Origin of the sequence: Aquariibacter albus, assembly GCF_014145335.1 — a bacterium.
Lineage (GTDB): Bacteria > Pseudomonadota > Gammaproteobacteria > Burkholderiales > Burkholderiaceae_C > Aquariibacter > Aquariibacter albus.
The window spans coordinates 1,392,571-1,447,758 of sequence record NZ_JACIVI010000001.1 but is presented as its reverse complement, the minus strand read 5'-3'; the positions used below and the strand labels follow the sequence as shown (position 1 = coordinate 1,447,758).

The 55,188-nt window shown below is 72.6% G+C and carries 52 protein-coding genes (2 of these 52 cut by a window edge); 27 read left to right on the top strand and 25 right to left on the bottom strand.

Annotated elements, in window-relative coordinates; genetic code table 11:
* Window positions 1-314, bottom strand: partial view of a serine hydroxymethyltransferase gene (gene glyA / locus H4F90_RS06655; RefSeq protein WP_182662598.1) — the 5' end (the start) only. 937 nt of this gene lie to the left of the window's left edge; 314 of the gene's 1,251 nt are visible here — the first part of the coding sequence; its start codon is at window positions 312-314; its stop codon lies off the left edge, out of view.
* 227 nt (window positions 315-541) lie between these two features.
* Window positions 542-1,456 (bottom strand): lytic transglycosylase domain-containing protein, encoded by a 915-nt coding sequence (locus tag H4F90_RS06650; protein WP_235971975.1) that lies wholly within the window; start codon window positions 1,454-1,456, stop codon window positions 542-544.
* Between the two features lie 331 nt (window positions 1,457-1,787).
* On the opposite strand from H4F90_RS06650, the gene H4F90_RS06645 reads away from it, so the two are divergent.
* Window positions 1,788-3,365, top strand: coding sequence for a UbiD family decarboxylase domain-containing protein (locus H4F90_RS06645; protein ID WP_182662594.1), 1,578 nt, complete (start codon window positions 1,788-1,790; stop codon window positions 3,363-3,365).
* 257 nt (window positions 3,366-3,622) lie between these two features.
* On the opposite strand, the gene adk is transcribed toward H4F90_RS06645, so the two are convergent.
* The 4 genes from adk to lpxK form a co-directional block, all read right to left on the bottom strand.
* Window positions 3,623-4,276 carry an adenylate kinase gene (gene adk, locus H4F90_RS06640; protein WP_182662592.1) on the bottom strand — a complete coding sequence of 218 codons (654 nt, stop codon included), beginning with the start codon at window positions 4,274-4,276 and terminating at the stop codon, window positions 3,623-3,625.
* A gap of 109 nt (window positions 4,277-4,385) precedes the next feature.
* On the bottom strand, window positions 4,386-5,159 hold the full coding sequence (kdsB, locus tag H4F90_RS06635; RefSeq protein WP_182662590.1) for a 3-deoxy-manno-octulosonate cytidylyltransferase: 774 nt from the start codon (window positions 5,157-5,159) through the stop codon (window positions 4,386-4,388).
* Window positions 5,156-5,356, bottom strand: a complete 201-nt coding sequence (locus H4F90_RS06630) for a Trm112 family protein (RefSeq protein WP_182662588.1) — start codon at window positions 5,354-5,356, stop codon at window positions 5,156-5,158. The genes kdsB and H4F90_RS06630 overlap by 4 nt, the downstream gene beginning before the upstream one ends.
* 19 nt (window positions 5,357-5,375) lie before the next feature.
* Window positions 5,376-6,479, bottom strand: coding sequence for a tetraacyldisaccharide 4'-kinase (gene lpxK / locus H4F90_RS06625; RefSeq protein WP_182662586.1), 1,104 nt, complete (start codon window positions 6,477-6,479; stop codon window positions 5,376-5,378).
* A 291-nt stretch (window positions 6,480-6,770) separates the two neighbouring features.
* Between lpxK and xseA the strand changes: the two genes are divergently transcribed.
* From xseA to pbpG, 6 genes are all read left to right on the top strand, one after another.
* Complete coding sequence (xseA, locus tag H4F90_RS06620) at window positions 6,771-8,090, top strand: exodeoxyribonuclease VII large subunit (protein WP_235971973.1); 1,320 nt, start codon at window positions 6,771-6,773, stop codon at window positions 8,088-8,090.
* Between the two features lie 126 nt (window positions 8,091-8,216).
* Window positions 8,217-8,798, top strand: a complete 582-nt coding sequence (locus H4F90_RS15510; protein WP_235971971.1) for a superoxide dismutase — start codon at window positions 8,217-8,219, stop codon at window positions 8,796-8,798.
* Window positions 8,799-8,935: 137 nt separating this feature from the next.
* A complete protein-coding gene (locus tag H4F90_RS06615; RefSeq protein WP_182662584.1) occupies window positions 8,936-9,580 on the top strand; it encodes a phosphatidylserine decarboxylase in 645 nt (214 codons plus the stop codon).
* Window positions 9,581-9,639: 59 nt separating this feature from the next.
* A complete protein-coding gene (pssA, locus tag H4F90_RS06610) occupies window positions 9,640-10,428 on the top strand; it encodes a CDP-diacylglycerol--serine O-phosphatidyltransferase (protein WP_182663102.1) in 789 nt (262 codons plus the stop codon).
* 230 nt (window positions 10,429-10,658) lie between these two features.
* Window positions 10,659-12,200, top strand: a complete 1,542-nt coding sequence (locus H4F90_RS06605; protein ID WP_182662582.1) for a 2-isopropylmalate synthase — start codon at window positions 10,659-10,661, stop codon at window positions 12,198-12,200.
* Window positions 12,201-12,369: 169 nt separating this feature from the next.
* Complete coding sequence (gene pbpG, locus H4F90_RS06600; protein WP_407926161.1) at window positions 12,370-13,698, top strand: D-alanyl-D-alanine endopeptidase; 1,329 nt, start codon at window positions 12,370-12,372, stop codon at window positions 13,696-13,698.
* Between the two features lie 18 nt (window positions 13,699-13,716).
* On the opposite strand, the gene H4F90_RS06595 is transcribed toward pbpG, so the two are convergent.
* Entirely contained in the window at window positions 13,717-14,487 is a 771-nt protein-coding gene (locus H4F90_RS06595) for an IclR family transcriptional regulator (RefSeq protein ID WP_182662580.1), read from the bottom strand.
* A 92-nt stretch (window positions 14,488-14,579) separates the two neighbouring features.
* Between H4F90_RS06595 and H4F90_RS06590 the strand changes: the two genes are divergently transcribed.
* The 3 genes from H4F90_RS06590 to H4F90_RS06580 are packed head-to-tail and all read left to right on the top strand — an operon-like array spanning window position 14,580 to window position 18,042.
* The gene (locus H4F90_RS06590; protein WP_182662579.1) at window positions 14,580-15,350 is read left to right on the top strand and encodes a (Fe-S)-binding protein; all 771 of its coding nucleotides are present in this window, start codon (window positions 14,580-14,582) and stop codon (window positions 15,348-15,350) included.
* A gap of 3 nt (window positions 15,351-15,353) precedes the next feature.
* Window positions 15,354-16,781, top strand: a complete 1,428-nt coding sequence (locus H4F90_RS06585; RefSeq protein ID WP_182662577.1) for a lactate utilization protein B — start codon at window positions 15,354-15,356, stop codon at window positions 16,779-16,781.
* Window positions 16,774-18,042 carry a TIGR03790 family protein gene (locus H4F90_RS06580; protein ID WP_328700833.1) on the top strand — a complete coding sequence of 423 codons (1,269 nt, stop codon included), beginning with the start codon at window positions 16,774-16,776 and terminating at the stop codon, window positions 18,040-18,042. Before H4F90_RS06585 ends, H4F90_RS06580 begins: the two co-directional genes overlap by 8 nt.
* 41 nt (window positions 18,043-18,083) lie before the next feature.
* On the opposite strand, the gene rsgA is transcribed toward H4F90_RS06580, so the two are convergent.
* Both rsgA and H4F90_RS06570 read right to left on the bottom strand, forming a co-directional pair.
* Window positions 18,084-19,106, bottom strand: coding sequence for a ribosome small subunit-dependent GTPase A (gene rsgA / locus H4F90_RS06575; protein ID WP_182662574.1), 1,023 nt, complete (start codon window positions 19,104-19,106; stop codon window positions 18,084-18,086).
* The gene (locus H4F90_RS06570; RefSeq protein WP_182662572.1) at window positions 19,103-20,398 is read right to left on the bottom strand and encodes a M48 family metallopeptidase; all 1,296 of its coding nucleotides are present in this window, start codon (window positions 20,396-20,398) and stop codon (window positions 19,103-19,105) included. The genes rsgA and H4F90_RS06570 overlap by 4 nt, the downstream gene beginning before the upstream one ends.
* Window positions 20,399-20,499: 101 nt before the next feature.
* Between H4F90_RS06570 and orn the strand changes: the two genes are divergently transcribed.
* The 6 genes from orn to H4F90_RS06540 all read left to right on the top strand — a co-directional run bounded on the left by orn (window position 20,500) and on the right by H4F90_RS06540 (window position 25,719).
* Complete coding sequence (gene orn / locus H4F90_RS06565) at window positions 20,500-21,081, top strand: oligoribonuclease (protein WP_182662570.1); 582 nt, start codon at window positions 20,500-20,502, stop codon at window positions 21,079-21,081.
* 91 nt (window positions 21,082-21,172) lie between these two features.
* Window positions 21,173-22,231, top strand: a complete 1,059-nt coding sequence (locus H4F90_RS06560) for a methyltransferase domain-containing protein (RefSeq protein WP_182662568.1) — start codon at window positions 21,173-21,175, stop codon at window positions 22,229-22,231.
* A gap of 10 nt (window positions 22,232-22,241) precedes the next feature.
* The gene (locus H4F90_RS06555; RefSeq protein ID WP_182662566.1) at window positions 22,242-23,066 is read left to right on the top strand and encodes a phosphate ABC transporter substrate-binding protein; all 825 of its coding nucleotides are present in this window, start codon (window positions 22,242-22,244) and stop codon (window positions 23,064-23,066) included.
* On the top strand, window positions 23,053-23,976 hold the full coding sequence (locus tag H4F90_RS06550) for a PstC family ABC transporter permease (protein ID WP_220486051.1): 924 nt from the start codon (window positions 23,053-23,055) through the stop codon (window positions 23,974-23,976). Before H4F90_RS06555 ends, H4F90_RS06550 begins: the two co-directional genes overlap by 14 nt.
* Window positions 23,977-23,997: 21 nt before the next feature.
* Window positions 23,998-24,870, top strand: a complete 873-nt coding sequence (pstA, locus tag H4F90_RS06545; protein ID WP_182662562.1) for a phosphate ABC transporter permease PstA — start codon at window positions 23,998-24,000, stop codon at window positions 24,868-24,870.
* Window positions 24,871-24,879: 9 nt separating this feature from the next.
* Entirely contained in the window at window positions 24,880-25,719 is an 840-nt protein-coding gene (locus H4F90_RS06540; RefSeq protein ID WP_220486050.1) for a phosphate ABC transporter ATP-binding protein, read from the top strand.
* A gap of 75 nt (window positions 25,720-25,794) precedes the next feature.
* Here the strand turns inward: H4F90_RS06540 and gluQRS are convergent, their stop codons facing one another.
* Together gluQRS and H4F90_RS06530 are read right to left on the bottom strand one after the other, a co-directional pair.
* Window positions 25,795-26,793 (bottom strand): tRNA glutamyl-Q(34) synthetase GluQRS, encoded by a 999-nt coding sequence (gene gluQRS / locus H4F90_RS06535; RefSeq protein WP_182662560.1) that lies wholly within the window; start codon window positions 26,791-26,793, stop codon window positions 25,795-25,797.
* Between the two features lie 10 nt (window positions 26,794-26,803).
* Window positions 26,804-27,784 (bottom strand): LysR family transcriptional regulator, encoded by a 981-nt coding sequence (locus tag H4F90_RS06530; protein WP_182662559.1) that lies wholly within the window; start codon window positions 27,782-27,784, stop codon window positions 26,804-26,806.
* 172 nt (window positions 27,785-27,956) lie between these two features.
* Between H4F90_RS06530 and H4F90_RS06525 the strand changes: the two genes are divergently transcribed.
* The 4 genes from H4F90_RS06525 (at window position 27,957) to H4F90_RS06510 (ending at window position 30,790) form a co-directional block, all read left to right on the top strand.
* Window positions 27,957-28,658, top strand: coding sequence for a pirin family protein (locus tag H4F90_RS06525; RefSeq protein WP_182662556.1), 702 nt, complete (start codon window positions 27,957-27,959; stop codon window positions 28,656-28,658).
* Window positions 28,659-28,753: 95 nt separating this feature from the next.
* Window positions 28,754-29,305 carry a flavodoxin family protein gene (locus tag H4F90_RS06520; protein ID WP_182662554.1) on the top strand — a complete coding sequence of 184 codons (552 nt, stop codon included), beginning with the start codon at window positions 28,754-28,756 and terminating at the stop codon, window positions 29,303-29,305.
* Window positions 29,306-29,436: 131 nt separating this feature from the next.
* Complete coding sequence (locus H4F90_RS06515) at window positions 29,437-30,021, top strand: NADPH-dependent FMN reductase (protein ID WP_182662552.1); 585 nt, start codon at window positions 29,437-29,439, stop codon at window positions 30,019-30,021.
* Window positions 30,022-30,043: 22 nt separating this feature from the next.
* Window positions 30,044-30,790: a DUF599 domain-containing protein gene (locus tag H4F90_RS06510; protein WP_182662550.1), complete on the top strand. Its 747-nt coding sequence runs from the start codon at window positions 30,044-30,046 to the stop codon at window positions 30,788-30,790.
* Between the two features lie 19 nt (window positions 30,791-30,809).
* Here H4F90_RS06510 and H4F90_RS06505 read toward each other — a convergent pair whose 3' ends face one another.
* From H4F90_RS06505 to H4F90_RS06470, 8 genes are all read right to left on the bottom strand, one after another.
* A complete protein-coding gene (locus H4F90_RS06505; RefSeq protein ID WP_268911850.1) occupies window positions 30,810-31,472 on the bottom strand; it encodes an HAD family hydrolase in 663 nt (220 codons plus the stop codon).
* 29 nt (window positions 31,473-31,501) lie between these two features.
* The gene (locus H4F90_RS06500) at window positions 31,502-33,523 is read right to left on the bottom strand and encodes a chorismate-binding protein (protein ID WP_182662548.1); all 2,022 of its coding nucleotides are present in this window, start codon (window positions 33,521-33,523) and stop codon (window positions 31,502-31,504) included.
* 10 nt (window positions 33,524-33,533) lie between these two features.
* Window positions 33,534-34,067 carry a formaldehyde-activating enzyme gene (gene fae / locus H4F90_RS06495; protein ID WP_182662546.1) on the bottom strand — a complete coding sequence of 178 codons (534 nt, stop codon included), beginning with the start codon at window positions 34,065-34,067 and terminating at the stop codon, window positions 33,534-33,536.
* 131 nt (window positions 34,068-34,198) lie between these two features.
* Window positions 34,199-35,059 (bottom strand): formylmethanofuran dehydrogenase subunit C, encoded by an 861-nt coding sequence (locus H4F90_RS06490; protein ID WP_182662544.1) that lies wholly within the window; start codon window positions 35,057-35,059, stop codon window positions 34,199-34,201.
* On the bottom strand, window positions 35,056-36,036 hold the full coding sequence (gene fhcD, locus H4F90_RS06485; protein WP_182662542.1) for a formylmethanofuran--tetrahydromethanopterin N-formyltransferase: 981 nt from the start codon (window positions 36,034-36,036) through the stop codon (window positions 35,056-35,058). Before fhcD ends, H4F90_RS06490 begins: the two co-directional genes overlap by 4 nt.
* A complete protein-coding gene (locus tag H4F90_RS06480; protein ID WP_182662541.1) occupies window positions 36,033-37,736 on the bottom strand; it encodes a formylmethanofuran dehydrogenase subunit A in 1,704 nt (567 codons plus the stop codon). Before H4F90_RS06480 ends, fhcD begins: the two co-directional genes overlap by 4 nt.
* Window positions 37,733-39,106 carry a molybdopterin-binding domain-containing protein gene (locus H4F90_RS06475; protein ID WP_182662539.1) on the bottom strand — a complete coding sequence of 458 codons (1,374 nt, stop codon included), beginning with the start codon at window positions 39,104-39,106 and terminating at the stop codon, window positions 37,733-37,735. Before H4F90_RS06475 ends, H4F90_RS06480 begins: the two co-directional genes overlap by 4 nt.
* 336 nt (window positions 39,107-39,442) lie before the next feature.
* A complete protein-coding gene (locus H4F90_RS06470) occupies window positions 39,443-40,204 on the bottom strand; it encodes a HisA/HisF-related TIM barrel protein (protein WP_235971970.1) in 762 nt (253 codons plus the stop codon).
* Between the two features lie 42 nt (window positions 40,205-40,246).
* Between H4F90_RS06470 and H4F90_RS06465 the strand changes: the two genes are divergently transcribed.
* Genes H4F90_RS06465 through H4F90_RS06455 form a run of 3 tightly spaced genes read left to right on the top strand, consistent with a single transcriptional unit; the run spans window position 40,247 to window position 42,997 of the window.
* Window positions 40,247-41,275, top strand: coding sequence for an ATP-grasp domain-containing protein (locus tag H4F90_RS06465; protein WP_182662538.1), 1,029 nt, complete (start codon window positions 40,247-40,249; stop codon window positions 41,273-41,275).
* Entirely contained in the window at window positions 41,269-42,378 is a 1,110-nt protein-coding gene (locus H4F90_RS06460) for a hydantoinase/oxoprolinase family protein (protein ID WP_182662536.1), read from the top strand. The genes H4F90_RS06465 and H4F90_RS06460 overlap by 7 nt, the downstream gene beginning before the upstream one ends.
* A 1-nt stretch (window position 42,379) precedes the next feature.
* On the top strand, window positions 42,380-42,997 hold the full coding sequence (locus tag H4F90_RS06455; RefSeq protein WP_182662534.1) for an amino acid kinase family protein: 618 nt from the start codon (window positions 42,380-42,382) through the stop codon (window positions 42,995-42,997).
* A 66-nt stretch (window positions 42,998-43,063) separates the two neighbouring features.
* On the opposite strand, the gene H4F90_RS06450 is transcribed toward H4F90_RS06455, so the two are convergent.
* The 3 genes from H4F90_RS06450 to H4F90_RS06440 form a co-directional block, all read right to left on the bottom strand.
* A complete protein-coding gene (locus tag H4F90_RS06450) occupies window positions 43,064-43,579 on the bottom strand; it encodes a c-type cytochrome (protein WP_182662532.1) in 516 nt (171 codons plus the stop codon).
* A 4-nt stretch (window positions 43,580-43,583) separates the two neighbouring features.
* Window positions 43,584-44,186 carry a pentapeptide repeat-containing protein gene (locus tag H4F90_RS06445; RefSeq protein WP_182662530.1) on the bottom strand — a complete coding sequence of 201 codons (603 nt, stop codon included), beginning with the start codon at window positions 44,184-44,186 and terminating at the stop codon, window positions 43,584-43,586.
* Between the two features lie 76 nt (window positions 44,187-44,262).
* A complete protein-coding gene (locus H4F90_RS06440) occupies window positions 44,263-46,137 on the bottom strand; it encodes a methanol/ethanol family PQQ-dependent dehydrogenase (RefSeq protein WP_328700832.1) in 1,875 nt (624 codons plus the stop codon).
* A gap of 588 nt (window positions 46,138-46,725) precedes the next feature.
* On the opposite strand from H4F90_RS06440, the gene H4F90_RS06435 reads away from it, so the two are divergent.
* The gene (locus tag H4F90_RS06435) at window positions 46,726-48,201 is read left to right on the top strand and encodes a sensor histidine kinase (protein WP_182662528.1); all 1,476 of its coding nucleotides are present in this window, start codon (window positions 46,726-46,728) and stop codon (window positions 48,199-48,201) included.
* Window positions 48,179-48,808, top strand: a complete 630-nt coding sequence (locus H4F90_RS06430; protein WP_182662526.1) for a response regulator transcription factor — start codon at window positions 48,179-48,181, stop codon at window positions 48,806-48,808. Before H4F90_RS06435 ends, H4F90_RS06430 begins: the two co-directional genes overlap by 23 nt.
* Before the next feature lie 67 nt (window positions 48,809-48,875).
* On the opposite strand, the gene H4F90_RS06425 is transcribed toward H4F90_RS06430, so the two are convergent.
* On the bottom strand, window positions 48,876-51,212 hold the full coding sequence (locus H4F90_RS06425; protein WP_182662524.1) for a TonB-dependent receptor: 2,337 nt from the start codon (window positions 51,210-51,212) through the stop codon (window positions 48,876-48,878).
* 290 nt (window positions 51,213-51,502) lie between these two features.
* On the opposite strand from H4F90_RS06425, the gene H4F90_RS06420 reads away from it, so the two are divergent.
* Complete coding sequence (locus tag H4F90_RS06420; protein WP_182662522.1) at window positions 51,503-53,104, top strand: sensor histidine kinase; 1,602 nt, start codon at window positions 51,503-51,505, stop codon at window positions 53,102-53,104.
* Window positions 53,101-53,742 carry a response regulator transcription factor gene (locus H4F90_RS06415; protein ID WP_182662520.1) on the top strand — a complete coding sequence of 214 codons (642 nt, stop codon included), beginning with the start codon at window positions 53,101-53,103 and terminating at the stop codon, window positions 53,740-53,742. Before H4F90_RS06420 ends, H4F90_RS06415 begins: the two co-directional genes overlap by 4 nt.
* Before the next feature lie 50 nt (window positions 53,743-53,792).
* On the opposite strand, the gene H4F90_RS06410 is transcribed toward H4F90_RS06415, so the two are convergent.
* Together H4F90_RS06410 and H4F90_RS06405 are read right to left on the bottom strand one after the other, a co-directional pair.
* A complete protein-coding gene (locus H4F90_RS06410; protein WP_182662517.1) occupies window positions 53,793-54,785 on the bottom strand; it encodes a tripartite tricarboxylate transporter substrate binding protein in 993 nt (330 codons plus the stop codon).
* A 2-nt stretch (window positions 54,786-54,787) separates the two neighbouring features.
* On the bottom strand, window positions 54,788-55,188 hold the 3' portion of the coding sequence (locus tag H4F90_RS06405; RefSeq protein WP_235971968.1) for a hypothetical protein. 340 nt of this gene lie beyond the right edge of the window; only the last 401 of its 741 coding nucleotides appear in the window; the start codon falls outside the window, past its right edge; it ends in the stop codon at window positions 54,788-54,790.

Genomic DNA, 55,188 nt, shown 5'->3' with positions numbered 1-55,188 from the left:
GCCTGGTTGGCCTGCGAGCCGGAATTGGGCTGGACGTTGGCGAAGCCGGCGCCGTACATCTGCTTGAGCCGGTCGATGGCGAGTTGCTCGACCACGTCGACGTTCTCGCAGCCACCGTAGTAGCGCTTGCCCGGGTAGCCCTCGGCGTACTTGTTGGTCAGCTGAGTGCCCTGCGCCTGCATGACGGCCGGCGAGGTGTAGTTCTCCGACGCGATCAGCTCGATGTGCGCTTCCTGGCGGTGGTTTTCCGCCTGGATGGCTGCCCAGAGGTCCGGGTCGATGTTGGCGAGGGTCGAAGTGCTGCGATCGAACATGGAGAGTCCCATCAAGGGTGTCAAAGGGAGCGGGTTCCGACGAGTTCCTCCGCGCCGCAGAGCGGGCGTGGAGCGCTGGCGCGGTGTCGGCCGGCACCCTGGCAAGACCGTGTGCCGAGGGCTCGGCAGGGTGAAATCAGTGTAGCGGCAGGCTCTGCGAGCCTGGCCTCAGGGATTGTGACGGCCCGGATAAGCACCGCTGAATCGCCGGGCTTGCCGGCGAGCCCTCAGCGCGAGGATGCAAGCTGCTGCAACACCGCCATCGGCGGACTCTGAAGCGGCATCAGCAGCGTGATCGAGCGGCTGCCCTCGCTGCCCTCGCTGCCGTCCGCCGGGCTGTTCTGCGGCTGCGAACCGGTCGGACGGCTGCCGCCTGCCGAGGCCGCGCCACCCGCCGGCGCAGGGGTCCGCCGCGGCGGCAGGGCATGCGGGCTGAGCAGGGTGACTTGGCGACCGCCGGCCACGCGTTGCAGCATCGACTGCTCGGAGAGCACCTTGCTCGCGTAGCCCCCGTCGGTCTCCAGGTTGGCCGCGCCCACGTAATGCTTGAGCCCGCCCTCGACCGAGCCGCTGCGGTCGATCGCCTCTTTGAGCACCTGCACGCCGACCCGCAGGTTGGCCAGGGGATCCAGGGCGGCCAGGGTGCCGCCGAAGTTCTCGTACTTCTCGTCGTGCACGCGGGTCATGACCTGCATCAGGCCCTGGGCGCCCACCGGGCTCTGCGCGAAGGGGTTGAAGCGCGACTCGATCGCGATCACCGCGAGGATCAAGGTCGGATCCAGGTTCGCGCGGCGGCCCACTTCCCAGGCTTCCTGCACCAGGCGGCTGACCGGCTCGGGGGCCACCCGGTAGCGGCGCGACAGCCACTGCGCGATGGCGGCCTGCTGCCGGGTCAGCGAACCGGGGTCGGCGGCGGTCACCCGCTCGGCCGCGCCGAGCTCTGCCAGCGCCACGGTGACGTTCGGATCGGCCTCCGAGCGAAGGTCCTGCCGGACTTGCAGCCAGCCCAGCGCCCGCAGCTCCAGCGAGGCGCGAAGCTCCGGCCGGCCCGCCAGGAAAAGACTCGCCGCCACCACGCCCAGGCCCAGCAGCGCAAAGGAGTTGTGGCAGACCTCGAGCAGGCCCTGGCCTGCATCTTTCAAAAAGAGCGCGATCGGGCGGATGAGGGCCTGACCGGACCGCCGGAGGGCGAGGCCAGGGGCCGCGCCCGCCTTCGGTGTGGCTTGGAACGCTGTCATGTCTCTCCTTTCCTGGGGTGGTCGCGGGACGGAACGATCCGTCTGCACCCCCCATTCGATAATCCCCCGGCGGGTGGAACGGGTCGGCCTCAAACAGGCGGACCCCCGGGTTGGGACCATCGGCAGCGTCGCGCCACGACCGTGGCGCGGGTTATCCCTAGGGACGGCCCGCAGTCTAGGGACGCTTCAAATAACCTGTCAACCATAAAGAAGCCGCGGTTCATTCCGCATAAGCATGAAATACCGGGATTTGCGGGACTTCATTCAAGGATTGGAAGCTGGCGGCGAGCTGCGCCGCATCCGCGAGCCAGTCTCTCCCCGGCTGGAGATGACGGCGATTGCCGACGCCACGCTGCGTGCCGCAGGCCCCGCGCTGCTTTTCGAGACCCCTTGTGAAACGCCGGGTTCCCGGCCCGGCGCCACGCCGGTCCTGGCCAACCTTTTCGGCACCCCCCGTCGGGTCGCGCTGGGCATGGGGGCCGACGAGGTCGGGGAACTGCGCACGATCGGCCAGCTGCTGGCCAGCCTCAAGGAGCCCGAGCCGCCGCGGGGCCTGAAGGACGCCGGCAAGTTGCTGCAGCTGGGCAAGGCCCTGTGGTCGATGAAGCCCGAGCGCCTGCGCCGCGCGCCCTGTCAGGACGAGGTGCTCGAAGGCGCCGAGATCGACCTCGGCGAACTGCCCATCCAGACCTGCTGGCCCGGCGACGCCGGCCCGCTGATCACCTGGGGCCTGGTCGTCACCCGCGGGCCGCAATCGGTTCCGAACGCGCGTGCGCGCCAGAACCTCGGCATCTACCGCCAGCAGAAGATCGGCCCGCGCCAGACCATCATGCGCTGGCTGGCGCATCGCGGCGGTGCCCTCGATTTCCGCGACTTCGCACTGGCGAATCCGTGCCAGCCTTTCCCGGTGGTCACGGCGCTCGGGGCCGACCCGGCGACCATCCTCGGCGCCGTCACGCCGGTGCCCGACACCCTGGGCGAGTACCAGTTTGCCGGCCTGCTTCGCGGCAGCCGTACCGAGGTGGTCGACACCGCGGTCGGCGAGGCCGGTCGCTGGCTGCAGGTGCCCGCCAGCGCCGAGATCGTGCTGGAGGGACACATCCCGCCGGCCGCCGCCGGCTTCGTCGGGCACAGCGCCGATGGGGTGCCGCTGAAGGAGAAGGGCGGCTACCTGCATGCGCTCGAAGGCCCCTTCGGCGACCACACCGGCTATTACAACGAGCAGGACTGGTTCCCCGTCGTCGAGCTGCAGCGCCTGACGCGCCGCCACCAGGCGATCTACCACTCCACCTACACCGGCAAGCCGCCCGACGAGCCCGCCATCCTCGGTGTCGCGCTCAACGAGGTCTTCGTGCCCATCCTGCAGAAGCAGTTTCCGGAGATCGTCGATTTCTACCTGCCGCCCGAGGGCTGCAGCTACCGCCTGGCCGCGATCAGCATCAAGAAGGCCTACCCCGGCCATGCCAAGCGGCTGATGTTCGGACTGTGGAGCTTCCTGCGGCAGTTCATGTACACGAAGTTCATCGTCGTCACCGACGAGGACGTCAACGTGCGCGACTGGAAGGAGCTGATCTGGGCCATCACCACGCGGATGGACCCGGTGCGCGACACCACCCTGGTGCCGCAGACACCCATCGACTACCTGGATTTCGCCAGCCCGGTCAGTGGCCTGGGCGGCAAGATGGGCCTGGATGCAACGAACAAATGGCCGGGCGAAACCGAGCGGGAGTGGGGTCGTGCGCTCAGCATGTCCCCCGAGGTCACGCGGCGTGTCGAGGGCATCGTGGCCGGCCTGGGCCTGGATCGCCCTTGAGGCATAGCCCGGACCGGCAGGCGCGGGCCGGGCCGATAGTCAAACCCCGCTGGTCAGGACCGGGGGGCGGTCGCAAGATGGGTTCGCCCATCCAGGGCATGCACCGAGGTCCATCCCTGGGCCTCCGCGGCCTGATACCCGGCCCCTCCGTCCGGTTCGGCAGACCGCCAGCGACTCCGGTCGCAACCCCCGTCCGCCTCACGGCGGGCGGGGTTTCTTCTTTCTGGGGGCCGGCGCTGCGCCCGCCCCGCGGTGGATCAGCCCAGCGCGGCGAGTGCGCGGGCGGTGATCTCTTCCACCGTACCCAGGCCGAGGATGCGCGCATAGCGCGGCGCGGCCGCATCGCCGGTGGCCGACCAGGCCGAGTAGTAGTCGACCAGCGGGCGGGTCTGACTCTGGTAGACCTCCAGCCGCTTCTTGACGGTGGCTTCCTTGTCGTCGTCGCGCTGGATCAGGTCTTCACCGGTCGCGTCGTCCTTGCCCTCCACCTTGGGCGGATTGAACTTGACGTGGTAGGTGCGGCCCGAGGCCACGTGCACGCGGCGGCCGCTCATGCGCTCGATGATGGCTTCGTCGGGCACGTCGATCTCGAGCACCAGGTCCAGCTTGACGCCGGCGGCCTTCATCGCGTCGGCCTGCGGGATGGTTCGCGGGAAGCCGTCGAACAGGAAGCCCTTCGCGCAGTCCGGCTGGGCGATGCGTTCCTTCACGAGGCCGATGATGATGTCGTCGCTGACGAGGCCACCCGCGTCCATCACCTTCTTGGCTTCCAGGCCCAGCGGGGTGCCGGCCTTGACGGCCGCACGCAGCATGTCGCCGGTCGAAATCTGCGGGATGCCGTAACGCTGGCAGATGAAGGCGGCTTGCGTGCCCTTGCCCGCGCCGGGCGCTCCCAACAGGATCAGTCTCATCCGTTCCTCGTGCTCTTTGCGGTGCCTCTGCACCGCGGCCAAAAAAATGTCCGCGCCCTGTCAGGCGCAAACCTCGGGCGAGGATAGCACCCGCATTCCTGTGTCCTGCTTACGACAGCAGCCCGGCGCCCTCGACGAACAGGCGGCGCACGCGGGCCAGATCCTCGGGCGTGTCGACGCCCGGCCCCGGCCGGCCCGCGCCCACATGCACGGCGATGCGCTCCCCGTGCCAGAGCACGCGCAGCTGTTCCAGCGACTCGGTCGCCTCCAGGGCGCAGGCCTGAAGCAGCGGGTAGCGCCGCAGGAAGCCGACGCGGTAGGCGTACAGGCCGATGTGGCGCAAGGGGGCCGGCTCGGGCAGCCGGTGCACCCCGTTGGCGTGGCCATCGCGCCACCAGGGCAGCGGCGCGCGTGAGAACGTCAGCGCGCGGCCCAGGCGGTCGCAGACGACCTTGACCACGTTCGGGTTCAGATACTCCTCGACGCTGTCGATGGCATGGGCCGCGGTGGCCATGACGCATTCGTCCCGTTCGGCCAGCAGCCGCGCGCAGGCATCGATCAGGGCGGGGTCGATCAGCGGCTCGTCGCCCTGCACGTTGACGACGACGGCCGCATCGTCCAGGCCGAGCAGGGCGCAGGCCTCCGCCAGGCGGTCGCTGCCGGTCGGATGGTCGGTGCGGGTCATCACGGCTTCGATGCCGTGGGCTCCGCAGGCCGCGAGGATGCGTGCATCGTCCGCGGCCACCACCACGCGGGCGGCATCGGCCCGTGCAGCCCGTTCGGCCACGCGCACCACCATCGGCTTGCCCGCCAGGTCGGCAAGCGGCTTGCCGGGCAGGCGGCTGGAGGCCATCCGCGCCGGAATCAGCACGACCGGCTTCATGCCGGCAGGCCTTCGACGGCGGTCGGCGAGCTGTCGTCCAGGGGGCGGGCCTCGTTCTCCAGCATGACCGGGATGCCGTCCCGGATCGGGAAGGCCAGCCGGTCGGCGGCGCAGATCAGCTCCCGGGCCTCGCGGTCGTGGCTCAGGGGGCTCTTGCAGATCGGGCAGACCAGCAGGTCGATCAGGCGGGTGTCCATCGGGCGCGTCGGCAGGGGGTCAGGGGGCGGCGGTCGGTCCGCCGCGACCGGGGGGCGGGCCCAGCGCCTCGTGCAGCGCCGCAACCAACTCCGGGGTCGCGGGCAAGTCTAGCGGCGTGACCCAGACGCAGCTGCCCGGACGCTCGCGGGCCAGGCGCTCGGGGCGGATCTTCACCGCGTCCTTCTCGGTCAGCAGCAGGCGCGGCAGGCCGGGCGGCCAGGGCAGGGGGTCGAGGCGGTCGTGATCGGCGCAGGGCAGACCGTCCACCTTCAGGCCCTCGGCCCGCAGGGCCTCGAAGTAGCGCTCCGGATGCGCGATGCCGGCCAGCGCGGCCAGGGGCTGCGGCCCCTCGCGCAGTGCAGCCCAGGCCGCGGCCGGCGCCGCGGGCTGGCGCGCCCACCAGTCCGCCAGGGTCTGGGGCGGGCTCAGCCGGCGCTGCAGGATCAGGCCGGACAGGGCGGTGCTGGCCCGCCCGTCGCTGTAGATCACCCGGCAGGCCCGCCGGGCGAAGGATCGGGTCTGCAGCGGCTCGCGCAGCGGTCCGGCCGGCAGCAGCCAGCCGTTGCCGGCGCCGCGACGGTCGAAGACCAGCAGCTCGACGTCGCGCGCCAGCCGCAGGTGCTGCAGTCCGTCATCGGCGACGATCACGTCGACCTCGGGATGCGCCGCGCGCAGCGCGTCGGCCGCCGCCGCGCGGTCCCGGCCGACCCAGACGGGCACGCCGCTGCGCAGCCGCATCAGCAGGGCCTCGTCGCCGACCGTCTCGGCCTCGGCCTCCGGTGTGACGCCAAGGATGCGGCCCATCTCGCGCCGGCCGTGCCCGCGCGAGACGATGCCCGGCCGCCAGCCCAGGTCCTGCAGCGCGGCGACCACGGCCAGCGTGGTCGGGGTCTTGCCGGCGCCGCCGACAATCCGGTTGCCGACCACCACCACCGGACAGCCCGGATGCCGTGCGCGCCGCAGCCCGAGGCGGTAGAGCCCGCGATGCAGCGCGCCGAGCAGGCCGAACAGCCCGGCCAGCGGCAGCAGGCTGCAGGCCAGGCCACCGCGACCGCGCCAGGCCGCCTGCAGGCGCAGTTCGAGCCGGACGCGCCAGGGGCGGGGAGGGGGGGGGAGCGGCATGGCGGGCGATTATCGGACCGCCTCTTGCAGGGCTCCGGTCATCCACCGTCCCTGTGGATAACTTTGTGGGCAAGCTGCTCTGACGGCCCGCAAAGGCGCATGAATCCTGCGTTCGCAACAGATTGCCTCATCGTGAGGCAGAAAAATGTCCTTGAAAATCAACCCCTTGAGACGATATGGCGGGCGCATGACAGGGGCTGCGGAGGCCCGTGCAACCGGCGCCGCGCTTGTGGAGTTCCTTCGATCCGCTGTGCGCTGCAGCAAGTGCGCAGCGTGCGCTGGGGGCTGCCGATGAGGCCGGGCGAGACCTCGGCGGCCGGCCGGCCGGCCTGGTCGGTCGCCGGCCTGGTGCAGGCCGTGGCCGAGACCCTGGCCGCCCGCTTTGCCAGCGTCACGGTGCGCGGCGAGATCAGCGGCTTCACCCGCGCGGCCAGCGGCCACTGCTACTTCACGCTGAAGGACCCGGCCGGCGGCGCCAGCCTGCGCTGCGCGATGTTCCGGCGCGCCGCGGCCCTGCTGGCCAGCCTGCCCGGCGAGGGCGAGGCGGTCGAGCTGCGCGGCCGCGTCGCGGTCTACGAGCCGCGCGGCGAGCTGCAGTTCGTCGCCGAATCGCTGCAGCGCGCCGGGGTCGGTGCCCTCTACGAGCGCTTCCTGCGGCTCAAGGCCCAACTCGCGGCCGAGGGCCTGTTCGAGGCCGGACGCAAGCGGCCGCTGCCCCGGCTGCCCCGTTGCATCGGCGTGGTCAGCTCGCTGGCCGGCGCGGCCCTGCACGACGTCTGCACCGCCCTGGCCCGGCGCGCGCCGCAGGTCCGGGTGCTGGTGCTGCCCAGCCCGGTGCAGGGCGTCGACGCGCCGGCTGCACTGTGCGCCGCGCTGGCAGCGGCCGCGCGCCGGCCGGAGATCGAGCTGTTGATCCTGGCCCGCGGCGGCGGCTCGATGGAAGACCTGTGGGCCTTCAACGACCCGGCCCTGGTCCGCGCGATTGCCGCCCACCCGGTGCCGGTGCTCACCGGCATCGGCCACGAGACCGACCTCAGCCTGGCCGACCTGGCCGCCGACCTGCGCGCGCCGACACCTACCGCTGCCGCCGAGCTGGCTGCACCCAGCCGCGACAGCCTCCTGTTGCAGCTGGCGCAGCTTCAGGGCCGGGTCGGCGAGGGCATGAACCGCCGGCTCGAGCGCGAGGGCGAGCGGCTCGACCGCCTCGGCCTGCGCCTGGCCCGGCCGGCCCAGCGCCTGGCCCGTGAGCGCGAGCGCCTGGCCGGCCTGGACCAGCGTCGCCGCCTTGCGCTGGAGCGTCAGCTTCAGGCCCGCGGCCAGACCCTGGACCGCCTGGCCCTGCGCGGCCGGCATGCGGCGCAGACCCGGCGCGAGGCCCTGGCGCAGCAGCTGATGCAGCTGGGCGTCCGACTCGATGCCCTGGACCCGGCCCGCGTGCTGGCCCGCGGCTGGTCGCGGCTGGAGGCGCCGGGCGGCCAGCCGCTGTGCTCGGTCGCGCAGCTTCAGCCCGGCGAGTCCTTCGAGGCGGTGCTGGCCGACGGGCGGGTGCAGGCGCGGGCCGAGGCGCTGCTGCCGCCTGCACCGGGGCGACGGCCCCGGCGTGGCCGCTGAGCCGGCTGCGGCCACGCCCCCCGGGTGAAGGACGGCCGGCTCCGGGGGCTTCCCCTCCCTTGCCTACAATCAAAACGATCCGTTCTAGGCCCCCGCCCGGTGCCACCCCCTCAGCCAGGACCCCTCATGGAACACACCCTTCCCGCCCTGCCCTACGCCGCCGATGCCCTGGCGCCGCACCTGTCGAAGGAAACCTTCGAGTACCACCACGGCAAGCACCACAACGCCTACGTGGTGAACCTCAACAACCTGCAGAAGGGCACCGAGTTCGAATCGATGGATCTGGAGTCCATCGTCAAGAAGTCCAGCGGCGGCATCTACAACAACGCCGCGCAGATCTGGAACCACACCTTCTTCTGGAACTGCATGAAGCCCAACGGCGGCGGTGAACCCACCGGCGCCCTGGCTGCGGCCATCGGCGCGAAGTTCGGCAGCTACGCGGCCTTCAAGGAAGCCTTCACCAAGAGCGCGGTCGGCAACTTTGGCTCGGGCTGGACCTGGCTGGTCAAGAAGGCCGATGGCAGCGTCGACATCGTCAACACCGGCGCCGCCGGCACCCCGCTGACCACCGCCGACACCGCGCTGCTGACGATCGATGTGTGGGAGCACGCCTACTACATCGACTACCGCAACCAGCGCCCGAAGTTCGTCGAGACCTTCCTCAATCACTTGGTCAACTGGGACTTCGCCGCCAAGAACTTCGGCTGATCCCGGCCGCTTGCGACGACCGACCGGCCCCCGCGGGGGCCGGTTTGCTTTGGGGCCCCGAAGCCCCGCATGCCGCCTGGGGGCCCGGGTCGGGCCCTGTCAGGCGAGCCTCTCCCCCTCGGTTATCCTCGCCCGCTATGGAGTACCCCCACCCCCTGCTGGCCCGTGAAGGCTGGCCATTCATCGGCGGCATGCTCGTCATCGCGCTGCTCGCCTCGGCCTACCTGCCCGTCTGGCTGGCCGCCATCGCCTGGCTGTTGCTGGTCTTCGTCGTACAGTTCTTCCGCGATCCGCCGCGGGCCGTGCCGGCCGAAGCCGGCGCCGTGCTGTCGCCGGCTGACGGCCGCATCGTCAAGGTCGAGCGCGCGCACGATCCCTATGCGGGCCGCGACGCCCTGCTGATCAGCGTCTTCATGAACGTGTTCAACGTCCACAGCAACCGCTCGGGCGTGGATGGCACGGTGAAGGCGGTGCAGTACTTCCCGGGCAAGTTCCTGAATGCCGACCTCGACAAGGCCTCCACCGAGAACGAGCGCAATGCGGTCGTGATCGATGCGGGTGGCCGCACGGTGACCCTGGTCCAGGTGGCCGGCCTGATCGCGCGGCGCATCCTCTGCTACACGCAGGTCGGGGCCGTGCTCAGGCGGGGTCAGCGCTACGGCTTCATCCGCTTCGGCTCGCGGGTCGACGTCTACCTGCCGCTGGACGCCCAGCCGCGCGTGGCCCCCGGCCAGAAGGTCAGCGCCACCACCACCGTGCTGGCCACGCTGCCCACGCCATGAGCAGCGGCACCGAGCTGAGCACCCTGCCGGAGGGCGCGGACGAGGATCCCGAGGATCCGATGCCGCCACGCCGCCCTCGGCGCAAGGGCATCTACATCCTGCCGAATCTGTTCACGCTGGCGGCCCTGTTCGGCGGCTTCTACGCCATCGTGATGGCGATGAACCAGCGCTTCGATCTGGCGGCGGTCGGCGTGTTCTGCGCCATGGTGCTCGACAGCCTGGACGGCCGTGTCGCTCGCATGACCAACACCCAGAGTGCCTTCGGCGAGCAGATGGACAGCCTGTCCGACATGGTCAGCTTCGGCGCCGCGCCCGCGCTGATCATGTACGAATGGGCCCTGCAGGGCCTGGGCAAGGCCGGCTGGATCGCGGCCTTCGTCTACTGCGCCTGTGCGGCGCTGCGGCTTGCGCGCTTCAACACCAACATCGGCGTGGTCGACAAGCGTTTCTTCCAGGGCCTCCCCAGCCCGGCCGCCGCAGCCCTGGTGACCGGCTTCATTTGGCTGCTTGACGACATGGGCTGGACCGGTGCCCGCGACATTCCCGGCCTGGCCTGGACGGCCTTCGGCGTCACGCTGTATGCGGGTCTGACGATGGTCACCAACGTGCCCTTCTACAGCTTCAAGGACGTGAGCTTCAAGCGCAGCGTGCCTTTCATCGTGATCGTGGCGATTGCACTCGGCATCGCGCTGATCAACATCCATCCGCCGGCGGTGCTGTTCGGCCTGTTCTGGATCTACGGCTTCTCGGGCTATGCCGTCTATTTGTGGAAGCGCAGCAAGGGCAAGCCCGTCAGCGTGATTGCCACCTCCATGGACGAGCCCGATGAACGCGGGCTTCATGGCTGACCGCCCGGCCTCCGCGATCCATCCACGAGCCGCGTGCTACATTCAAGCCATGTCGTTCATCGCTCAGCCCCTCCTGCTGTCGCTAGGCCTAATCGGCCTGCTGGCCGCTTTGCGGGCTCGTTGATGGCGCACATCTGAATCCCATGCCTCGACGGCCCGCGTGCTTTGCGCCCGCGGGCCGTTTCGTTTCCGGCGGGCGCTTTTCCTCCGATCCCGACCACGGAGTTCTCATGGCTGACAAGCTCATCATCTTCGACACCACCTTGCGCGACGGCGAGCAATCGCCTGGCGCCTCGATGACCAAGGACGAGAAGCTGCGCATCGCGCGCCAGCTCGAACGCCTGCGTGTCGACGTGATCGAGGCCGGTTTCGCGGCCTCCAGCAACGGTGACTTCGAAGCCGTGAAGGCGATCGCCGACGCGATCAAGGAATCCACCGTCTGTTCGCTGTCGCGTGCCAACGAGCGCGACATCTCGCGCTCGGCCGAGGCCCTGGCCGGTGCCGCCCGTGCACGCATCCACACCTTCATCGCGACCAGCGAACTCCACATGGAGAAGAAGCTGCGCATGAGCCGCGAGCAGGTGCTGGCCCAGGCCCGCAGCGCGGTGGCCTACGCGCGCAGCCGGGTCGGTGACGTCGAGTTCTCGCCCGAGGACGGCTACCGCTCCGACCCCGATTTCCTCTGCCGCGTGCTGGAGGCGGTGATCGACGCCGGCGCGACCACGATCAACATCCCCGACACCGTCGGCTATGGCGTGCCCGAGCTCTACGGCAACTTCATTCGCACCCTGCGCGAGCGGGTGCCCAACAGCGACAAGGCCATCTGGTCCGTCCACTGTCACAACGACCTCGGCATGGCGGTGGCCAATTCCCTGGCCGGCGTGAAGATCGGCGGTGCCCGCCAGGTCGAATGCACCATCAACGGCCTGGGCGAGCGTGCCGGGAACTGCTCGCTCGAAGAGGTGGTGATGGCGGTCAAGACCCGCCGCGACTACTTCGGTCTCGACGTGACCATCGACACCACGCAGATCGTGCCGGCCAGCCGCATGGTCAGCCAGACCACCGGCTTCGTCGTGCAGCCCAACAAGGCGGTGGTCGGCGCCAACGCCTTCGCCCATGCCAGCGGCATCCACCAGGATGGCGTGCTCAAGGCCCGCGACACCTACGAAATCATGCGCGCCGAGGACGTGGGCTGGAGCGCCAACAAGATCGTGCTGGGCAAGCTCAGCGGCCGCAACGCCTTCAAGCAGCGCCTGCAGGATCTGGGCGTCGAGCTCGAGAGCGAGGCCGAGCTCAACAATGCCTTCGCCCGCTTCAAGGACCTGGCCGACCGCAAGAGCGAGATCTTCGACGAGGACATCATTGCCCTGGTCAGCGACGAGAGCGTGACGGCCGAGCAGGAGCACTACCGCTTGCTCTCGCTGGCCCAGCATTCCGAGACCGGCGAGCGGCCTCGCGCCCAGGTGGCCTTCGCGGCCGGTGCCGTCGAGCACCGGGCCGAGAGCGAGGGCAACGGCCCGGTCGATGCGAGCCTGAAGGCCATCGAATCGAAGCTCCAGTCGGGCGCCGAGATGCTGCTCTATTCGGTCAATGCCATCACCAGCGGCTCGACCGAATCGCAGGGAGAGGTGACGGTTCGGCTGCAGCTGGGGGGCCGGGTGGTGAACGGCGTCGGTGCCGATCCCGACATCGTCGTGGCCTCGGCCAAGGCCTATCTCGCCGCCCTGAACAAGCTGCACAGCAAGCAGGAGCGGGTCGCGGCCCAGGGCTGATCGAGCCCAGCCGGCCCGCCTTCACCCCAGGCGGGCCGGCTGGTGTGCAAAGCGTCGCGTGCCGTGGCGTTTCACATGCCCAGGTCACACTTCAAGTGATCTTTGCAAGTTATTGATCTTGTGTCTCTTTTTGCCTGGCCCTAGACTGGTGCGACTTGTGGAGATTCGCGTGTTTCCAGCCCTCAGCGCCCGACTGCGCCCCGTCCTGATCGCCCTGGCCCTGCAACTTGGCCTGAGCATCCTCGCTCCGGCAACGGCCCATGCCGCCGCGCCGCTGCAGGCGGCCGAGGCGCGCAAGGCGAGTGAGGGCCGCCCCACGCCGCAGCGTCGCGGCGAAGCAAGCAGCCGCCGCAAGGGCAGCGCCGTCCAGCTTCGACGTCCGGCGGGTGAGATCAAGGCCCGGCGCAGCGGCAGCGATCGACAGGCCGAAGCGCGCCGGCCCGGCCGCAAGGCGAGCGTCTCGCGGGCGGCCCCCGCGCCCCGCGCCAAGGGCGGTCCGCGTGTCCTGGCTGCGGCCTCGCCGTCGACGGCCGCTGTGCTCAGCCACCCGCTGAAGCTGTCGACCCAGCTGGGCGAGTCCTCTGCCCCGGCCAGCACCGGGGGCACGGTTCAGCATGCGGCCGCCGTCGATACCCTGCACGATCGGTCGGCCGCGTCGCTCGCGGCCCTCCATCCGCCGGCTGCCAGTCTGCCGGAGTTCAACCTGCAGGCCCTCAAGTCGAATGCCGCCCTGGTGATCGATCCCGCGACGCAGGAGGTCTTGCTCGCCAAGAACGCCGAGGCCGTGCTGCCGATCGCTTCGCTGACCAAGTTGATGACCTCGCTGGTCGTCCTGGAGGCCGGCCAGCCCCTCGACGAGATGCTGAGCATCTCGACCGATGACATCGACACCGAGAAGGGCAGCAGTTCCCGCCTGCAACCCGGGACCCAGCTGAGCCGCGGGGAGATGCTGCATCTGGCCCTGATGTCGTCCGAGAACCGGGCGGCCAATGCGCTGGGCCGCCACTACCCCGGCGGCCTGCCTGCCTTCGTCCGCGCGATGAATGCCAAGGCCACCGTCCTGGGCATGGCCGACACCCGCTACGTGGAGCCGACCGGCTTGTCCAGCCAGAACCGTTCCAGCGCGCGTGACCTTGCCCTGCTGGTGCGTGCCACCGCGGAGCATCCGCTGCTGCGCTCGCTGTCGACCTCGCCCGAGCATCGCGTCGCGGTGGGCAAGCGCGAGCTTCAGTACCGCAACACGAACGGCCTGGTGCGCAACCCGGCCTGGGACGTCGTCCTGCAGAAGACCGGCTACATCTCGGAGGCGGGGCGCTGCCTGGTCATGCAGGCCCGGCTTGCCGGGCGGGACCTGATCCTGGTGTTCCTCGACTCGGCCGGCAAGTACTCGCGGATCGGCGATGCCGAGCGGGTACGGCGCTGGGTCGAATCCTCGTCCCGGCCTTCGCCGCTCAAGCGCACGGGCCAGGCGAGCGAAGGTCGCAGGTTCACGTCCTGAGCCTCCAGGCCTTCGCGCTCAAGCCGGCTGGTGGCCGAGCTTGAGCGAGATCTCGCTGGCCGTCGTCCGCAGGCGCTCCAGCCAGCTCTCCTCCAGCCGGTCGGCGGGCGCCGAGATCGACAGCCCGGCCACCAGCTTGCCCTGGTCGTCGTAGATCCCGGCGGCCATGCAGCGCACGCCCAGTTCCAGTTCCTCGTTGTCGCGTGCGACGCCGCTGCTCTGGACGCGGGCGATCTCACGCTCCAGCGTTGCCAGCTCGGTCAGGCTGTTGCGGGTGTGGCCGGCCAGGCCGGTGCGGGTCGCATAGGCCCGCACGCGCTGCGGATCGTCGTGGGCGAGGAAGAGCTTGCCGACCGAGGTCAGATGCAGGGGGGCACGGCCCCCCACCGCGCGCACGACCTGCATGCCCGAACGCTCGCTGTAGGTTCGCTCGATGTAGACGATTTCGTCGCCCTGGCGCACCGACAGGTTGACCGGCTGCTGGGTGAGCCGGTGCAGTTCCCGCATCGGGCCGATCGCCGCCTCGCGCACATCAAGTCGCGCCTTGACGAGGTTGCCGAGCTCCAGCAACCGCATGCCGAGACGGTAGCTGCCGGCTTCGGGCCGATCGACGAAGCGGCCCACGGCCAGGTCGTTGAGGATGCGGTGCGCCGTGGAGGGATGCAGGCCGGTCTGCTCGGACAGCACCTTCAGCGACACCGGATCCGGATGCCGCGCCAGCACGTCGATCAGGGAGAACATGCGTTCGATGACCTGGATCGTCGGGGTCGGGTTCTCGGTGCGGTTCATGGCGGAGGGCAAGCAAAACAAGGGCCCGATTTTGCATCGCGAAACGTCCCGGCGGCGGGAACGGATGAGGAGCCCCGCCCCATAATGGGTTGATGACCGTGGGTTTCTTCATCACTTGCCTGGTCGATGCAATGCGCCCCTCGATCGGCTTCGCCGCCCTGCGCCTGCTGGAGGCCGCCGGTTGCCAGGTGGAGGTGCCGATGGCCCAGACCTGCTGCGGCCAGCCGGCCTACAACAGCGGCGACCGCGCCACGGCGCGCGACCTGGCCGAGAAGATGCTCGACGAATTCGAGCGCTTCGACCATGTGGTGCTGCCTTCGGGCTCCTGCGGCGGCATGATCGTCGCGCACTACGGCGAGCTTTTTGCCAGCGACCCCGAGCTGTCGCGTCGCCATGCCGCCCTGCAGCCGCGCATCCATGAGCTCTCGGGCTTTCTCGTCGACGTGCTGGGCTGGACCGAGCTGCCGCCCGCCTTGCGTGAGGACCCGACCCTGCAACGCTTCCAGGGGGTGGCCACCTACCACGACAGCTGCTCGGGCCTGCGCGAGCTGGGCATCAAGCAGCAGCCGCGCCGCCTGATCGCCAGCCTGCCCGGCGTCGAGCTGCGCGAGATGGCCTCCTGCGAGCAGTGCTGCGGTTTCGGCGGCACCTTCTCGATCAAGTACGGCGAGATCTCTACGGCCATCGTCGACGAGAAATGCGGCCACATCGCCGCGAGCGGTGCCCAGGCCGTCGTGCTCGGCGACCTGGGCTGCATGTTGAACATCGAGGGCCGCTTGCGTCGCCGTGGCGACACGCAGACGCGCGTGCTGCACTGGGCCGAGCTGCTGGCCGGCGACGCGTCCTCTCCCGACCGAGGCTGAGCCATGCAAGTCCAGGCCATGCACTTCAAGGCCCGCGCCGGCCAGCGCCTGGCCGACGTCCGCCTGCAGCAGAACCTCAAGAAGCTGGCGGGCAAGTTCGTCACCGCCCGTGCCGCGGCCATGGAGGAGCTCGCCGACTTCGAGGCCATCCGCAGCGAGGCCGTCCGCCGCCGCAATGCCGCGCTGGCCCAGCTCGATGGCTGGCTGGAGGCCTTCGAGGCCGAAGCCAGTCGCCGCGGCAGCACCGTGCTCTGGGCCGAGACCCCACAGGAAGCCTCGGCCCTGGTCGTGGAGATCGCCCGCCGCCACGGCGTCCAGCGCGCGACCAAGACCAAGAGCATGGTCAGCGAGGAAATGGCGCTCAACGCTGCGCTGGAGGCGGTCGGCGTGCAGGTCACCGAGACCGACCTGGGCGAGTACATCCTGCAGATCAACGACTACGAGCCGCCCAGCCACATCATCGCGCCGGTCGTGCACAAGGACCGCCAGCAGGTTGCCGAGCTGTTCCGCCGCGAGCACCTCCGGGAACGGCCCGAGGGCTGGGAGAACGACATCGCCGGCATGGCCCGCGAGGCGCGCGAGGTGCTGCGCGAGCGCTTCCTCGCCGCCGACATGGGCATCACCGGCGGCAATTTCGTCGTCGCGGAGACCGGCTCGGTCGCGCTCGTCACCAACGAGGGCAATGAGGGCCTGTGCACCGTGCTGCCGCGGGTGCACGTGGCCATCACCGGCATCGAGAAGGTGCTGCCCACGCTCGATGACCTGGCCACCGTGATGCGCCTGCTGCCGCGCTCGGCCACCGGCCAGGTGATCAGCAACTACTTCTCGCTGCTGACCGGCCCGCGCGCGCCCGGCGAGACCGACGGGCCGGAGCACAACTACGTGATCCTGCTCGACGGCGGCCGCACCGGCCTGATCGGCGGCGAATTCCAGGACATGCTCCGCTGCATCAAGTGCGGTGCCTGCATGAACCACTGCCCGGTCTACCAGAAGATCGGCGGGCACAGCTACGGCTGGGTCTACCCGGGCCCCATGGGCTCGGTGCTGACGCCCAGCTACGTCGGCCTGGAGAAGACGCTGGACCTGCCGCATGCCGCCACGCTCTGCGGCCAGTGCCAGGTCGTCTGCCCGATGAAGATCCCGCTGCCCGAGCTGCTGCGCAAGCTGCGCGAGCGCCAGTTCGACCGCGGCCTGCGCCCGCGCGGCGAGCGTGCGCTGCTGGCGGCCTGGGGCTGGCTCGCCCGGCGCCCGGCGCTCTACCGCGTCGCCAGCCGCCTCGCGGTGCGGCTGCTGGCCGCGCTCGCCCCCGACGGCCGGCTGCGAAACTTGCCTGGCGCCAGGGGCTGGACGGTCGGTCGCGACCTGCCGGCGCCTGCCGGCCGCACCTTCCGCGATCTCTATCGCGCCCGTCGCGACACCCGGGGTGGCTGAGCTCCGGGGCCTGGTCCGCCGGCCTGCGGAGGCCGTCCTGCTGCTGCGGGGCCGCCTGCTGCGGACCCTGTGCCGCGTGGCGCTGGGGCTGGTCGCACTGGCCGGTCCGGCCGCAGCCAGCGAGACCGCGGCTGCCGACACGCCCCGGCCGGCAAGCGCCGCGGCCGAACGGCCGGCGCCCTTCCCAGCCGCGGCCGGCCGGGCCTCGGAGACGCCGTCCGCGGGACCTGCCGCCGTCGAGCCTTCGCGCAGCCCCGCCCTCCCGGCACTTCGGGTTCCGCGCCTGCGCGGTCGTTTGCATGCGGCCGATCTCGGCCTGCTGATCAACACCGCCGACCCCTACTCCCTTGCCGTCGGCGCGCACTACATCGCCGCCCGCAGCCTGCGGCCCGAGCAGGTGCTGAGGGTCAGCCTGCCGCTGCGCAGCACGCTCAGCGGCGAGGAGTTCGAGGCCTTGCGCCAGCGCATCGCCAGCCGCTTCGGTCCGCCCGGCGAAGGCCGCGTCCAGGCCCTGGCCCTGGCCTGGCAGCAGCCCTATGCCGTCGGCTGCGCATCGATCACCGGTGCGCTCGCGCTGGGCCCGCAGGCGGTCGATTGCGCGCAGACCTGCGCGGCGACGCTGGCCTCGCCCTACTTCAACAGCGCCAGCACCCGGCCGGCGGCCGAGCTGGGCCTGCGCCCGGCCATGCTGCTGGCCGCGCCCGACGAGGCGGCGGCGCGCGCCCTGATCGACCGCGGCGTGGCCGCCGACGGCCGCCTCGGCCTGCGTGGCGCGCCCCCGGTGCAGCTGGCCCTGCTGCGCAGCGGCGATGCGCGGCGCGATGTGCGGTCCGCGCTCTACCCGCCGGCCGGCCCGATGCGCGGCCTGCCGCTGGACGTCGTGCAGGCCCCGGCCGATCCACCGCCCGAGCTGCCGCGGGTGCTGATTGCCCAGATGGGTCTGGCGCAGCTGCCGGCACTCGACAAGCTGCATTTCGTGCCCGGCGCGCTGGCCGACCACCTGACCTCCTGGGGCGGCGCGCTCGACGGCCATCACGGCCAGAGCACGGCCCTGGCCTGGATCGCCGCGGGGGCCACGGCCAGCCACGGCACGGTCAGCGAGCCCTGCAACCACGTCCAGAAATTCCCGCATCCCCAGCTGCTGCTGCTGCACTACCTGCAGGGTGCGACGGCGATCGAGGCCTACTGGAAGAGCGTGGCCTGGCCGGGCCAGAGCCTGTTCATCGGCGAACCGCTGGCGGCGCCCTATGCGCGGCGCTGAGCGGGGCCCGCGCGCGACGTCCGGCAGCGGGCCCGCGCCGCTCAGTAGCGCGGCGGTGCCTCCAGCTCCTCGCGCAGGCTCTGGTAGAGCTCATGCCGCAGCGGGCTGATGCGGCCCGCTGCCAGGGCCGCGCGCACCGCGCAGCCGGGTTCGTGGCGGTGGCTGCAGTTGTGGAAGCGGCAGCCGGCCTCGGCCGCCTGGCGCAGGTCGGGCATGAAGCCGGCCAGGTCCTCGGGCGCGAGGTGGCGCAGGCCGAATTCCTGGAAGCCCGGCGAGTCGATCAGCGCGGCGCCGTCGAGCGTGCCGGGCACGCGGTTCAGCCAGTGCCAGCGGGTGTGGGTGGTGGTGTGGCGGCCGCTGTTGAGGGCGGTGGAGATCTCGCCGGTCAGCACCTCGGCCTCGGGCAGCAGGGCATTGATGAGCGTGCTCTTGCCGCTGCCTGAGGGCCCCAGCACCAGCGTGGCCCCGCCCAGCAGCGGCCGCAGCCGGGCGAGCAGGGCCTCGGCCTGGCCGGCGGCCCGGGCCGGGTCGCGCGGCTTGAGCGCGCCGTCGATCACCCGGTAGCCCATGGCCGCATAGGGCGCCAGCCGGGCGCGGGCCGCGTCGGCCCCGGGCAGCTCGGTCTTGTTGAGCACCAGGGTCACGGGGATGCGCGCGGCCTCGGCGGCAATCAGCGCGCGGGTGAGCTGCATCTCGCTGAAGACCGGCTCCACCGCGATCCAGACCAGCAGGTGATCCAGATTGGCCGCGAAGCTCTTGGTGCGCAGCTCGTCCTGGCGGAAGAAGAGGTTGCGGCGCGGTGCGACGGCCTCGATCACGCCCTGGGCGACCTCGCCCTCGGGGCCCTCGGCCGCGCCGGCCGGGCCGTCCTGCGTCGGCCGCCAGCGCACCCGGTCGCCGACCACGGCCTCGTTGCGCTTGCCGCGCGAGGTGCAGAGCACCCGGTGGCCCTCGGCTGTCTCGACGCTGTGGTGGCGGCCGTGGCCGGCGATCACCCGGCCCTCCTGCAGGTCCTCGGGGGCGGCGGCCGGGCGGCCGCCACGCTCGTTGCGGGCGCGCTTCACGCAGCCGGCGCCGGCTGCGGGGTCGCGCCGAGGGCCTGCAGGGCGGCCAGGCGCTCGGCGGCGGGCGGGTGCGAGTAGTAGAAGGCCGCGTAAAGCCGGTCGGGCGTCAGGGTCGCCGCGTTGTCCTCGATCAGCTTGAGCAGGGCGGCGCGCAGGTCGGCCGCGTCGGTCTGCGCCACGGCATAGGCATCGGCCTGGTACTCGTCGCGCCGCGACAGGGCCGCGAAGACCGGCCCGAGGAAGAAGCTGAACACCGGCCCCACCAGCAGGAAGAGCAGCAGGGCCAGCGCGTCGTTGGGCAGGGCGAGCTGGGGTGTCACGCCCAGGCCGGTGTAGAACCAGGCCTGCTGGCCCAGCCAGCCCAGCAGCGCGAAGCCCAGGCCGCTGAGCGCGAACATGCCCAGGATGCGCTTGGGCACGTGGCGGTGCTTGAAGTGGCCCAGCTCATGGGCCAGCACCGCTTCCAGCTCGGGCCCGCTGAGCTTGCCCAGCAGGGTGTCGAAGAAGACCACCCGCTTGGCCGCGCCGAAGCCGGTGAAGTAGGCGTTGGCATGGGCCGAGCGGCGGCTGCCGTCCATCACATAGAGGCCCTGGGCGCTGAAGCCGCAGCGCGCCATCAGGGCCTGCACCCGGCGCTTCACGGCCTCGTCCTGCAGCGGCTCGAAGCGATTGAAGAGTGGCGCGATCACGCCCGGGTAGAGCACCAGGATCAGCAGGTTGAAGCCCATCCAGGCGCCCCAGGCCCACAGCCACCAGGCCGGGCCGGCCGCGCCCATCAGCCAGAGGATGAGGGCGGCGATCGCGCCGCCGAAGACCGCACCGACCGCCAGGCCCTTGAGCTGGTCGCCCAGCCACAGGCCGAGGCTCATGCGGTTGAAGCCATGGGCCTGTTCCAGCCGGAAGGTGTGCCAGGCATCGAGCGGCGCCTCCAGCAGCGCGCTCAGCAGGGCGAAGGCGGCCAGCAGCAGCAGTTGGTGGGCGACCGGACCGAGCGCATCGCCGACCTGGATCGCGAGGAACTGGTTGAGCACCTCCAGGCCGCCGAGCAGGGTCCAGCCCAGCAGCAGCAGCGTGGACCAGGCGATCTGCACCAGGCCGAAGCGACCCTTGGCCAGGGTGTAGTCGGCCGCCCGCTGGTGGGTGGCCAGGCTGATCACGCCCTGGAAGGCCGCCGGCACCTGGCCGCGGTGGCGGGCCACATGCCGCATCTGCCGCGTCGCCAGCCAGAGCTTGAGCGCCAGCGAGGCCAGCAGGAAGGTGGCGAAGAGGGCGGTGAAGGCCAGGGGATGCATCGATCCAGTTTAAGGGCTGGCCCACAATGCCCCGAGCTCGCGCGGCGCCGCATCCACCCGTCGCGCCCACCCGTAAAACGTCCCGTCTTCCCGTCCTGCCGATGAGCCTCCCGACCGACCTCCCCGCCCTGCCCAGCCTGCCGAAGCAGGCCGACAACCTGATCTGGATCGACCTGGAGATGAGCGGCCTCGACACGGTGAACGACCGCATCCTGGAGATCGCCGTCGTCGTCACCGACGCGCAGCTCACCGTGCGCGTGGAAGGCCCGGTCTTCGCGATCCACCAGAGCGACGCCGTGCTCGACGGCATGGACGCCTGGAACAAGGGCACCCACGGCAAGAGCGGCCTGATCGACCGCGTGCGGGCGTCCACCGTCGACGAGGCCCAGGCCGAGGCCGCCGTGATCGCCTTCCTCAAGGCCTACATCGGCGAGCGCGGCTCGCCCATGTGCGGCAACTCGATCTGCCAGGACCGCCGCTTCCTGGCCAAGGACATGCCGAAGCTGGAAGCCTTCTTCCACTACCGCAACCTCGACGTGTCCACGCTCAAGGAGCTGGCCAAGCGCTGGAAGCCCGCCATCCTCCAAGGCTTCAGGAAGCAGCAGGCCCACACCGCACTGGCCGACATCCACGAATCCATCGACGAGCTGGCCTACTACCGACAGCATCTGCTGGCCCTGTAAGGATTGCGCGGGCCCGGCCGACCCTGGGCCGTCACGCGGTGTCCGCGCCGGCTTGCTCGACTCCCGTCCACCCCTTCGCCCCCCAGCCACCATGCAGCAGGAACACGTCAAAGACCAGGTCAAGGACTACTACGGCCGCCAGCTCCAGGGCACGGCCGATCTCAAGACCAGCGCCTGCTGCGATGCCAGCGCGGTGCCGATCTGGCTGCGGCCCCTGCTGGCCCGCATCCACCCCGAGGTGCTGGACCGCTACTACGGCTGCGGCCTGGTCTGCCCGCCGCTGCTGGAGGGCTGCCGCGTGCTCGACCTGGGCTGCGGTGCCGGCCGCGATGTCTATGCCCTGGCCCAGCTCGTCGGCCCGCGCGGCGAGGTGGTCGGTGTCGACATGACCGACGAGCAGCTCGCCGTGGCCGAGCGCCACCGCGCCCACCATGCCGCGCTCTTCGGCTACGACAACGTCCGCTTCGTGCAGGGCTACATCGAGCGCCTCGACGAGCTCGACCTCGCCCCGGGCAGCTTCGACGTCATCGTCTCCAACTGCGTCGTCAACCTCTCGCCGGACAAGGATGCCGTGCTCGCCGGCGTGCAGCGCCTGCTCAAGCCGGGCGGCGAGTTCTACTTCTCCGACGTCTACGCCGACCGCCGCGTGCCCGAGGCCGTGCGCAACGATGCCGTGCTCTATGGGGAATGCCTGGGCGGCGCGCTGTACTGGAACGACTTCCTGCGCCTGGCCCAGCGCCATGGCTTTGCCGACCCGCGCCTGGTCGAGGACCGTCCGCTGGACATCACCGACCCGGCCCTGGCCGCCCGCGCCGCGCCGCTGCGCTTCTTCTCGGCCACCTACCGCCTCTTCAAGCTGGAGGCGCTGGAGAGTGCCTGCGAGGACTACGGCCAGGCCGTGGTCTACCGCGGCACCGTGCCCGAGCATCCGCAGCGCTTCGTGCTCGACAAGCACCACGACCTGGCCACCGGCCGCGTCTTCCCGGTCTGCGGCAACACCTGGCACATGCTGCGCGGGACCCGCTTCGCGCCGCACTTTGACTTCATCGGCGACTTCTCGCGCCATTTCGGCCTCTTCGAGGGCTGCGGCAGCAGCATGCCCTTCGACCCCGCGGCAGCCGGCTCCGGCGCCGCCGGGGCCTGCTGCTGAGGGGCGTGCGATGCTGCCTTCGCGCCGTCGCCTGCTGGCCGCAGGCCTTCTGGCGCCCCTGCTCGCCGGCCGCCCGGCCGGCCTGCGCGCGCAGGCCGAGGACCGCCTGCTGCTGAGCGGCTCCAGCACCGTCGCCCCCCTGGTGCTGGAGATCGCCAAGCGCTTCGAGTCCCTGAACCCCGGCGTGCGCATCGAGGTGCAGACCGGCGGCTCCAGCCGCGGCCTGTCCGATGCCCGCCAGGGCCGGGTCGCCTTCGGCATGGTCTCGCGCGCGCTCAAGCCCGAGGAGGCCGCGCTGCTGGCCTACCCCCTGGCGCGCGACGGCATCGGGCTCATCGTCCACCGCAGCAATCCGGTGGCGGCGCTGAGCGCGGCCCAGGTGCAGGCCATCTACACCGGGCAGGTGCGCGACTGGGCGGCGGTGGGCGGCCCGGTCCGGCCGATCAGCGTGGTCCACAAGGCCGAGGGCCGCTCGACGCAGGAACTCTTCCTGCAGCACTTCGGCCTGGTCAACAGCGCGGTCAAGCCGCAGGTGGTGATCGGCGACAACGCCCAGGGCCTCAAGACGGTGGCGGGCAATCCGGGCGCGATCGGCTACGTCTCGATCGGCAGCGCCGAATTCGAGGCCGGCCTGGGCACGCCCATCCGCCTGCTGCCCATGGACGGCGTGCCGGCCACCGTGGCCGAGGTGCAGCGCGGTCGCTTCCCGATCAGCCGGCCGCTGAACCTCGTCAGCGCCCAGGCCCCCACCGGCCTGGCCGCGCGCTTCCTGGCCTATGCCCGCTCGCCCGCCGTGCACGACCTGGTGCGGGAGCAGTTCTTTGTCCCGCTCTGAGCGCGGCCTGGGCCGGGCGCTGGGCGCGCTGGCCCTGCTCAGCGGCGTGCTGCTGATCGGCATCGTCGCCCACCTGCTGGTCCAGGCGGGGCCGGTGCTGGCCGGGCCGCAGGCGCCCGGCCTGGGCGGTCTGCTGGGCCTGGGCGGCGGGCCGGGCGGCTGGTATCCGCTGGAGGGGCGCTTCGACATCTCGCCCATGATCGCCGCCAGCGCCGCCGCGGCCGGCGGCGCCCTGCTGCTGGCCGCGCCCTTCGGCCTGGCCTGCGCGATCCATGACCAGTTCCTGGCCGGCCCGCGCACGGCCCAGCTGCTGCGCCTGGGGATCGGCCTGCTGGCCGGCATCCCCTCGGTGGTCTTCGGCCTCTGGGGCCTGACCGTGCTGGTGCCGCTGATCGGCCGCTGGCAGCCGCCCGGCGCCAGCCTGCTGGCCGCCATGCTGGTGCTGGCCCTGATGATCGTGCCGACCGTGGCCCTGCTGGCCCGCGCCGCGCTGGCCCAGGTGCCCCGGTCGGTGCTGCAAGGCGCCGCCGCCCTGGGCCTGAGCCGCCGCGCCATCGTGCTGGGCGTGGCCCTGCCGGCGGCCCGGTCCGGCCTGTGGGCCGCCCTGCTGCTGGCCCTGGCCCGCGCCCTGGGCGAGACCCTGGCCGTGCTGATGGTCGCCGGCAATGTCGTGGCCTGGCCCACCGGCCTGTTCGATCCGCTGCGGGTGCTGACCGCCAACATCGCGCTGGAGATGGCCTATGCCGAGGGCCTGCACCGCGCCAGCCTCTATGCCGCCGGCCTGCTGCTGACGGCCCTGGTGCTGCTGCTGGCCGGCCTGGGCCTGCTGGCCGGCCGCGGTCTGCGCGCCGGCCGCGTGCAGACCTTGCCGGGGGCGGATGCCCCCGCCGCACTGCGGCCCTTGAGCTGAGACGGCGGGGACGAAGTCGCCATGCCTGCCGCCATCGCCCGTCCCCGCGCCACCCGCCGCGCCCGGCTCAAGGACGGCCTGTTCGATCTCGGCATCCGCGCCGCCGCCTGGACCCTGCTCGCCGCCCTGCTGGCCCTGCTGCTGGACCTGACGGTGCAGGGCCTGGGCCACCTCTCCTGGGACTTCCTGCTCAGCGAACCGCGCGCCTCGGGCCGGGCCGGTGGCATCGCGCCCATCCTGGTCTCGACCCTGGCCCTGGTGCTGATCGCGCTGGCCGTGGCCCTGCCGCTGGGCCTGGCCACGGCGGTCTGGCTGGTCGAGTTCACACGGCTCGGCGGCCCGGCCGCGCGGGCGCTGCGGCTCAGCCTGGACGTGCTGGCCGGCGTGCCCTCCATCGTCTTCGGCCTGGCCGGCCATGCCCTGTTCGGGCCCTGGCTGGGCTATTCGCTGCTGGCCGGCGGCCTGACCCTGGCCTGCATGATCCTGCCCCTGCTGATCCGCAGCGCCGAGGCCGGCCTGCAGGCCGTCGACCCCGACTGGCGTCGCGGCGCCGCCGCCCTGGGCCTGCGCCGCAGCACCGCGCTGCGCCATGTGCTGCTGCCGGCGGCCGCGCCGGCCCTGCTGGCCGGCGTGATGCTGGGCCTGGGCCGCGCCACGGCCGAGACCGCCGCGCTGCTCTTCACCAGCGGCTATGCCGACCGCATGCCCGCTTCGCTGCTCGACTCGGGCCGCTCGCTGGCCGTGCACATCTACGAGCTGTCCATGAACGTGAGCGGCGGTGACCGCGCCGCCCAGGCCAGCGCGCTGGTGCTGGTCGCGCTCATCCTCGTCCTCAACCTCGCGGCCCTGCGCGTTTCGGACCGCTGGGTCCGGCGCCGACTGGGCCCTGCCTGAGCGCCTGCCATGTCTGCCCTGCCTGCCGAGATGCCCGCGCCGCCCCACACCCTCGGCCAGGTCCAGCTGGGCCGGCCCTGCTGCCGGCCCGAGACCCTGATCGAGGTGCGCGAGCTGGCCGTCGCCTACGGCCCGCGCACCGTGCTGGCCGGCGTCAGCCTGGACATCCCGCGCGGCTGCATCACCGCCCTGATCGGCCCCTCGGGCTGCGGCAAGACCAGCTTCCTGAGCACGATCAACCGCATGAGCGAGCTGAGCCCCGGCGCCCGCGTCAGCGGCCGGCTGCGCTTCGACGGCCTGGACCTGCTCGACCCCGCGCTGGACCTGCTGGCCCTGCGCCGCCGCATCGGCATGGTCTTCCAGCGGCCCAATCCCTTTCCGCTCTCGATCCGCCGCAACCTCGACCTGCCGCTGCGCGAGCACGGCGTGGCCGCGCGCAGCGAGCGCGAGGCCCGCATCGAGACCGCGCTGCGCGATGTCGGCCTCTGGGACGAGGTGGCCGGGCGCCTGGACGCGCCGGCCCTGGGCCTGTCCGGCGGCCAGCAGCAGCGCCTGTGCGTGGCCCGCGCCCTGGTGCTGCGGCCCGAGGTGCTGCTGATGGACGAGCCCTGCAGTGCGCTCGACCCCCTGGCCTCGGCCGTGGTGGAGGATCTCATCGTCCGCCTGCGCGGCCGCTACACCGTGGTGATCGTCACCCACAACCTGGCCCAGGCGCGCCGCATCGCGAACTACGCCGCCTTCTTCTGGCTGCAGGGCCAGGTCGGCCAGCTGGTCGAGCAGGGCAGCCACCTGTTCGACGCGCCCGAGCATGCGCTGACGGCGGCCTACCTCTCCGGCGCACGGGGCTGAACCCCGCGCGTCCGCCGGGCCGCAGCCGCCCGGGACGCCCCGGCAAGCCCGCCAGCGGCGCCCGGTCCCACCGGCTCAGGCCCCGGGGCGATCGCGCCAGGCGGCCACCGCCGCGGCCAGCCAGTCGGCCGCGGTGCCGGTCCAGGGGCCGGGTGGCAGGGCCAGACCCAGCACGGCGCCGGCGTCCTGCAGGGCGCCCATCACCCCGGCTGCATCGCGCAGCGCCAGGCCGGGCGCGCCGTGCTGCTTGCTCAGCTTCTCGCCGTCGGGCCCGCGCACCAGCGGCGTGTGCAGATAGACCGGTGTCGGCAGGCCCAGCGCGGCTTGCAGCAGGATCTGGCGCGGCGTGTTGTCCGCCAGGTCCTCGCCGCGGACGATGTGGGTGATGCCCTCGGCCGCGTCGTCCACCCCCACGGCGAGCTGGTAGGCCCACAGGCCGTCGGCCCGGCGTAGCACGAAATCGCCGCAGACCGCGGCCACGTCCTGTCGCTGGGGGCCGAGGCGGCGGTCCGTCCAGGCCAGCTGCGCGTCGTCGGGCAGGCGCAGGCGCCAGGCCACCGGGCGCGTGCCGGGATCGGCTGCCGGGGCGGGGGGAGACCCGGCCCCGGTCCCCGCCAGCCGGTGCGAGGGGCACCCGGCCTTGCCGGCCGCGCCACCGTCGGGCCCCGGTCGGCAGCGGCCGGGGTAGGGCCGCTCGACATGGCGCTGCGGCGGTCCGAAACGCGCCGCCTGCGCCGCGGCGATCTGTGCCCGCGTGCAGTCACAGGGGTAGGCCCGACCGGCCGCGACCAGCGCTTGCAGCGCCGCGGCATAGCGCGCCCCGTGCTGCGACTGGCGGCTGGGCGGCACGTCGGGCCGCAGGCCCAGCGCGTCGAGCTGGCGCAGGATCTCGGCCTCCGCGCCGGGCGGGCAGCGCGGCGTGTCGACATCCTCGATGCGCAGCCGCCACTGGCCGCCGTGGGCGCGCGCATCGAGCCAGCTCGCCAGGGCCGCGACCAGCGAGCCGGCATGCAGCGGCCCGGTGGGCGAGGGCGCAAAGCGGCCGACGTAGCCGACGCCGGACAAGCGGCTCATGCGCCGAGCCTCACAGCAGCAGGCCGGCGTGCCGCTCCAGCAGCGCGCGGCGGGTCACAGGCTGCGCGAGCTGGTCCAGCCACCATTGCAGGCCCAGGCCGACCGGGCCCTGCGCCGGGCTGCGCCAGCCGTAGTGCAGGCGGATGCGGCGGCTCGGCGTCTCGGTGGCCTTGAGCACGAGGCGGCCGGCCTCGACATGGCGCTGCACCAGGGGCTCGGGCATCCAGCCGCAGCCCAGGCCGCGCAGCTGGGCTTCGAGCTTGGCGGCCAGGCTGGGCACGGTCAGCACGTCCTGGCCGGGCTGCACGCCGGTGGTGATCGGGGTCATGCGGTGGGCGGTGTCGGCGATCGCGACGATGCGGTGCGCGCCGATGCATTCCGGCGTCAGCGGCTCGGCCGCGGCGGCCAGCGGGTGGTGCGGCGCGACGGCAAAGCACATCGCGATCTCGCCCAGCGGCGCAACCTGCAGGCCGGGTTGGCTGCCGGGGTCGAAGGCGCCGCCGATGGCGAGGTCGGCCTCGCCGGTGACCAGGGCCTCCCAGGTGCCGGAGAGCACCTCGCTGCGGATGCGCAGCCGGGTCGGCGGGGCCGCGGCCGCGCCGCCGCCGGCCGGGGTGAGGCGCAGGGCGTAGAAGGCCTCGACCAGGTCGTAGATCGCGCTGGGCGCGAGGATGCCGTCCAGCGCCAGGGTGAGCTGGGTCTCCCAGCCGGTGGCGACGCGGCGCACGCGATTGGCCACCGCGTCCAGCTCGGTCAGCAGGCGGCGGCCCTCGCGCAGCAGCTCTTCGCCGGCGGCGGTCAGGCGGGCCTGGCGCGAGCTGCGATCGAAGAGCAGCACGTCCAGCGCGTCCTCCAGCTGCCGCACGCTGTAGGTCAGGGCCGAAGGCACCTTGCCCAGCTCGCGCGCCGCCGCGGCGAAGCTGCCGCTGCGGGCGATGGCGTCCATCATCGTCAGGGCTTCGGGGCTCAGGGCGTGGCGGCGGTCGCTCATCGTCGGGCAGGGCGGGGCGGGGGCAGGGAAGAAGGGGGTGGCGGGATTCTCATGCCTTCAAGCCGTTTGAACGGGGCCATCAAGCGCGCGCAGTCCTGGCGGCGGGGGGCCTGCCTACAGTTCTCCCATCGTCACCGGATGCCCCGGTGCCCACCCCGAAAGGAGCCCCGCCATGATGACCCTGCGACGCTCGGCCGAACGCGGCCATGCCGATCACGGCTGGCTGAAGAGCGCCCACAGTTTTTCCTTCGCCGACTACTTCGACCCGGCCCACATGGGCTGGGGCAATCTGCGCGTCATCAACGAGGACTGGATCGCGCCCGGCACCGGCTTCGGCATGCACCCGCACCGCGACATGGAGATCGTCACCTACGTGATGCAGGGCGCCCTGGCGCATGAAGACAGCATGGGCAACGGCGAGACCATCCGCCCCGGCGACGTGCAGCGCATGAGTGCCGGCACCGGCGTGCGCCACAGCGAGTTCAACGCCGCCGACACCACCACCCACCTGCTGCAGATCTGGATGCTGCCGCACAGCCGCAACCTGGCCCCGGGCTACGAGCAGACCCATGTGCCGGCCGAAGCCAAGCGCGGCCGCCTGGCGCTGATCGCCGGCCGCGTGGCGGGCGAGGGCGCCGTGCAGGTGCAGGCCGATGTGCGCCTGCATGCCGGCCTGTTCGACGGCGAGGAGGCCGCCACCCTGGCGCTGGACCCGTCCCGCCTGGCCTATGTGCACCTCGCCCGCGGCGCCCTCACCGTCAACGGCCAGCGCCTGCAGGCGGGCGATGCGCTGCGCCTGGCCGAGGAATCCAGCCTGCGCCTGGACGCCGGCGAGGATGCCGAAGTGCTGGTCTTCGACCTCGCGGCGATCTGAGCCCCTGAGCCCCTGAGCCTCTGCCCGTCCGGCCCCGTGCCGGGCGGGGCCGCCTTCCCCCCCGTCCCCTTCCCCCCCGCCCCGAGGAGTTCCCCATGTCCGACATCGTCATCGTCTACCACTCCGGCTACGGCCACACCGCCAAGATCGCCGAGGCCGTCGCCGCCGGCTCGGGCGCCAGCCTGCTGGCCCTCGATGCCCAGGGCGAACTGCCCGCCGGCGGCTGGGAGCAGCTGCAGGCCGCCAAGATGATCGTCTTCGGCTCGCCCACCTACATGGGCAGCGTGAGCTGGCAGTTCAAGAAGTTCGCCGACGCCAGCAGCAAGGCCTGGTTCACCCAGGCCTGGAAGGACAAGCTCTTCGCCGGCTTCACCAACAGCGCCTCGATGAACGGCGACAAGCACTCGACCCTGCACTACTTCATCACCCTGGCCATGCAGCACGGCGGCCTGTGGGTGGGCAGCGGCCTGATGCCGAGCAACAACAAGGCGGCCACCCGCGACAGCCTGAACTACGTGGCCTCCTTCGCCGGCCTGATGACGACCACGCCCTCCGACGCCTCGGCCGACGAGATGGTGCCCGGCGACCTGGCCACCGCCCGGGCCTTCGGCGAGCGCCTGAAGGCCAGCACCGCCGCCCGGGGCTGAGCCTGCGGGGCCCCGCCCGCCTGCGGGCCGGGCCGGCCGGAGGGGACGGGATCGGCCTTCGCCGCCGACCCGGCCCCGACTCGGCGAGACTCTGCACCCGACGACCCGATCCGCCCCCCGGAGCCCCCCCGATGACCGCCCCCCTGCGCATCCTGCTGATCAGCGGCAGCGCCCGCCGCGACAGCTTCAACACCCGATTGCTTGACGTGGCCGCCGCCCGCCTGCACGAGGCCGGGGCCGAGCCCCAGCGCCTCGACCTCGGCGCCCTGGCCCTGCCGATCTACGACGGCGACCTGGAAGCCGCCCAGGGCCAGCCGGCCGGCGCCCAGGCGCTCGTCGATGCCCTGGCCGCGGCCGATGCCCTGCTCATCGCCAGCCCCGAATACAACGCCTTCCCCACCCCGCTGCTGATCAATGCCCTGGATTGGGCCAGCCGCCGCCCCGGCTTCAAGGCGGCGGCGCAGGGCAAGCCGGTGGCCATGGTCTCGGCCTCGCCCGGCACGCTGGGCGGCCTGCGCGGCCTGCTGGTGCTGCGCAACTTCCTGGCGGTGAATCTGGGCTTCCTGGTCCTGCCTTCGCAGTTCGCGCTGGGCGGGGCGGGCAAGGCCTTCGAGGCCGGCGGCGGCCTGGCCGAGGCCGCGCGCCTGGAGGCGCTCGATGCCGTGCTCGCCGAGCTGCGCGCCACCGCCACGGCCCTGCGCAACCCGGCCGCCTGAGGCCCTGCCCGCCGCACCCGCCATGTCGCCGGCCTTCAAGGTTCTCGGCCTGCTGCCCTGGGCCGACTGGCTGGTCCTGGCCAGCTTCTTCGTCGCCTGGGTGGGTTACGCGCTCTTTGCCAAGCGCCGGGCCGAGCGCAAGCCCTCCATCCTCGGCACCACCAACCTGATCCGCCGCAAGTGGATGCTGCAGTCCACCTTCCGCGAGGTGCGCCTGATCGACAGCGTGGTCATGCAGAGCCTCTCGTCGAGCGCGAGCTTCTTCGCCTCGACGACCATCCTGATCCTCGGCGGCCTGCTGGCCGTGCTGGGCGCCGGCGACAAGGCCAGCGACCTGGTGCAGGAAATCCCCTTCGCCGCCCGCACCACCGCCCTGGTCTTCGACCTGAAGCTGCTGCTGCTGACCGGCATCTTCGTCTACGCCTTCTTCCGCTTCACCTGGTCGATGCGGCAGTACAGCTTCGCCGCCATGCTGGTGGCCACCACCCCCGAGCTGCGGCAGTTCAATGCGATGGACGAGGCCGAGGCCCAGACCCTGCGCGAGGGCTTCGGCGAGCGCGCCGGCCGCGTCGCCGGCCTGGCGGCCGAGACCTTCAACGACGGCCTGCGGGCCTACTACATGAGCTTCGCGGCCATCGGCTGGTTCTTCTCGCCCCTGGTCTTCGCGGCGGCCACCGCGGGCGTGATCTGGATCCTCTACCGCCGCGAGTTCCACTCCGACGTGCTGGCCCTGCTGCGCTCGGCCAGCGCCGTGCCGCCCGGGCGCTGAGCGCGCGCCCCCGACGGCTTCAGGCCGGGTCGCTTCCGTCCAGGCGCCGGATCGGCCAGCCGCGCTCGGCCGCCAGCGCGGCCAGGCGGGCATCGGGCCGCACGGCCACCGGGTGATCCACCGCCTCCAGCAGCGGCAGGTCGCTGATGGAATCGCTGTAGAACCAGCTCGGCCCGGCGCTGGCCAGGCTCAGGCCCCGAGCCTCAAGCCAGCGTTCGACATGGCGGATCTTGCCGGCGCGGAAGCAGGGCTCGCCCTCGACCTCGCCGGTCCAGCGGCCGGCGGCATCCACCGCCGGCTCGGTGGCCAGCACCGTGTCGATGCCGAAGAGCGGCGCGAAGGCCTCGGCCACATAGCGCGTCGTCGCCGTCACGATCAGGCAGGCATGGCCGGCGGCGCGGTGCGCTGCCACCGTATCGCGCGTGGCCTGCGGCACCCGTGCCTGCAGGCCCTCGGCGAGGGTGGCGCGCAGCGCATCGAGCCGCGGGCGCGGATGGCCGGCAATCGCGCCGACCATGCGCCGGTGCAGCGCCAGGATGTCCAGCGTGCCCGCCACATAGGCCTGACAGGCGGCCAGGTAGTCGTCGGCGTAATGCGCTTCCAGCTCGCCCTGGGCGATCAGGTGCTGCGTCCAGGCCATGCCGGTGTCGAAGGGCACCAGGGTGTGGTCCAGGTCGAACAGGGCCAGGCCGGGCCAGGGGGCTTGCGGGTTCAGAGCGCGGCTCCATCCTCGAACACCGCCGCCAGCGCCCCGCGCAGCGCATTGCAGACGATCAGCGCCTCGGCCCGGGCCAGTTCGGCGGCGGTGATCGAGCGTTCGCGGGCCCCCAGGGCCGGGTCGGCGAGCAGGGCGGCGCGCATCACGCCGGGCAGGGCGCCGTCGGCCACCGGTGGGGTGTACCAGCGGCCGTCGAGCTGGACGAAGACGCTGCTGCGCCCGCCCTCGACCAGGCGGCCGTCGGCGGTGAAGAAAAGGGCGTCGAAGGCGTCCGCGGCCTCGGCGGCGCGCACCGCGTCGTCGTAGTGCTGGCGCCGGCTGGTCTTGTGCGCGGCCAGGGGGTGCGGAAGGTCGGGCAGGGCCAGCGCGGCGCGGCGCAGGCGGATGCGGCCCTGGGCATCGTGCAGGGCCGCGGGCAGCGGGGCCAGGGTGGCGCTGCGGGTGTCGAGCCGGCCGCTGGGGTGCAGATCGAGCCGCAGCCGGCGCGGGCTGTCGAGGCGTCCGGCCTCGTCGGGCGGCGGGGGTTCGGCCAGGGCGCTGCCGGCCAGTTCGGCGGGCAGGCGGGTCGGGCCCAGGCCGAGGGCCGCATCGAGCGCCGCCTCGGCCGCCGCGCGGTCGAAGGCAAAGCCCAGGGCGTCGGCGCTGCGGGCCAGGCGGTCGAGGTGGGCCGCGCGGTGGCGGATGCCCTCGCGCCGGGTGGCATGAAGGGTCTCGAAAAGGGTGAAGCCGGGCTCCAGGCCGGTGAGGAAGCGGCCTTTCAGGCGGCATTCCTGGTATTCGGCTTCGGGCTCGCTGTCGAGCACGATGCCTGCGCCGATGCCCAGGCGGCCGGACCGCAGGCCGTCGGCCCGCGGCGCGTCCAGCGTGAGCGTGCGGATCGCGACCGAGAGGCAGCCCGAGCCCAGGCTCGCGCCCGGCGCCGGTGGCTCGAACCAGCCGATCGCGCCGGTGTAGAGGCCGCGCGGCGTGCCCTCCAGGCTGCGGATCAGCTTCATCGTCTGGTGCTTGGGCGCGCCGGTGATGGAGCCGCAGGGGTAGAGCGCGCGCAGCAGCTCGGGCATCGTCAGGCCGGCGCGCGGGCGGGCCTCGATGGTCGAGGTCATCTGGAAGACGGTGGCATGCGCCTCCACCGCGAACAGGGCCGGCACCTTGACCGTGCCGACCTCGGCGATGCGCGACAGGTCGTTGCGCAGCAGGTCCACGATCATCAGGTTCTCGGCGCGGTTCTTCACGTCCTCGTGCAGGCCGCGGGCGGTCTCGCTGTCGCCTTCGGGGATGAACTCGCGGCGCGCCGTGCCCTTCATGGGCTGGGCGATCAGGCGGCCGCCGTCGATCCGCACGAACAGCTCGGGCGAGCAGGACAGCACATGGCTGGGGCCGGCGCCCGCGAAGCCCGGCACCGCCGGCAGCGCCAGGTAGGCGCCATAGCGCACCGGCTGGCGCGCGCGCAGCCGCCGGTAGAGCGCGGCCGGCGTGCCATGCGCCGCGAAATGCAGGCGGTAGGTGTAGTTGACCTGGTAGGTCTCGCCCTTGCGGATGGCCTCGCGGATGGTCTCGATGTCGCGGTGGAAGGCGTCCCGGTCCAGGCTGCCCTGCAAGCCGGTGATGCCGGCCGGGCCGGGCGACTCGGCCAGGGGGCCGCCGCCGGGCGCGGCCACGCCCCAGGGCGTGGCCGCATCCTCGCGGGCTTCCTGGGCGACCAGCCAGTCGCCGGCGGCCTCGCGCGAGAGCCGTTCCAGGCGCTCGAACATCAGCACCCGCAGCGCCCAGGGCGGCTGCCCCGGCTCGGGCGGCCGATGCCCGGCGCCGACGAGCTGGGCGCCCCACTCGTAATCGGCCAGCAGCACGGCCTGCAGGCCGGCGGCCTGGTCGGCCTCGACCTGCGCCCAGACGGCGTCCAGCAGGGCCGCATCCTCGCAGCGGTGCTCGCGGACGAAGCCGGTGTAGAGCCGGCTCGTCGGCCGCGCCGGGGTGGACTCGCGGTCGTCCAGCAGGGCGAAGACGGTGGGGTTCATGCGCGGCGGATCAGGACCAGTCGTCCATGTCGTGCTTGATGGCGTGGCGGTTCGCGATCAGCTCGTCGATCGAGGGCTCGTTGTGCAGGGCACGACGGATGGCCAGCTTGGTGGCCTCGTAGTTGGTGCGGTACATATCCTTCTTGTCCAGGTTCGGATCCTTGGCGCAGCGCGGATCGATCCAGACCAGGCTGATGATGCACAGCTCGTTGGCCACGGCCTTGGGGATCACGCCTTCGATCACGCAGTCGATCACCGCATCGGCGGTGGCGGCCTGCACCACGCCGCCGAAGAGGTCGATGTTGGCGCTGTCCTTGAGCGTCACCTTGGGCACGGTGATGGTCGCCGGGCGGACCATCTGGTTGCAGGCGCGGATGGCGAACATGGCCGTGTGGCCCTTGCTCTGGGCCATCATGTTCGCGAAGGCGGCGCCGACCGGGCCGTCGGTGCGGCCGATCAGGATCTCGGGCATCGCGTCGGTGAACTGGCCGTCGGCGGCCAGGACGGTGGCTTCACCGGCGTGGAAGGTGTAGGGCTGGCTCATGGGGTCTCCAGGGGCGGTTCAGGGGGGCGGGGGAATGAGCGGCCGGCCCCGACGGGGCGGCAGCATAAGGGACCGGGCCCCGCCCGCGTGGGGCAGGGCCTGTCCGGGAAAGGGGGCCTGCAGCCCGGGGCTCAGGCGCCGGCCAGCCACCATTCACCGCGGCCGTCGGCGGCGGTGTCGCCGGCCCAGCGGCTGGGCTGGCGCTGCGGCAGGGCATGGATCGGCGAGCCGGCGTCCAGGCCATGGGCCCGGGCCAGCCGCGCCACGTCGCGGGCGATGAGCTGCCAGGCCACGTCCGCCGTGTGCCGGGTGGGCACGAAGGTGGCCGGCGGCGTCGGCGCCGGGCCGGCGAACAGCAGGCTGCCGCGGCGCTGGCCGTAGCCGGCATGGGCGCCGGCCCGGCCGCCCAGGGCCAGGGTGCCGGCGACCAGGCGCGAGGCGAAGAAGTCGCCCGCATCGCCGCCCACGATGGCCACGCCGCGCCGCATGCGGTCGCCGAAGCGCGCGCCGACCGAGCCGTGCACGACGATCACGCCGCCGCGCACGCCGTCCATCGCGCCGGGCAGGGCGCCGGCGGCGTAGTCGCCCAGGTTGCCGTGCACCACCAGGCTGCCACCGCGCAGGCCCATCGCGGCCTGCAGGCCGGCCGAGCCGTGCAGGGTGACGCGGCCGCTCAGCAGGCCGGCGGCGAAGAAGTCGCCCGCCTCGCCGTGCACGAGCAGCGTGCCGCCGTCCATGCACCAGCCCAGGCGGTCGCAGCGGGCGGCGCCGCCTGCCACCACCAGGGTCGGCTCGGTCGCGCCGTCGTCGGCCAGGCTGACGTCGAAGAAATCGCCCAGCGCGGCGGCCTGCCGGCCCTGCCAGACGGGCAGGGCGGCCACGCCGGCCGCGTCCAGGCCGGCGCAGGCGGCGGGGTGGATGCGGCGCAGGTCCAGGCGCAGGCCGGTGTCGTCGGCGGGCGCCTGGCGCGGGCTCAGGGTGATGCGGCTCATGCGCGCGCTCCTTGTCCGGCTGCACCGGCCGCGCCTTCGTGCCAGATCTTGCGCAGATGGAAGAGGTAGGGCCCCAGCTTGCCGCCGTAGTTGCCCGCGGCGATGCGCAGCACGCCACGCGCCGCGCCGTGGTCCACCGCGGTCTGCATGCCCACGCGCATGGCCTGGGCCACCGCGGCTTCGCTCAGGCCGTCGATCACGATCTCCATCACGCAGCGCACCTCGGGCGTCAGCTCGGTCTTCTTGGCCAGGCCGATCAGGGCCGGGCAGTAGGCATCGTTGGTCGAGGCGCCGAGCGCCGGGTACTTGCTGCCGACCTTGGAGCCCGAGCGCACCACGCCGCCGGGGAAGGGCATGATCACGCCGGGCACGGCTTTCATCGCGGCCACCGCGGCCTCGGACACGGCCAGGGCCTCGTCGGTGCCGGTGCAGCAGAACAGCAGGTTGCCGCCGCCCACGGCGCGCAGCATGGGCGTGCTCTCCTGCGCGACGAATTCGCCGTCCATCACCGGGATGCGCCAGTAGCGCACGCCGTCGATCATCTTGCTGATCTGCCAGCCGTCGCCGAAGAAGCGCAGGTTCTTGCCCAGGGGCAGGGTGTCGGGGCTGGCGTCCCTCGGCAGGCCGGCGTACACGGCCGTCGTGGGGCAGGTCAGCACGCACTGGCCGACGCGGCGCTCCAGCTGCTTGGCGAGTTCCTTGCTACTCATCGCGAAGATCAGCAGCGCCAGGCCGGGCCGGCCGTCGGGGGTTTCCTCGGGGCCGAGCACGCGCTCGATGCCGGCCTCGGCGCCGCAGGCGATCACGCTGGTGGCGAAGCCGGTGGCGGCGGCGCCGGCATGCATCGCCCAGGTGGCGGTGTGCGCGGTGACGATGAGCCGCGTGGCGCGCATCGGGAAGGCCTCGGCGAAGCTGTCGTCGATGCCAACACCGTTGACCACCAGCGGCGCGGGGGTTTGGACTTGGGCCTCGCTCATGCGCCGGCCTCCTGAAGCTTGAAGCACTCGACCGGCAGCAGGCGGCCGCCGCGGCAGCAGGCGCAGAGCTCGTCGTGGCCGATGGGCACGCTGGCCAGCTCGGTGCCGAGGTGGTCCTCCCAGTGGGTGCGCAGCGTCTTCTCGATGCCGCGGTCGTACTCGGGCTCGACGAAGTGCGTGCCGCCCGCCGGGGCGGCGACGATGCGGCCCTCACGCGCCACGAGCTGCCCGTCCTTGAAGACCCAGGCCGGGGTGCGGAACATGGTCTCGGGGTTGGGGTCGTCGCGGTAGATCGCCAGGTCGGCGGCCGCGCCCACCCCCACATGCCCCCGGTCCTTCAGGCCCAGCAGGCGGGCCGGGGCGCTGCGGGTCATGATGGCGATCTCCTCCAGCGTCAGCTCGCGCTTCATCTCCTTGAGCGCACAGTTCGCGGCCACGTCGGGGTGCAGCTTGGCGAGCTGCTCCTCGCGGAAGGCGCGGTCCATCAGCAGGCGGATCAGGTGCGGGTAGCTGGTGAAGGGGCCGCCGTTGGGATGGTCGGTAGTCAGCACCACGCGCCAGGGGTCCTCGATGCTGAGGAAGATCTCCAGCCCCACCACCCACTGCAGGGCGTTCACATAGCTCTGCTCGCGGTACTTGAAGGGCACCACGCCGCAGCCGGCCTCGCCTTCCAGGTCGGCACCGATCCACTTGCGCGGGTCGGCCAGGCCGGCGTTGGCATGCTGGCGCATGGTGTCCCCGGAGGCGGTCACCGTCTGGCCGAACATGATCTGGCCGACGTCGATGCTGACGTTCTTGTGCTGGTTGACCGCCTCGGCCAGGCGCAGGGCGGCGGAGGAGAACTTCTTCGGCCCCTCGGTCCCGTAGCTGTGGAACTGGATGTGGGTCAGGTGGCCGGGCAGGCCTTCGAGCGCGTCGATCGTGGCCAGCGTGGATTCGATGTTGCCGGCCACGCCCAGGTTGCTGCCGTGGATGTGCAGGGGGTGCGGCACCTTCAGCGCGTGCAGGGCGCGGGCCAGGGTCTGCACGACCTGGCGCGGCGTGACCTGCCAATGACGGTGGCCCTCGTCCACGTCCAGCTTGCGCTGGTTGAACTTGAAGGCCGAGATACCGCCGGGGTTGACCACCTTCACGCCCAGGGCCTTGCTGGCGTGGATCGTCCAGCCCAGGTAGTCGCGGATCGTCTCGAAGTCGCGGCCCTCCGCCAGCAGGCGCAGGAAGAGCTCGTCGTTGCCGGCCATCACATAGGCGCCGTGGTCCAGGATGGGCGTGTCGCCCATCTCCAGATGGGTGTGGCGCGCATTGGCGGCCAGCATGGCCGGCTCGAAGGCGGCCGTGTAGCCCATCTCCACATAGCGGTAGCCGGTGGCCAGGGTGCCGGGCGTGCAGCTGCCGCAGGAGGGCAGCTCCAGCGCGTTCTCGGGCAGGGGCAGGGGTTCGAAATGGCTGCGGTGGTCCTCGGGCAGCAGCAGGCGGGCCAGGTTGACCTTGCCGCCGCCGATGTGGCTGTGCAGGTCGATGCCACCGGCCATCAGGGTGTGGCCGCTGGCGTCGATCGTCTGGTCGGCCGGCTGGCCGGCGGGCAGTTCGACGAGGCGGCCGTCCTGGATGCCGACCTCGCGCACGGCGCTGGCGCCGGGCCGGGCCGGATCCACGACGCGCGCGCCGGTGATGCGGATCGTGGGGGAGGACGCGCTCATGCGGGGGCCTTGGCTGCGTGCGGGGAAGAGGGGGCGGACGCGCCGGCCATCGCCTCGGCGACGGCCGCGACGACGGTGCCGACCGGGGGCAGCTCGCTCGGGTCGCCGGCCGGCAGGTGCAGCACGGTCGTGCCCTCGCTGCGGAAGAGGTGGCCGGCATGGTCCAGGCCGGGCGTGCCGACCGGGATCACCAGCAGCGGCCCCGTGCCCTCGGGCACCGGCGCGCCGGGCGGGACCAGGGCGATGCGCGGCAGGCCGGCGGCGGCCGGTGCGGCGGGTTCGTTGCCGAAGGCGGCGACCCACAGCAGCAGGTCGGCGCCGCCGGTGGCGATCAGGCGGCTGGCATCGTGCCGGCGCGGCTCATGCTCCAGGCCCAGGGGGCCGACGCGGGTGCGCAGCGGCAGGCCGCTGAGCCAGGTGTGCGCGTAGTGCGCGGTGGCCAGGCCGTGGTGGCCGGAGAGCGGCAGGCTGGCCGCGCGGCCCTTGGCATTGAGCGTGCCGACCAGGCGCTGCACCGCCTCGATCAGCAGGCCGCCCTGGGCCGGCAGCTTGGACGGTTCGTAGACCAGCACCGCGTACTGCGCGGCCTGCAGCTCGGCCGCCAGGGCCTGCAGGGCCGGGGTGGCATCGCGCGCCACGCGGCCGGCGGCCAGGGCATTGAGCTGGGCCAGGGCGTCGAAGAGGTCCAGCTCACCCAGGTCCGCGCCTTCGAGGGCCGTGGCGCCGAGGGCCGTGGCGCCGAGGGCGGCCAGGGCCTCGCCCGTCGGCGCACCCAGCACCCGCAGCTTGCGGCCGGCCGGCACGGGGCAGGCCGAGCCGGCGTGGGCCGCCCGGCTCGGCGCGCCGTCCAGACCGGCGCGGCGCAGGAAGGAGGGCAGGCGTGCCTCGGGCGTGCTGCCGAGGAAGAGGAGCAGGTCGGCCCGCTCGCGCACTTCCGACAGCGTGGTGGTGAACTGGCCACGGTCCTGCAGGGCCATCAGGGCCTCGGCCCAGGCGGCGCCGCCGACCGGGTCGCTGACCGCGCCGCAGGCCGCGGCCAAGCGGAACAGCGCGCGCTGGCCGTCCACATCGGCGGCCAGGCCGGCGATCAGCGGCTGCCGCGCCTGGGCCAGCCAGCGTGCGGCGGTGGCGTGGGCGGTGGCGGCGTCGAGGGGCTGGCCGTCGAGCGTGGGCCCGCGTGGCGCATCGCGCCGTGCGGCGCGCAGGGCCAGGGCGGCGGCGGTGACCGGGCAGGGCGCGGGCGTGTCGGCGGCCAGGGCCAGCGTGCCGTCGGCGGCGCGGGCCAGGCGCTGGTCGGCATCGAGCAGGGCCGTCCAGGGGCTGATCCAGGGCCGATCGACCGGCGGGAAGGAGGCGGAGGAAGTGCTCATCGGGAGGCAGGGTTCGCAAGCGATGTGCCCGGCTGCCGGGCCGTCCGACAGCCCAAGCGGGCCCCGCCGCACGGCCAGCGCGGAGACGGGCTGTCACGCACCGTCTCTTGCCCGGCGCAGGCTGAGCCGTCGCCGGCCGGCCGAGCCGGGGACCGGTCGCGGCGGCCGACGCTGTGGCGCCGCGATTCTTGCCCCGGGCTTGCCCCCGGGCCGGGAGTTTTACCCCGATGCGCCCCGGGGGCGGACGCGCTCCACTCCAGGGCCTCAGGGTCGGCCCTCGCCCGGCCGGCATGCTTCCTGTTTCAGTCGCGTCATGCCGCCGGAACTGTCCCCTTCTCAGCCGCTCCGCCCCGGGCCCAGCCGTCCCTCGTGCAAGGCTGAAGCGACCAGCCAGGCCGAGGCCCCGGCGGCCGCGGCCGCCTCGGCATCGGCCGGGCCGCGCAGGCCGCCCGCGCCGATCCAGCGCTTGCCGGGGGTGGCCGCATGCAGCCGGCGCAACAGGGCCAGGTCCGGGCCGTCGCCGCTGCCGACGCGCTCCAGCGTCATCAGGATCAGGCTGTCGGGCCAGGTATCGGGGCGGCCCCAGCAGCCGGCCGGGTCGAGCAGCGTGTCGCCGCGCCGGTCGAGCGACAGCAGGCCGGCGGCGCGGGCCGCGGCGTCGGGCAGCGCGGCCTGCAGGGCGGCGGCATCGGGCAGGGCCTCGCTGGCCCAGACCGGCCGCAAGCCCGGGCGGGCGGCTTCCGCCAGCGGTGCCCCGCCGGCCCGGGGGCAGTCGAGCGCCTCGGCCAGGGCCTGCACCTCGGCCGGCCGGCGGAAGCCCGCGTCCAGCCACAGCGTCAGGCCGGGCAGGGCGCGCAGCAGGCGGGCGATCACGGCGGTCTGGGGGGCGCCGCCCTGCAGCGCATCCAGGTCGGCGAGGTACAGCACCCGGCTGGCGCAGGCGGCCAGCAGGCGTTCGGCGCAGTCCAGCGGCTCGGGCCCCGCGCCCAGGGCCGAGCCGCTGAGCGGCCGGTATGTCGCGCGTTCGCCGCGCCGGGCCCGCACCACCTGGCCGGCGCGCAGGTCCATCACGGGTATCAGGCGCAGTGGCGGGCTCATGGCCCGACCCTACCGCAGCCGGACCGGAGGGCGACCTTGAGCTTGCGGTCCCCCCCCCTGGCCGCGCCGGCCCGGCTGTGGCTGCAGGAGGCGCTGAGCGCTGCCGGCCTGCCCGCCGACGCGGGGCCCGATGCCCTCGCGATGCAGGCCGAGGGCCGTGCGATGCGCGACACCCTGGCGGCCGACCTCGCCACCCTGCCTGGTCTGCAGACCATCCTGGCGCTGGGCCCCGACGAAGCCCCACGCCCTGGTGGCGAGGCGCCGCCGGCCGCTGTCTCGTCGCTCGCCCGGCTGCGCGGAGCCGCCGCCCGCCACGACGCCGTCTGGGCCATCGCCCCCGAGTGCGGCGGCGAGCTGCTGGCCTGGGCCGAGGCGGTGGCCGCCGCCGGCCGGGCGCGCTGGATCGGCCCCAGGCCCGAGGCCATCCGCCGCGCCAGCTCCAAGGGCCTGACCCTGGCGGCCTGGGCCGCCGCCGGCCTGGAGACGCCCGCCCCGGATCAGGCCGCGGCCGATGCGCCCTGGATCGTCAAGCCCGAGGACGGGGCTGGCGGCCTGCTCACCCACCGCCACCCCGGCCGTGCGGCGGCCGAGGCCGAGGCCGCCCGCCGCCGCGCGGCCGGCGAGGCGGTGCGCGTCGAACCCTGGATCGCCGGCGAGGCCCTGAGCTTCTCCCTGCGCGTGCCGCCTGACGGTGGCGCGCCCGAGCTGCTGGCCTGCAACCGCCAGCGCCTGCACTGGCGGGCGGCCGACGGTCTGGCGGTGGCCGAGCTGGGCCCGGTCGACAGCGGCGCGCTCGATGCCGACCCGCGCCGCCCGGCCTGGGCGGCCTGGGCCGCCCGGGCGGTGGCCGCGCTGCCGGGCCTGGCCGGCTTCGTCGGCATCGATGCCGTGCTCTCGCCGCAGCGCGGCCTGGTCGGCCTGGAGCTGAACCCGCGCCTGACCAGCGCCTACGTCGGCCTGCCGCCCGCCCGGCGCCGTGCGCTGCTGCGCGCCGTGCTGGCCGATTTCGGCCTGGGGCCCGACGCCCCGGCCGGAGCTCGTCCTCCGGTGTCCGAGGGGGCCGCATGCTGAAGGCTCCCCTGACCGCCAGCCCGGCGCCGCGCCGTGCTTTGCACGGCTGGGACGTGGGCGGTGCCCACCTCAAGATCGCCCGGCTCGATGCGGCCGGCCGGGTCGAGGTCGGCCAGTGGCCCTGCCCGCTGTGGACCGGCCTGGCCGCGCTGGATGCCGCCCTCGACGCGGCCTGCACGCGATGGCCCGATCTGCCCGAGGGTGCCCATGCCCTGACGATGAGCGGCGAGATGGTCGATGCCTTTCCCGACCGCGCCGCGGGTGTGCAGGCCCTGGTGGCCCACCTGGCCGCCCGGCTGCGGGGCCCGCTGCGCGTCTATGCCGGCGAGGGGCCGGCGGGGCGCTGGTGCCAGCCCGCGCAGGCGGGCCGGCGCTGGGCCGACGTGGCCTCGGCCAACTGGCAGGCCACGGCCGCCTGGGTGGCGCGCACCCTGCCCGAGGCCTTGCTCATCGACGTGGGCAGCACGACCAGCGACCTGATCGTGCTGCGCGCCGGCCGCCTCGTCGAGGCCGGCGCCAGCGATGCCGAGCGCCTGCACAGCGGTGCCCTGGTCTACCAGGGCGTGGTCCGCACGCCGCTCTGCGCGCTGGGGCCCAGCCTGCCGGTGGCCGGCCGCGAGACCGGGCTGATGAACGAGTTCTTCGCGACCACGGCCGACGTCTACCGCCTGCTGGGCATGCTCGATCCCGCCCACGACCAGCAGCCTGCTGCCGACGGCGGGGCCAAGGAGGTGGCCGGCAGCCGCCAGCGCCTGGCCCGCATGGTCGGGCGCGACGCGGCCGAGCTGCCGGCCGAGGCCTGGCAGGCGCTGGCCGCCGCCTTCCGCGCCCGCCAGCTCGAACGCCTGACCGGGCCGCTCGATGCCTTGGTATCGGCCCACGGCCTGCCGCCGCAGGCGCCGATCGTGGCGGCCGGCTGCGGTGCCTTCCTGGCCCAGGCGCTGGCCGTGGCGCGGGGCCGCCCGCTGTGGCGGCTGGCCGCGACCGGGCCGCAGCCCTGGCCCGCCGGCGCGCCGCCGCTGGCCGGGGAAGCGGCCTGGGCCAGCGTCGCCGCGCCCAGCCTGGCGGTGGCGCAGCTGGCCCTTGCGGACGAGGAGAACTGAGATGTGGGTCGTCAAGCTCGGTGGCAGCCTGAACCTGGACCCGGCCTTGCCGGACTGGCTGGAGCTGATCGCCGCCCAGGGCGGTGGCCGAGTCATCCTGGTGCCGGGCGGCGGCGGCTTTGCCGACGAGGTGCGGCGCCACCAGCGCCACTGGGGCCACGACGACCTGGCCGCGCACAACATGGCCGTGCTCGCGATGTGCCAGAGCGGCCTCATGCTTCAGGCCCTGCTCGCCACCCGCCATCCCGCCCTGGGCCGCGTGCTGCGACCGGTGCGCGGCGAGGCCGAGCTGCGTCCGGTGCTCTGCCAGGGCCAGGTGGCGGTCTGGCTGCCCTTCGAGCTGCTGCGCGAGCAGCCCGAGCCGCCGCTGACCGGCTGGGACAGCAGCGCCGACACCCTGGCCCTGCGCCTGGCGCTGCGGCTGCACGCCGAGCGCCTGGTGCTGGTCAAGAGCTGCGCGGTGCCGCTGCCGCCCCTGGACCTGGACGCGCTCAGCGCCGCCGGAGTCCTCGACCGCGCCTTTCCCCAGGCGGCGCGCGGCGCGCCCTTCCCGATCGAGCTGATCTCACGCCATGAGCCCGAGCGCCTGCGCGCCGGGCTCTGCGGCCTGCTGGCCTGAGACGCTGCGGACGGACCTGCCCGTACGCGGCCGGTCCGTCCACGCCTTCCGGGCGGGGCCGCTCGCTCAGCCGCCGGCAGCGGGCGGCAGCTTGTCGCTCTTGGCGGGGCGGCGGCTTTCGAGGAAGGTGCGGATGGCCCAGATCGCCTCCTGCGACAGCACGCCCTGCCAGGCCGGCATGTGGGTCACGCCGGCGCGGCGCTTGCCCTCCAGCACCGAGAGCTTGAAGAAGTCGTCGTTGTCGCGCACGCAGTGGGCACGGGCTTTCGGGTCCTCGATCCGCCGGTGGCAGTAGATGTCGAGCATGCGCAGGTCGTTGCCCACGTAGCGGGTCGCATCACCGTCCGGGCCGTGGCAGCGGGCACACGATTCGGCGAAGAGGCTGCGGCCGATCTCGGCCACCTTGGCGTCGCCGCGGTAGGGGTTGTCCACGCGCCAGGTCTCGCCCAGGGGCGGCAGGTCCTTGAGCAGCGCGGCGGGCGGCGCGGGCGGCGGTTCGGCCGCGAAGGCCAGGCTGGCGGCCAGGCCCAGCAGGGCGGCGGCGGCCAGCCGCTGCAGAAAAGGCATCGGGTTCGTGTTCATGGGGTCACCAGCCTTCCGGGCACCCGGTGCAGCCTTCGAAGAAGGCGCCAGGGAAGATCGTGAAGCGCAGCACGTTGTCGCGCATCGTCGCGTTGGCGAAGTTGGCGGAGTTGAACTTCGCCTCCTGCAGATTGGCCTCGACGAAGGTCGCGCCGACGAACCAGGCATACATGCCGCGGGCCACTTCCAGATTGGCCCGGGTGAAATCGGCGTGGCTCAGGTCCGAGCGCATCAGCCGGGCGTTCTCCAGATTCGCGCCGACGAAGCGCGCGCCCTTGAAGGAGGTGGCCGGCGCATTGACCTTGCTGAGGTTGGCGCCGCTGAGGTCGGCCCCGTCGAGGTTGGCCCCGGCCAGGTTGGCCAGGCTCAGATTGGCGCCGCGCAGGTCGGCGCCGCGCAGATCGGCCCCGGCGAGGTTGCGGGCCGACAGGTCGATGCCGCGCAGGTCGGCACCCGCGCAGCGCATGCGCGGCCAGATGCCGCAGCCGTTGAAGTAGTGATCCTTGGGGGGCTTGAGCTCGATCTCCGCGCCGGCGGCGTGGAGCGGGCCCGCGCCCAGCGCACCCAGCAGGGCCAGCGCGGCGGCGAACTTGGGAAGGGAAGACATGGGGTGACTCTTGAGGGAGGAAAAAAGGGGCCGGCGCTTCCGCGCCGACCCCTCGGACTTCAAGTGCCGCGACCGATCACTTCGGCAGCTTGAACACCCAGGTCGCGCCCCCCTGGGTGACGGTCTTGGTCAGCTCGGCCATGTCGCCGCCCCACAGCGGCACGGCGCCGCCGTAGCCGGACTGGATGGCCAGGTACTGCTCGCCGTCCTGCTCCCAGGTGACCGGCACCGAGACCACGCCCGAACCGGTCTGGAACTTCCACAGTTCCTTGCCGTTCTTCGCGTCGAAGGCCTTGACATAGCCGTCCGAGGTGCCGGTGAAGAGCAGGCCGCCCGCGGTGGTGACCGTGCCGGCCCACAGCGGCAGCTTCTCCTTGTGCTCCCAGGCGATCTTGCCGGTCTTCGGGTCGATCGCACGCAGCACGCCGACGTGGTCGTCGAACAGGCGCTTGATCCGGAAGCCCTGACCCAGGTAGGCCGCGCCGGCCTTGTAGGTCACGTTCTCCGCCCAGTAGTCCATGGCCCAGTGGTTGGCCGGGATGTAGAACAGCTCGGTCTCCGGGCTGTAGGCCATCGGCATCCAGTTGGTGCCGCCGAGGAAGGGCGGGGACACGAAGATCGAGTCACCCTTGTCGGCGCCCGCCTTCGGCTCCGGCGGGTACTGCTCCATCGGCACCTCGGGCATGCCGGTCTTCAGGTTGAAGCCCTTGGTCCAGGTGATGCCGTCCACGAAAGGCCAGGCGCCGATGATGGCGTTCTGCTTCCAGGGATGGCCGCCCCCCGCGGACAGCTTTTCGCGGTCGGTCACGAAGAAGTAGCCGTTGCGGTCGGCGTGGGCCGAGGCCTTGACCTGCTTGCCGGTCTTCGGATCCTTGTATTCGAAGAGCAGCACCGAGTTGTTGCCCGAGAAGTCCCAGGCGTCGTTCGGGGTGTGCGAGAAGAAGCCCTTGAGCTCGCCGGTCGACGCGTCGATGTAGGCCTGGCCCGAGGTGTAGAGGCTGGGCCAGTTCAGCGGCTTCTTGTCGGCGCCGGTGCGCTTCCAGGTGTTCCACGGCGCCGGGTTGCCGGTGCCCACCACGATGGTGTTGGTCTCGATGTCGAAGGTGGCCGTCTGCCACGGGGCGCCGCCGCCCTGGCTCCAGGCCTCGACCTTGCCGGTCTTGCTGTTCGGGTCGTTCGGCCAGGTCGGGGCCTTGGGGTCGCCGGTCGGCACGCTGTCCTTGCCGTTCAGGCGGCCGACATGGCCTTCCACCAGCGGACGCATCCAGACTTCCTCGCCCGTGTCCACGTCGCGGGCGAAGAGCTTGCCCACCACGCCGAACTCGTCGCCCGAGGAGCCGTGCACCAGCAGCACCTTGCCGCTCTTCTTGTCCTTCACGACGAAGGGCGCCCCGGTCATGGTGTAGCCGACCTTGTGATCGCCGAACTTCTCGTTCCAGACGACCTTGCCGGTGGCGCGGTCCAGCGCCACGATGCGGGCATCCAGCGTGCCGAAGAAGATCTTGTCGCCGTAGATGGCCGGGCCGCGGTTGACCACGTCGCAGCAGGGACGGATGTCGTCCGGCAGGCGGTGCTCGTAGGCCCACAGCTGCTTGCCGCTCTTGGCATCGAGGGCATAGAAGCGCGAGTAGGAGGCCGTCACGTAGATGACGCCGTCATGCACCAGCACCTGGCCTTCCTGACCCCGCTGCTTCTCGCCACCGTAGGAGAAGGACCAGGCCGGGACCAGCTTGCTGACGTTCTTGGTGTTGATCGTCTTGAGCGGGCTGTGGCGCTGCGCCTTCAGGCCCAGGCCATAGGTCAGCACGTCGTTGGTGGTCTTGTGATCGTTCGCCAGGTCGTCCCAGGTGACCGGCTTGACCGCGCCCGCGGGCAGGGTCATGAGCGCGGCGACCAGGCCGGCTGCAAGCGCGAGGGCGCGCGGCCGGAAAGGGGTTTGCATGGACTGCATGGATGAACTCCTCGAATTCAGGGAAGGTGTTTTCTTGCGTGTCGCTGCATCGTGATTTCGACGCCGGGGCAGTCTAGAAATCCCCTTGGCTTCGGTGTCCCCGGGGGATCGCGCGGCGCCACCGTGAACCCCTCCCGAGGCGTCCGGGAATCCTTGATGCGAATGCAGGAAGACATCCTGTCAAACCGGGAATATGGCCTGCACATGCTCCAGCGCAGCACAAGAGCGACTGGTGTGACAAGCCCGCGCTGTGGCGGACCGCCATGCCGCGACAGCTGTCGCAGCGCGGTGTGCGCAGCGCGGTGTTCACGGCGCGCACCAAGAAAAAAGCCACCGCAAGCGGTGGCTTGAAAAGGTTGACTGCGGCGCGGGCGCCGAGTTACCCCACGAAGACATCCGGCAGTTGCCAGGGGTTCTGGAGGGAATACAGATCACCCGGCAATGCAAGACGGACTCAGTTTAGGCAGCCCCCCCGGCCAGCGTCTCGGGAGACTCACCCGAGCCGGTCGGGAAGGGTTCCCTATCGATCGGCCGCGGCGCCACCGACCATGACGGCCCGCCGTTCCGACCCCGCTCCCCGCCCTGCCGATGACCCCGTCCGCCACCCCCTTGCCACCGCTTGACCTGCGTGCCCGCCTGATGGGCTGGCTGGGCCTGGGTGCGCTGCTGTGGCTGGCCATTGCGCTGCTCCTGACGGCCTTCACCCTGCGCCGCGGCGTGGCCGAGGAGTCGGCCGGCGCCGATGCGCTCACGGAGCTGCTGATCCTGGCGGGCGAGGCCCATCTGGACCCGCGGCCCGAGCTGCTGGCGCAGCTCGATGCCCTGGTGGCCTCGGAGCAGGTCCGGCACCTCCTGGTGCGCTGGGCCCCGGAGGCGCAGGCGGCTGCGCCGGAGGCGGGGGGAGGCCCGGTCGCCGGAGCGGGTCCGGCCGAGCAGACGACCGGGCCGGTGATCTGGCTGGCGCGCCGTCTGGGCCTGGTCGAGGCGGTGGCAGCGCCGGCGCTCAGCCACCGCATCCCGGTCGGTGGGCGGGTGCTGCTGCTGTCGCCCGACCCCCATGCCGAGATCGACGAGATCGTCGACGACAGCCTGCCGCTGATGCTGGCCTGGCTGCTGATCGGCCTGGCGATGACGGCCGGTGTCGGCGCCATCGTGGCCCGCGCCCTGGCGCCGGCCCGCGAGCTCTGTGCCGGTCTGTTGCGGCTCGAGGGCGGCGCGCCGACCCCCGGCTTCGGCCGCTTCCGCCTGCGTGAGTACGCGGCGATCGCCGAAGGCATCGAGCACATGGCCCTGCGCCTGGGCCAGGCCCATCGCGCCCAGCAGCGCCTGACGCAGCGCCTGATCGGCCTGCAGGAGGAAGAGCGCCGCGCCCTGGCCCGCGACCTGCACGATGAACTGGGCCAGCACCTGACCGGCATGGCGGCGCAGGTCGCCCTGCTGCAGCGCCATGCCGACAAGCTCTCGCCGGCCCGCGTGCAGGCCAGCGCCGAGGCCCTGCAGGCCGAGCTGCGCTGCGTGAGCCAGCAGTTGCGGCAGCTGCTGTCGCAGCTGCGCCCGCATGGCTTGAGTGCCGCCGGCCTGCCCGATGAGCTCGCCCTGCTGGTCGAGCACTGGCGGGCGCGCTGCCCCGACGTCGCGATCGAGCTGCATGTCGCCGAGCCGCTGCCGGCCATCGATGACGAGGCCGTGCTGGTGCTCTACCGGGGCCTGCAGGAGGGCCTGACCAATGTCTTCCGCCACAGCCAGGCGCGCGAGCTGCGCGTGCAGCTGGCCGCCGACCCGTCCGGCCCCCTGGCCCTGCGCATCGTCGACGACGGCTGCGGCCTGCCGCCCGAGGACGCCCGCAGCGAAGGCACCGGCCTGCTCGCCATGCGCGAGCGCGCCGCCCGGGTGGGCGGCCAGCTGCTGCTGGAGCCGGCCGGCGGCCCGCCGGGCCGGCCGGGCCTGGCCTTGACCCTGACGGTGCCCTGCCGGGTGCCGTCCGAGCCGCCCGGGGCTGCAGCCCCCGGGGGCGCATTCCCATTCGAAGAGGAGTCTCCCCGTGATCCACGTCCTGCTGCTTGACGACCATGCGGTCGTCCGCGCCGGCTACCGCCAGCTGATCGATGCCGAGCCCGACATGAGCGTCGTGGCCGAGGCCTCGGGTTCCGCCCAGGCCTGCGAGGCGCTGCGCCAGCATGTCGTCGATGTGGCCGTGGTCGACCTGAGCCTGAAGGACGACAGCGGCCTGGAGGCGGTGCGCCGCATGCGCGCCCGCGTGCCGGGCCTGAAGGTGCTGGTCTTCACCATGCATGCCCACAGCGGCTACGCCCTGCAGGCCCTGCGGGCCGGCGCCCTGGGCTATCTGACCAAGGACAGCGACCCGGCCCGCATGCTCGATGCCGTGCGCGAGGTGGCCCAGGGCCGGCGCGTGTTCTCGGCCGAGGTCATGCATGGCGTGCTGGGCGAGACCGCCGAGGGTCGCGGTCCGCTGGCCCAGCTCACGCCGCGCGAGTTCGAGGTGCTGCGCCTGGCGGTGGAAGGACAGGCCATCCGCAGCATCGCGGCCTCGCTCAAGCTCAGCGAGAAGACCGTGTTCAACACCATGTCCCTGATCCGCCGCAAGCTCGACGCGCCCAGTGATTTCCAGTTGCTGCGCATCGCCGCACGCTACGGCCTGGTGCAGCTCTGAGCCATGAAAAAAGGGGCCGGCCCTGCGGCCGACCCCCTGGCGTGATGCAGGCCTTGCGGCTGCAGGTTCAGAAGCGGTAGCGCAGGCCCATCACCACGCTGCGCGGCGTGCCGGGTGCGACGAAGAGCGCATCGCGTTCGGCAGCATAGGCATTGCCGCCCTGGGCGTTGAAGATGGTTTCGGCCAGGGCGCCGAAGTTCTCGTAGCGGCGGTCGAAGACGTTGGCGACGCTGGCGTAGAAAGTCCAGTCCTGCTTGAAGCGCCACTGGCTGCGCAGGTTGAAGATGGCGTAGCCGGCGATCTTCAGGCGACGCGCTTCCGGCTCGGTGGCGGGATCGCCGTCGTCGTCTTCCAGCAGCCCGTCCTCGTTGCCCGAGACGGTCCGCGAGGACAGCAGCACGGCGTCGGCGCCCAGCGTCCAGCCCTGGCCCACGGCCCAGTCGGCCGCGAGCTTCAGCGTGTGCTTGGGCAGGCCGGCGATGCGGGTGCCCGGGGTGATCTGCACATTGCGCTCGCCCTGGCGCAGCAAGCCGTCGGCCTCGTAGGTGGCCTTCAGGTAGCTGTAGGACGCGCTGAGATCGAGCGCGCCGAAGCGGCTGCTCAGCTCGGCCTCCAGGCCCTGGTTGCGGGTCTTGTCGAAGTTCTGGAAGAAGCCGGTCTGGCCGCTGACGCTGGTGCTGCGGAACAGGATGTCGTCGCGGTTGTCGGTGCGGAACAGCGCCAGGTTGAGGCGCGTGTCGCGGCTCAGCGGCCAGCGGAAGCCGAGCTCGACCGTGGTCGACTTGACCTGGGCCAGGTAGGGGTCGGCCTGCAGGCCGGCCGGCAGGCGGCAGGGTTCGTTCGGGTCGGCGCAACCCAGCTCGATGACCGTCGGCACCCGGGTGTTGCGCGCCACATTGGCGAACAGGGTCGGGCCGCCCGCCAGCCGGTGGGCGATGCCCAGGGCCGGGTTCAGGCTGTTGTAGGTGAAGGTTTCCTTGGGCTTGGACTCGACCACATCGGTGTCGTCGTCGCGCGTGGTCAGGGTGTTGCTGACCCGGCTGCGGTTGTAGCGCAGCGTGCCGGTGAGGTGGGTCCGCTCGCTCAGCGCATAGGTGTCGCTGGCGTAGAGGCCGATCGAGGCGGCCCGGCCGCGCACGCGGGCGCTCAGCTCGCGTTCCTCGCCGGCGATCGGCACGACGCCGCGGCTGTCGTCGAACATGCCCTCCTGCTCGAACTGCGCGTAGCGGGTGCGGCTGGCCTCGAACTGCGCCCCGACCTGCCACTGGTGCGCGCCGTGCGTCGAGGCCAGGCGCAGGCCGCCGCCGACGCTGGTCTGCGTGGTCGAGGTGGTGTTGAAGGAGGCGGTCGGATCGCCCGGGTTCACCGGCGCGTCCTCGGCCTCGTCGCCGTTGACCGTGTTGCGCTTGGCCTTGCGCACGTAGAGCAGGCTCGACAGCGTGGTCTTCGCATCGATCGCATGGTTGGCGTTCACCGACAGCTGCAGCAGCTCGTTCTTGGTCAGGTCGGGATGGGTGTAGACCGCGCCGCGGCGCTGGAAGTAGAGGTCCTTCTCCAGGCCGTCGTCGTCGACCTCGTAGGCCGGCAGCAGGCCGTTGCCGACCAGCCTGCTGCGGCCGGCCAGCAGGGAGACGGTCCAGTCCGAGCCGCCGTTGTCGTGGCCGACCTTGGCCAGCACATTGCCGAGCGTGCCGTCGGAGTGGTCGCGCCAGCCCTTCTCGTCGAAGGCGCTGGCGGCGATGTAGCTGTGCCAGCCGCTGTCGTCGCTCAGGCCGTAGGACACGCCGAGCTTCTTGCGCGCGAAGCTGCCGTAGGACAGCTCGGCCCGCGCGCCCGGCGCGCTGCGGCCGTCGTGGGTGGTGTAGCTCAGCGCACCGCCCAGGCTGTTGAGGCCGAAGGCCGGGTTCGCGCCCGGCACCAGGCTCAGGGTGCGCACGGCGAACTCGGGGATCAGGTCGAAGTTCACGACGTCGCCGAAGGGCTCGTTGACCCGCACGCCGTCCAGGTAGACCGACAGACCCTGGCCGGCGCCCAGCAGCGGCGAGGCGCGGAAGCCGCGGTAGCTCAGGTCGCCCTGGTAGGGGCTGCCCTGGATGTCGTTGACCTGCACGCCCGGCGCTCGGCGGTTCAGGAAGTCGCTGAGGGTGGGCGCCTGCGTGCGGTCGGCCTGCTCGCGCTTGAGCAGCTGGGTGGAGTAGGGCAGCAGGTCGCGGTCGATGCCCTGGCCGGGCAGCGGGCTGGTGCCGATGACTTCGACCCCTGGCAGCTGCGCCGCGGCCGGCGTCTGCTGGGCCAGGGCCGGCAGGGCCAGGCCGGGCGTGCCGATCAGCAGGCCGCGCAGCAGGGCGGCCAGGGGGTGAAGGCGCGGCCGGGCGGCGCGCTGTGGGGCAAGAGACTGGGGCATGGGACGGTTCGGTGAGGTTCGACGGCGTGCGCTCAGGTCGCTGTGCATCTTCGGCTTCGTCACGGACAAGGGAAGAGCGGCTTCGTGCTCGACGCAACGGAGACGCAGCTTGGCAGGCTTCTAGGGAAGTTCTCCTGGGACTCTTTCCCGATCCGACCGGCCAGGCTCAGGGCTTCCCCGCGGTTCCGGCTGGCCAGGCGCTGCACCGTCCGGGTGGAACTCCCGGCGGGACGTAAGCTCGCGGCCCGCCGGCTCACGGAGCTGTCCCCCGATCCGCTGGCTCCCTGCACGTGCTGCCACCGTCCCCTTCTTCCTCCGCGGCGCCCGCCGCCCCGCTCGACCTGCCGCGCCTCGTGATGCGGCGGGCCGGCTTGCTGGCCTCGGTCTGCCTGGTGGCCGCGCTGCTGCTGGGCCTGTGGCGGGCCCAGGGCGACACCCGCACCGAGCTGCAGGATGCCGCGCAGACCGCGATGCTGAGCCAGACGCTGTCGACCCTGTCGCTCGACGACGATGCCCGTGCGCTGCAGCGCCTGCGTGCGCTGCAGGCCACGCCGGCGGCCCGCCACTGGTCGATGCAGGTCTTCGATGCCCAGGGCCAGCAGCTCGTCGGCCCGCAGCCCCTGCCCGCGCCCTCGGCCAGCATGCGGCTGCTGCTGTCGCTGAACCAGCGCCTCTTCCCGCCGCCGCCGCCCGAGGATCTGCGCTGGAGCCTGCCGCGCCCCGACGGGCGGGCCTGGCTGGTGCTGCTGCGCGTCTCCCCCGAGCGCGAGCAGCGCGAGGCCCTCGGCAACTGGCTGGACATGTTCGGCATGCTGATGCTGGCCAGCGTCAGCACGCTGGCCGTGATGCACATCAACCTGCGGCGGGCGCTGCGGCCGCTGCAGTCCCTGCTCGATGCCATCGCCGGTCTCGAACACGGTGAGAGCGGCGGCATCCTGCGCCTGCCGCGCATGCCGGTGCGCGAGCTTGATGCGGTGGCCCTGGCGCTGCGGCGCCTGTCGGCCTCGCTCGACGAGGCCCAGGCCGCGCGGCGCGTGCTGGCGCAGCAGATCTTCAGCCTGCAGGAGGACGAGCGCGCCCGCCTGGCCCGCGAGCTGCACGACGAGTTCGGCCAGCGCCTGACCGCACTGCGTGCCGATGCCGCCTGGCTGCTGCGCCGGCTGGACGAGGGCTCGGCCCTGCGCAGCGTGGTCGAGGGCATGAGCGAGCAATGCCGCCTGATCCACCAGGACACCCGCGCGCTGCTGGCCGAACTGCGTCCGCTCGGTCCGCTGGCCGACCAGGCCGGCAGCGACGAGACCGCCGCCCGCCTGCATGAGCTGCTGCGCGCCCTGGTGCGCGGCTGGCACAGCGCACCCAGCCATGGCCTGCAGGTGCAGCTGGACCTGCGGTTGCGGCGCCCCGAGGGCAGCGAGCGCGAGTGGCATCGTGCCGAGGCGGCCGGCCTCGCCCTGCCGCGCGCGGTGCTGCTGGCGATCTACCGCATCAGCCAGGAGGCGCTGACCAATGTCGCGCGCCACGCCCAGGCGCAGCAGGTGCGCCTGAGCCTGACGCTGGAAACCGCCCCCGTCGAACCCGGGGCGGATGTGATCGCCCCGGGCGATCGCGCCTGGACCGCCCGCCGGCCGGTGGCCTTGCGCTGGTCGGTCGAGGACGATGGCCGTGGCGTGGCCGATCCGGCCGCTGCCCTGCAGCACGGCACCGGCCTGGCCGGCCTGCGCGAGCGCCTCTGGGCCCTGGGCGCCGAGCTGCAATGGGGGCCTGGTGCTGGCGGCCGCGGCTGGCGCCTGGCCACCCGGCTGCCCCTGCATGCGCCCGACGCGGAGGAATCCGCAGCCCCCCTGTCCGATGCGGCCTGCGAGGCCGCCGAGCTGCTGGAGAAGCATCCATGATTCAACCGGTGCGCAGCCTGCGCGTCGCCCTGGCCGATGATCACGCCGTCGTGCGGGCCGGCTACCGCCGCCTGCTCGAGCTGGAGCCCGACATCCAGGTGGTCGCCGAGTACGGCGATGCCGAATCGGCCTACTTCGCGCTGACCCAGACCCAGCCCTGCCCGGCCGACCTGCTGGTGCTCGACCTGTCGATGCCCGGCCGCAGCGGCCTGGAGATCCTGCGCCGGCTCGGCCAGCGCCTGCCCAGCCTGCATGTGCTGATCTTCACCATGCACGACGGCGCTGCCATGCTGACGCAGTGCCGCCAGGCCGGCGCGCGCGGCTTCGTGACCAAGAGCAGCGAGCCCGAGGTGCTGATCGATGCCGTGCGCCGCAGCGGCCGCGGCGAGGGGGTGTGGCCGCGCAGTGCCGAACAGGCCGAGCGCGACGGCCCGCCGCACGAGCGCCTCTCGCCCCGCGAGTTCGATGTGCTGCAGCACCTGCTGGCCGGCCGCGGCGTCGACGAGATCGCCGGCCTGCTGCACCTGAGCGCGAAGACGGTGGCGAACTACCAGACGCTGATCCGCCAGAAGCTCGGCGTCAGCACCGCCATCGAGCTGCTGCACTATGCGCGCCAGCACCGCCTGATGGAGCTGTGATGCACCCGGTCGGGCGCTGCGGGATCGTGTCCGGGCTCAGTGCCTGAGCCTCAGTTGCCGCTGCTGCGGCCCAGGCCGAGCCGCTCCACCACGCGCTTTTCCTCGGCATAGGCCTCGCGCATGGCCTGGGCGTAGTCCCGGGTGCCGAGGTAGACCGGTTCCTGGTCGAACTTCGCCAGCTCGGCCACATAGGCCGGTTCCTGCATCGCCGCACGGAAGGCATCGTGCAGGGTGCGGATGATCGGCTCGGGCACGCCGCGCGGCCCGGCCAGGCCATAGGGCGACGTCGCCACGATGTTGTGGCCCAGCTCCTTGAGCGTCGGCACGTTCGGCCAGCGCTTGCTGCGCTTGGCCCCGAAGGTGGCCAGCAGGCGCAGGCGGCCCTGGTCGATGAAGCTGCTGAAGCCGGTCGAGCCCACACCCACCTTGACCTGGCCCGAGACCACCGCCAGCGCCTGCTCGGCCGCGCCCTTGTAGGGCACGTGCGTGTAGCGCAGGAAGCGCTGCTGCATCATCTCGTCGATCACCAGGTGCGGCGTGGTGCCGACGCCATTGCTGGCCACCGTCATCTCGCCCGGCCGCAGCCGCGCGGCTTCGAAGACGTCCTCGACGCTGTGCAGCGGGCTGTCCGCCGCCACCACCATGCCGAAGGTCGTCCCGCTGAGCTGCAGGATCGGGCTGGTGTCGCGCAGCGGATCCCACAGCACCCGCTGCGTGTGCGGGGCGCGGAAGACGGTCTGCGGAAGCTGCGCGATGGTGTAGCCATCGGCTTGTGCGTTCTGCAGCGCCGGCATGGCCAGCGTGCCTCCGGCCCCCGCGCGGTTGTCGATGTTGACCTTCTGCCGCAGGTGGTGGCTGGCCGCCTCGGCCAGGATGCGCATGGTCAGGTCGGTACCGCCGCCGGCCGGCCAGGGCACCAGCAGCGTGATCGGTCGGGAGGGGAAGTTCTCCGCGGCGCGCAGGCCCGCGGGCCAGGCCCCGGCCAGCAGCAGGCTGGCCCCGGCGGCCAGGCACTGGCGCCGGCGGATCGGCAAGGGACTCATCCTCAGGATTCCTCGATCAGTTCCATCAACAGCCGACCCCCGTAGGTGTAGCGGGAGCCGGTCAGTTCCTCGCGCTCCAGGCGCACCAGGCCGCTGCCCGGACAGAACCATTCGCGCTGCAGCACCGGCACGTCGCGGAAGCCGGCCACCGGGTCGACGAAGAGGTGCAGCGCACCGCGGCCCTCGACCTTCAGGCAGTCGCTGTAGACCTTGCCGTTGACCTTGACCTCGACCGCCGTGGCGACGATCGCGTAGTTGATCGGCAGCACCGGATGGACATGGCGGATTTCGCGCGGCCAGTCCTGCGTGCGCAGCAGCAGGTAGGGGGCGGTCTCGCCGATCCAGTTCGTGCCTTCGGCATAGGGTTGCTTCAGCACGTAGCGCGGATGCGCATCGGGCTGGG

Coding starts and splice junctions, on each gene's coding strand:
- H4F90_RS06645 (WP_182662594.1), top strand. CDS start 1,788: ATGAAATACCGGGATTTGCGGGACTTCATTCAAGGATTGGAAGCTGGC.
- adk (WP_182662592.1), bottom strand. CDS start 4,276: ATGAGACTGATCCTGTTGGGAGCGCCCGGCGCGGGCAAGGGCACGCAA.
- kdsB (WP_182662590.1), bottom strand. CDS start 5,159: ATGAAGCCGGTCGTGCTGATTCCGGCGCGGATGGCCTCCAGCCGCCTG.
- H4F90_RS06630 (WP_182662588.1), bottom strand. CDS start 5,356: ATGGACACCCGCCTGATCGACCTGCTGGTCTGCCCGATCTGCAAGAGC.
- lpxK (WP_182662586.1), bottom strand. CDS start 6,479: ATGCCGCTCCCCCCCCCTCCCCGCCCCTGGCGCGTCCGGCTCGAACTG.
- xseA (WP_235971973.1), top strand. CDS start 6,771: ATGAGGCCGGGCGAGACCTCGGCGGCCGGCCGGCCGGCCTGGTCGGTC.
- H4F90_RS15510 (WP_235971971.1), top strand. CDS start 8,217: ATGGAACACACCCTTCCCGCCCTGCCCTACGCCGCCGATGCCCTGGCG.
- H4F90_RS06615 (WP_182662584.1), top strand. CDS start 8,936: ATGGAGTACCCCCACCCCCTGCTGGCCCGTGAAGGCTGGCCATTCATC.
- pssA (WP_182663102.1), top strand. CDS start 9,640: ATGCCGCCACGCCGCCCTCGGCGCAAGGGCATCTACATCCTGCCGAAT.
- H4F90_RS06605 (WP_182662582.1), top strand. CDS start 10,659: ATGGCTGACAAGCTCATCATCTTCGACACCACCTTGCGCGACGGCGAG.
- H4F90_RS06595 (WP_182662580.1), bottom strand. CDS start 14,487: ATGAACCGCACCGAGAACCCGACCCCGACGATCCAGGTCATCGAACGC.
- H4F90_RS06590 (WP_182662579.1), top strand. CDS start 14,580: ATGACCGTGGGTTTCTTCATCACTTGCCTGGTCGATGCAATGCGCCCC.
- H4F90_RS06585 (WP_182662577.1), top strand. CDS start 15,354: ATGCAAGTCCAGGCCATGCACTTCAAGGCCCGCGCCGGCCAGCGCCTG.
- H4F90_RS06570 (WP_182662572.1), bottom strand. CDS start 20,398: ATGCATCCCCTGGCCTTCACCGCCCTCTTCGCCACCTTCCTGCTGGCC.
- orn (WP_182662570.1), top strand. CDS start 20,500: ATGAGCCTCCCGACCGACCTCCCCGCCCTGCCCAGCCTGCCGAAGCAG.
- H4F90_RS06560 (WP_182662568.1), top strand. CDS start 21,173: ATGCAGCAGGAACACGTCAAAGACCAGGTCAAGGACTACTACGGCCGC.
- H4F90_RS06555 (WP_182662566.1), top strand. CDS start 22,242: ATGCTGCCTTCGCGCCGTCGCCTGCTGGCCGCAGGCCTTCTGGCGCCC.
- pstA (WP_182662562.1), top strand. CDS start 23,998: ATGCCTGCCGCCATCGCCCGTCCCCGCGCCACCCGCCGCGCCCGGCTC.
- H4F90_RS06540 (WP_220486050.1), top strand. CDS start 24,880: ATGTCTGCCCTGCCTGCCGAGATGCCCGCGCCGCCCCACACCCTCGGC.
- gluQRS (WP_182662560.1), bottom strand. CDS start 26,793: ATGAGCCGCTTGTCCGGCGTCGGCTACGTCGGCCGCTTTGCGCCCTCG.
- H4F90_RS06530 (WP_182662559.1), bottom strand. CDS start 27,784: ATGAGCGACCGCCGCCACGCCCTGAGCCCCGAAGCCCTGACGATGATG.
- H4F90_RS06525 (WP_182662556.1), top strand. CDS start 27,957: ATGATGACCCTGCGACGCTCGGCCGAACGCGGCCATGCCGATCACGGC.
- H4F90_RS06520 (WP_182662554.1), top strand. CDS start 28,754: ATGTCCGACATCGTCATCGTCTACCACTCCGGCTACGGCCACACCGCC.
- H4F90_RS06515 (WP_182662552.1), top strand. CDS start 29,437: ATGACCGCCCCCCTGCGCATCCTGCTGATCAGCGGCAGCGCCCGCCGC.
- H4F90_RS06510 (WP_182662550.1), top strand. CDS start 30,044: ATGTCGCCGGCCTTCAAGGTTCTCGGCCTGCTGCCCTGGGCCGACTGG.
- H4F90_RS06500 (WP_182662548.1), bottom strand. CDS start 33,523: ATGAACCCCACCGTCTTCGCCCTGCTGGACGACCGCGAGTCCACCCCG.
- fae (WP_182662546.1), bottom strand. CDS start 34,067: ATGAGCCAGCCCTACACCTTCCACGCCGGTGAAGCCACCGTCCTGGCC.
- H4F90_RS06490 (WP_182662544.1), bottom strand. CDS start 35,059: ATGAGCCGCATCACCCTGAGCCCGCGCCAGGCGCCCGCCGACGACACC.
- fhcD (WP_182662542.1), bottom strand. CDS start 36,036: ATGAGCGAGGCCCAAGTCCAAACCCCCGCGCCGCTGGTGGTCAACGGT.
- H4F90_RS06480 (WP_182662541.1), bottom strand. CDS start 37,736: ATGAGCGCGTCCTCCCCCACGATCCGCATCACCGGCGCGCGCGTCGTG.
- H4F90_RS06475 (WP_182662539.1), bottom strand. CDS start 39,106: ATGAGCACTTCCTCCGCCTCCTTCCCGCCGGTCGATCGGCCCTGGATC.
- H4F90_RS06470 (WP_235971970.1), bottom strand. CDS start 40,204: ATGAGCCCGCCACTGCGCCTGATACCCGTGATGGACCTGCGCGCCGGC.
- H4F90_RS06460 (WP_182662536.1), top strand. CDS start 41,269: ATGCTGAAGGCTCCCCTGACCGCCAGCCCGGCGCCGCGCCGTGCTTTG.
- H4F90_RS06455 (WP_182662534.1), top strand. CDS start 42,380: ATGTGGGTCGTCAAGCTCGGTGGCAGCCTGAACCTGGACCCGGCCTTG.
- H4F90_RS06450 (WP_182662532.1), bottom strand. CDS start 43,579: ATGAACACGAACCCGATGCCTTTTCTGCAGCGGCTGGCCGCCGCCGCC.
- H4F90_RS06445 (WP_182662530.1), bottom strand. CDS start 44,186: ATGTCTTCCCTTCCCAAGTTCGCCGCCGCGCTGGCCCTGCTGGGTGCG.
- H4F90_RS06440 (WP_328700832.1), bottom strand. CDS start 46,137: ATGCAGTCCATGCAAACCCCTTTCCGGCCGCGCGCCCTCGCGCTTGCA.
- H4F90_RS06435 (WP_182662528.1), top strand. CDS start 46,726: ATGACCCCGTCCGCCACCCCCTTGCCACCGCTTGACCTGCGTGCCCGC.
- H4F90_RS06425 (WP_182662524.1), bottom strand. CDS start 51,212: ATGCCCCAGTCTCTTGCCCCACAGCGCGCCGCCCGGCCGCGCCTTCAC.
- H4F90_RS06415 (WP_182662520.1), top strand. CDS start 53,101: ATGATTCAACCGGTGCGCAGCCTGCGCGTCGCCCTGGCCGATGATCAC.
- H4F90_RS06410 (WP_182662517.1), bottom strand. CDS start 54,785: ATGAGTCCCTTGCCGATCCGCCGGCGCCAGTGCCTGGCCGCCGGGGCC.